This window comes from Serratia sp. MYb239, from assembly GCF_002966855.1.
GTDB lineage: Bacteria > Pseudomonadota > Gammaproteobacteria > Enterobacterales > Enterobacteriaceae > Serratia_B > Serratia_B rhizosphaerae.
Genome location: NZ_CP023268.1, coordinates 459461 through 515583 on the forward strand (window position 1 = coordinate 459461; position 56123 = coordinate 515583).

Consider the following 56123-nt stretch of genomic DNA (forward strand, 5'->3'; position numbering starts at 1 on the left):
AAATCATAATTCAGGCCGGGTTAACCGGCCTTTATTTAATCTGATTTATTCATTTTTTTTCTAATATGACGAGCCAGCATAAATGTCAGCTTGCATAAAATTATGGATATTATTGTGTTTAAAAATAAAACTATTGCTATAGCCATGAAATCCCATGGTTCCGGATACCCCCCAATAATATCTGTAATGTTTGTTGCGGTATCCAGAGACATTACATGATGTATGTTGCGCCTGATGAAGTGATAAAATGGAAACCATACGCCAACGTTCATCAGGAATATGATGAAAACAGCTAATTTTGCCAGTATTAAAAATGCCTTTTTCATCCGCTTACCTTGCATTCTCCGTTGCTAATCACATCAATGATACCATACGTGCGCAATCTCATATTTCTGATATTGATTGTTTTAGTCCTCAGTAGAGCACTACGAATTGCTGCAAAGTCTGAGTGATGTTTTAGCGTGATACAACCATATGATATCGTTCCCGGATGCAGTCTAAAATTCCCTCGCTTGACGCCATTTATCCATGTGTGATCGTCTATCTTCCCGTCGTCCCTGAATAGTCCAAACCACTCATTTTTTCCGGTAGGTATATTGCGTAAATTCCGGTTTAGCACATCACTAAACCACGTTGCTATTGGTTCACGAATGCCACCGGTAGGGCGATCAACGATCCAGTATTTGCCCGAGGGGATTGGCCCCTCGTTGGGAATCATCCCACACCCTGGCGCGTTCCGGTAATTACCGTCGCCGGAGAACGCCATAAACGTGCCGATGCCATAAATCGTCAGCGGTGAATAATCCGCATCATTAACTATAAACTTCCCGTATAGTGCCATGTTTCCCATCCGTGATTGATAAAGTCGCGCCATTCCTGCGCTCTGAAAACATAAACCACCGCGTATTTTTTTCAATCACCTTTGACAAAATCAGGGCTTTGTTTAGCGTTATCATTGCCAATGTCTGATTTCTTGGGGCAATATTGGGACTCACTGCCGTACAGGCAGCTTAGAAACTTATCGCCCTCTCGTTTTAAATCAAGCGCATGTTCACTGCCGCACAGGCAGCCTCTCAATCCGGTGGTAAGATGCTGTTAACAGCCTAAAGGAGACCCCGGTGGAACAGAGCGAACAACAGCAGCATATCATCCGCTTCCTCAGCAAACAGCACGTGCTGACGCTCTGCGCCGGCAACGGCGTGGAGATGTGGTGCGCCAACTGTTTTTACGTGTTTGACGCCGAGCGCATGGCGCTGTGGCTGATGACCGAACCGCATACCCGCCACGGGCAGCTGATGCAGCAGCATGCTGAAGTGGTCGGCACCATTGCGCCAAAGCCCAAAAGCATCGCGCTGATTAAAGGCATCCAGTATCGCGCAGAGGCGCGTATACTGAGCGGTGATGAAGAGCAACAGGCGCGCGCCCGTTACTGCAAGCGTTTCCCGGTGGCAAAAGCCATGTCGGCCACCCTGTGGCAACTGAGCCTGCAGGAGGTGAAGATGACCGACAACGTTCTCGGTTTTGGCACCAAGTTGTTTTGGGCCCGCAGCTAGCGCAGGCACCCTGCCGATCCAGGGTTTGTTACCTGTCTTATACTTACATGGAAAGCGACAACGGCACGGGAGGCATTATGGCACGGGTATTGATAACGGGCGCTACCGGGCTGGTGGGCGGCGAGCTGTTGCGCCTGCTGCTGGCGGACCGGCGGGTGACGGCGATTACCGCCCCCAGCCGCCGGCCGCTGCCGCCGCATGACAAACTGACCAACCCGGTGGGCGACGATCTGTTCGCCCTGCTGACGGAGCTGGATCAGCCGGTTGACGCGGTGTTCTGCTGTCTTGGCACCACGCGGCAGCAGGCCGGCAGCGACGGCAATTTTCACTATGTCGACTATACGCTGGTGGTGGAAAGCGCGCTGACCGGCCGTCGGCTCGGCGCACAGCACTGTCTGGCGGTGAGCGCGATGGGTGCCAGCCCGCACTCCACCTTCCTGTATAACCGCATCAAAGGGGAGATGGAGCAGGCGTTGCGCGAGCAGGGCTGGCAGCGTCTGACGCTGGTGCGGCCGTCGATGCTGCTGGGTAAACGCACTGCGCCGCGTTTACTGGAGCGCGTAGCCCAGCCGCTATTCAGGCTGCTGCCCGGCAGATGGAAATCGGTCGCCGCCCGCGATGTGGCGCAGACCCTGCTGGAGCAGGCGTTCAGCCCCGGCGACGGCGTCAGGGTGCTGGAGTCCGATCGGCTGCAGCACGGGGAGCGTCTGGCGCACTGACATCGATGCAGAGGCCATCGTACGCCAGCTCCAGCCCCGGCGGCAGCGGGTGCGTCAGCAGCCAGGCGTCGAGCCGGTGACTGATATGCGTCAGTAGGGTGCGCTGCGGCAACAGCCGTTGCTGAATCTCCAGCGCGCGGGTGAGGTCATTATGGTTGCGCGGCGCCTGTGCCTGCGGCGGCAGGCTGCAGTCCAGCACCAGCAGATCCAGGCGGACGCCCTGCAGAAAACGCAGGGTGTCAGGCGGCAGACCGACGGTATCGGTCAGGTAGGCCAGCGTGCGGTCGGCGCTCTGGATCAGGTAACCGTGGGTGATTTTAGAGTGGATCAGCGGCAGCGGGGTGATGCGCAGTCCGCCCAGCGTTATGCTGACAAACGGCGCCAGCGGCGGCTGAAAGTCCAGAATGCCGGGGTGTCTGAACAGATCGTCGCAGCCCTGTTCATCGGGCGGGCCGTACACCGGAATGGCGCTTCCACACCCCCAGCGCAAATGAAATAGCCCCTGAACGTGATCCATGTGGTAATGTGTCAGTAAAAAACGCTGAATTTGCCCCGCCGAAAACCGCCGCTCCAATGACGTCAATCCCGCATCAATTAACGTAGTTTCCCCCTGATAATCCAGCATGGCGCTGCATGCGCGACGACGCCGGGCCGGCTCACGGCGCGCCCGTTGGCAGATGGCGCACGCGCAGCCAAATGCCGGCACCTGCTGGGCGCCGCCGGTGCCGAGAAAAGTCAGTTGCATGGTGTCTCCTCGCGCCGCAGCGCCGTCAGCAGTTGCAGCAGCGCCGCCAGCGTTTCGCTCAGCTCGCCGTTGTTATCCAGCCGCAGGCAGTCGGACGGCACGCTGTAGGCCGCCGCACGCGCCAGCCGCTGTTCAATCTGCCCGCTGTCTTCGCGGCCGCGCAGCTCCAGACGCCGGCGCAGCACCGCCGGTTCAACCTGCAGGCACAGCGGCAGCAGTTGCGCGCCATAGCGCTGACGGGCGTAGGGCAGATAGGCGCGCGAGCCGTTGATCACCACGTCGATCCCCTGCAACAGCCACAGATCGACCTCGATCCCTAACGCATAACGGGTGTGATGGGCCTGCCAGTCCAGCGCGAACAGGCCGTTGGCGCGCCGGCGCAGAAACTCGCGTTCACTCAGCGCCACGTGGTTCTCACAGCCGGCCTGCGCCGGGCGGGTGATATAGCGGTGCGCCACCAGCGGCGCGCTGTCCGCCGCGTTGCGCAGGGCGGCCAGCAGGCTGTCCTTGCCGGAGCCGGAGGCCCCCATCAGATAGATAAGCTGCGCCATCAGAACACCTGCCGTCCCTGACGCCACACGTGCTGCACATAGATATGCTCGCCGTGCGCGCGCGCCAGCACCAGATCGCCGCGCAGCCCCTCGGCAATGGTGCCGCGATCGGCTAACCCCAATGCCCGCGCCGGGTTGCGGGTGACCATCGCCACCGACTGCGGCAGGTCATAACCGTTGCGCGCGTCGGCGGCCAGGAGGAACGCCGCGTCGAGCAGGCTGGCGGGGTAGTAGTCGGAAGAGAGGATATCCAGCACCCCCTGCGCCGCCAGCTGATGCGCCGCCACGTTGCCGGAGTGCGAGCCGCCGCGCACGATGTTCGGCGCTCCCATCAGCACCTGCAGCCCCTGCCGGTGCGAGGCGCGGGCCGCTTCCTCGGTGGTGGGGAACTCGGCGATCGCGCTGCCCAGCGCGCAGGACTCGGCAACGTGCGCGGCGGTGGCGTCGTCATGGCTGGCGAGCGCAATGCCCCGTTCGCGACAGCGTTCGGCAATGGCCTGGCGGTTCGGCGTCGCCCAGCGGGCTGACAGCGCGACCTGCTGCTGTTCATACTCATCCATCGCGGCGTCGCTCAGGTTATATTTGCCCTGATAATATTCGCGATACTTGGCGCGCGAGGCGAACTGGCGCTGGCCCGGCGAATGGTCCATCAGCGACACCAGCGACACGCCCGGTTTATCCATCAGTTGTTCAAACAGCGGCAGCGTGCCGGCGTTGGGCAGTTCACAGCGCAGGTGCAGGCGGTGTTCGGCGCGGTTTACCCCGGCGCGCTGGCTGTGGATCACCGCGTCGATCATTTTTTGCAGGTTCTCCAGCCGGTGGCCGCCGTCGCGTACATCGCCTATCGCCACCGCGTCCAGCACCGTGGTGATGCCGCAGGCAACCATCAGCGCGTCGTGGCTGCTCATGGCGGAGTGGGCCGGCCAGTCCACGTTGGGGCGCGGCATAAAGAATTTATCCAGGTTATCGGTATGCAGTTCGATCAGGCCCGGCAGCAGCCAGCCGCCTTCGCCGTCCAGCGCCTGCGGCAGACGGCTGTGGCCGTCGGCAAAGCTGCGGATCACGCCGTCGCCCATCTCCAGCGAGCCGTTCACCACCTGGTCGTCCAGCACCAGCTTTACGTTATTAATAATCATCACGGCGTCTCCAGCGCCTGCGGCGCTTGCATGATGTGCAGCCGGTCGGCGACCTGAGTGCGCACCTGGTCGTCATGAAAAATGCCGACGATGGCGGCGCCGCGCCGGCGCGCCTGTTCGACCAAGGCGACCACCGCCGCGCTGTTGCGTGCGTCCAGCGAGGCGGTGGGCTCATCCAGCAGCAGGATCGGGTAGTCGACGATAAAGCCGCGGGCGATGTTGACCCGCTGCTGTTCGCCGCCGGAAAAGGTGGACGGCGCCAGCCCCCACAGCCGTTGCGGCACGTTAAGCCGGCTGAGCAGCGCGCTGGCGCGCTCGCGGCACTCGTCATGCGCCACGCCCAGCTCCAGCAGCGGCTGCATCACCACCTCCAGCGCGCTGATACGCGGGATCACCCGCAGAAACTGGCTGACCCAGCCCAGCGTCCGGCGGCGCACCGCCAGGATCTGCCGCGCCTCCGCCTGCGCCATATCGATCCATTCTCCCTGATGGTCCAGCCAGATATGGCCGCTGTCCGGCAGGTAGTTGGCGTACAGCGAGCGCAGCAGGGTGGACTTACCGCTGCCGGAGTGGCCGTGCAGCACCACGCATTCGCCGGCGCTGACCGTCAGGCTGGCGTCGTGCAGCACCGGCAGCCGGGTACCGTGCTGCTGGTGCAGCACAAAGGTCTTGCTCAGATGTTCGACGCGAATTTTGATCGTCATAGATTCCCCACTCAGTTACGACAACACGGAAGACACCAGCAGTTGGGTATAGGGATGGTGCGGGTCGTCCAGCACCCGGTCGGTCAGGCCGCTTTCCACCACTTCCCCCTGTTTCATCACCAGCAGCCGGTGCGCCAGCAGGCGCGCGACGCCCAGATCGTGGGTGACGATCACCGCCGCCAGCCGCATCTCCACCACCAGCGTGCGCAGCAGATCCAGCAGCCGCGCCTGCACCGACACGTCCAGCCCGCCGGTCGGTTCGTCCATAAACACCAGCTTGGGATGGGTGACCAGGTTGCGGGCGATCTGCAGCCGCTGCTGCATGCCGCCGGAAAAGGTGGTGGGCAGATCGTCAAGGCGCGACAGCGGGATCTCGACGTCCTCCAGCCATTGCCCGGCCTGACGGCGGATATCGCCGTAGTGGCGCTGGCCGACGGCCATCAGCCGCTCGCCGATATTGCCGCCGGCGGACACCTGCGGCCGCAGCCCGTCCAGCGGGTGCTGGTGCACCACGCCCCAGTCGGTGCGCAGCAGGCGGCGGCGCGCGCTCTCCGCCATGGCGTACAGATCCTGCTCCTGCCCGGCCTGCGGACGGTAGAGGATGCGCCCCTGCTGCGGCGCCAGCCGCGCCGAGATGCTTTTCAACAGGGTGGTTTTACCGGAGCCGGATTCGCCGACGATGCCCAGCACTTCGCCGGGGTAAATATCAAAAGAGACGTCGCTGAAGCCTTTGCCCGGCGCGTACAGATGGGTCAGACGCTCGACCGACAGCAGCGGGGCGTCGTGTAACGGTGTGGTGCTCATGGGCGCGGTGTCTCCGTGGATGACGCCAGCTGCTGCCGGCAGTAGTCGGTATCTGAGCAGACGAACATGCGGTTGCCCTGATCGTCGAGCACCACCTCGTCCAGGTAGCTGCTGCGGGAACCGCACAACGCACAGGGCTGCTCCCACTGCTGGACGCTGAACGGGTGATCGTCAAAGTCCAGGCTGACCACTTTGGTGTACGGCGGCAGGGCGTAGATCCGCTTCTCCCGCCCGGCGCCGAACAATTGCAGCGCCGGCATCATATGCATCTTCGGGTTGTCGAATTTCGGGATCGGCGACGGGTCCATCACGTAGCGGTCATTGACCTTCACCGGGTAGGCGTAGGTGGTGGCGATATGGCCGTAGCGGGCGATATCCTCGTAGAGTTTCACCTGCATCACGCCGTACTCCTCCAGCGCGTGCATTTTGCGCGTTTCGGTTTCGCGCGGTTCGATAAAGCGCAGCGGCTCCGGAATCGGCACCTGATAGATCAGGATCTGGTCTTCCCGCAGCGGCGTTTCCGGGATGCGGTGACGGGTCTGGATCAGCGTAGCCTCGACGGTACGTTCGGTGGTGGCGACGCCGGCGACGCGCTGGAAGAAGCGGCGAATCGAGACCGCGTTGGTGGTGTCGTCCGCGCCCTGATCGATGACTTTCAGCACGTCGGCGTCGCCGACCACGCTGGCGGTCAGCTGGATGCCGCCGGTGCCCCAGCCGTAGGGCATCGGCATCTCGCGGCCGCCGAACGGCACCTGATAGCCGGGGATGGCCACGCCCTTCAGGATGGCGCGGCGGATCATGCGTTTGGTCTGTTCATCCAGATAGCCGGGGTTGTAGCCGCTCAGTACGTTACTCATGGGGCGTCTCCTGCGTGGGCTCGCCGCGCTGCCGCAGGCGTTGCAGCAGTTCCAGTTCCGCCTGGAAATCCACATAATGCGGCAGTTTCAGATGGGACACGAAGCCGGCGGCCTCGACGTTATCGGCGTGGGACAGCACGAACTCTTCGTCCTGTGCCGGGCTGTCGCCGTCTTCCGCGTACTCGTCCTTCTGCAGGGCGCGGTCCACCAGCGCCATCGCCATCGCTTTGCGCTCGGCGCGGCCGAACACCAGGCCGTAGCCGCGGGTAAAGTGCGGCGGCTGCTGTTCCGGGGCGACAAAGCCGTTCACCATCTCGCACTCGGTCAGCAGGATTTCGCCGATGTCGATGGCGAAGCCCAGCTCTTCCGGCACGATCTCCACCGTGACATAGCCGCTGCGGATCTCGCCGGCGAACGGGTGGTTGCGGCCATAGCCGCGCTGGGTGGAGTAGCCGAGCGCCAGCAGAAAGCCTTCATCGCCGCGCACCAGTTGCTGCAGGCGCGCCGAGCGCGGGCAGGGGTAGACCGGCGGCGTGCGGGTGATATCCGCCGGCGTGCTGCCGTCGTCCTGTTCCGCCTGCGCCAGCTGCTGGCGGCTCAGCAGGCTGAACACGTGCGGGCAGCCGGTTGCCGGCGCATCGTCGGCGAGCTGCGGCGTTGCATCGGGCGCGCCGCCGTCCGCCAGCAGCGCGAAGTCCAGCAGCCGGTGGGTGTAGTCATAGGTCGGGCCGAGCAGCTGGCCGCCGGGCAGGTCTTTGTAAATCGCCGAAATGCGGCGTTCCAGCCGCATCTGCTCGGTGAGTAATGGCTCACTGACGGCCAGACGCGGCAGCGTGGTGCGGTAGGCGCGCAGCAGGAAAATCGCCTCCACCAGATCGCCGCTGGCCTGCTTAATCGCCAGCGCCGCCAGTTCACGGTCATAGACGCCGCCTTCGGTCATGACCCGGTCCACCGCCAGCCCGAGCTGCTGCTCCACCTGCGCGGCCGTCAGCGCCGGTTGTGCCGGGTCGCCGCGTCGCAGTTGCTCCTGCAGCCGGTGCGCGGCCTCAATGGCTTTTTCGCCCCCTTTTACGGCTACGTACATCAGCATTCCTCCAGATGAGTGGTGCGCGGGATGGCCAGCAGCGCGTCGCCGCAGGTCAGAATCACGTCAAGCCCGAGCGGGAAGGGCTGCGGGCGCGCCAGCAGATAGCGGCGCAGCGCCTCCGGCAACGGCGGCGCGATGGTGCGGCTGTGGGCAATGCCGGGGCCGCGCAGCCGCAGCGGCGCGCCGTTTTCCAGATCGTCGAGCTGGACGATCAGCGTCGCGCCTTGTTCCGGCGCCAGTTCGTCGCCGTGCGGCAGCGCGTGCAGATCCGCCTCCTGCAGGCGCGGGCCGTAAACGGCGAACGCCGCCTGCGCCGCCGAGGAGGCCTGCGGCGCGCCGGTGTGGAAACGAAGGTTAGTCAGCACCTGCTCACCGTTCAGCGCCGGTTCGATCAGGAGCGGCGTTTCGCCGTCGGCCAGCGTCAGCAAGACGGCGGTGGTGGCGGCGTTGAGCGGCGGCCACTGCGGCCCGCCCGTCAGCCGCACCGTGACGCCCGGTTCGCTCAATGCTTTCAGGATCAGGCGGAACGTCTGCTGCGCCTGCGCCACCGGGCTGGCGAAACCATCCAGTAAACTCATGGCGACTCTCCCCGTACCAGCGTAAAGAAATCGACCCGGCTGGTGGCCACCTCGCGGGCGCGCTGCTGGCGTTGTTCCTGCTGCGCCGCCGCCAGTGGGGCGATCAGCTGTTGCTGCAGCCGTTCCTGGTATGCCGGCTGTTGCAGCAGGGCGTCGACCAGCGCGCACAGTTCGGCATGCGCCTTATCACGCCCGGCAACATAGCTGTAGCCGTGGCCGCCGCTTTCCAGCTGCACCACCGCGCGGGTAACGGTCATATCGCCCAGCACAAAGCGGCGGCCGGTGGCGCCCATGCGCCCCTGCAGCTGCGTCAGGCCAATCTCCGGCGCGCGCAGCAGCCGGTACTCGGGGTTCAGGTTCAGCGCCTGCCAGTGGCTGCGCAGTTGGGCCGGCCGGCTGTGCGCCAGCACCGACATCCAGCGTTGTCGTGATGAGAGAGAGGACATTCAGTGCTCCATGGTCAGTTCGAGCATATCGGCGCGCGCCAGGCTGACGGAGTATTCCGCCAGCCGGTCGCTGCCGCTGCAGACGTTGAGGGTGCGTACGCACAGCAGCGGCGCGTCGGCGGCCAGTTCCAGCAGTTGGCGCTCTTTCGCCTGCGCCTGCCGGGCGCTGATGCGCGTCTGGCGGCGGCTGAGCGGCTGATGGATATGCTGTTCAATAAATTCATGCAGCGATCCCTGGCGGAACTGCTGCAGGGCCGGCCACCAGTCGAGGTCGGGCAGGTAGTGGTCGATCACGCTCATCGGTACGCCGTTTACCCGGCGCAGGGTACGCAGGTGGATCGCCTGCTGGCCCTCCTCACAGCCCAGCGCGCTGGCGATGTGGTCGTTGCACGGGCGCAATACTGCGAGTAAGCACTCACTGGTGGGGTGGTTGCCCTGCTCGAGCAGGTTCTGGGTAAAGCGGGTTTTGGCGTGCAGCGGGTAGTCGTAAGGGCGCATCAGCACCAAAATGCCGACGCCGTGGCGGCGCTGCAGCCAGCCGCGCTCCACCAGCTGATCCACCGCCCGGCGCAGGGTATGGCGGTTGACCTGATAATGGTCCGCCAGCTGCTGTTCCGAAGGCAGGTAGTCGCCGCCGCGGTAACGGCTGCGTAGCTCTTCTTCCAGCTGCGCCGCGATTTGCTGATAGCGTGTAGGGTAACTGGTAGGATGTCTAGATATCTGCGTCATGGTTAAAACCTCCGTGCGCCAATCGCCGCTAACAGCGCCGGTGCGGCGGCTGGGAGGCGGTTGGTGATGGGGCTTATCCTGCCGGGCGCAGATGACGCTGAGGTGACGGCGATGTGGCGAACAGATGAACTATTTTCGACAGGCGGGTGCGCACGGCGCGCTATCGCGCTAAGCTAGCGCCATTGTTTGTTGCTTGCTGGTTACTCTCATGTCTCAACCTTTACCTGCCTCCGGCAGCCAGACGCGTTCATGGCCGCTGTGGAAACCCGTGCTGTTTTTACTGGTGGTCGCCGTCGGTCTGTACTACGTCAAATGGCAGCCTTACTACGGTAAGGCGTTTGTCGCGGCGGAAAGCCACTCCATCGGCGGCTCGATCCTGGCCGATGGCGCGCATAACCCGTGGATAGCGGCGTGGCAGTACGCGCTGACCTACTTTGCGGCGGTGTGGAAGGCCGCGCTGCTGGGCGTGCTGGTGGGGTCACTGGTGCAGGTGTTGATTCCGCGCGACTGGCTGGTGCGTACGCTGGGGCATCAGCGTTTCTCCGGCACGCTGCTGGGGTCGCTGATCGCGCTGCCGGGCATGATGTGCACCTGCTGCGCGGCGCCGGTGGCGGCCGGTTTACGCCGCCAGTCGGTATCCAGCGGTGCGGCGCTGGCGTTTTGGCTCAGCAACCCGGTGCTGAACCCGGCCACGCTGATTTTTATGGGCTTTGTGCTGGGCTGGCAGTTTGCCGCCATGCGTCTGGCGGCCGGTGTGATCATGGTGCTGGGCGTGGCCTGGCTGGTGCAGCGTCTGACCGCAAACGACGCGCCGCCGGCGAGCGAAGCGGTGACGACTCTGCCGGCGTGCGAGAACGCGCCTCAGCCGTTCCTGCGCCGCTGGATGGCGGCGCTGTGGACGCTGTTTTGGTCAACCATCCCGGTTTATATTCTGGCGGTGCTGCTGTTGGGGGCGGCGCGGGTCTGGCTGTTCCCGCACGCCGAGGGCGCGGTGGATAACAGCCTGCTGTGGATTATCGGCCTGGCGCTTGCCGGCTGTCTGTTTGTGATTCCCACCGCGGCGGAAATTCCGATCGTGCAGGCGATGATGCTGGCGGGCATGGGCCCCGGCCCGGCGCTGGCGCTGCTGATGACGCTGCCGGCGGTCAGCCTGCCGTCGCTGCTGATGCTGAAGAAGGCCTTCACCGCCAAAGCGCTGTGCCTGACGGCGGCGCTGGTGGCGCTGTGCGGCATCCTGACCGGCATGGTCGGGATGTTTATATTCTAAAAAGTTGCGGGGATGCAAAAATGCATCCCCGCTTCACGCTCAGCGCAGCTTATGCACCACCTGATTGCTGCTGCCGCGCCAAATCAGCGCCGGATCGCGCAACGCCTGCACGAACTTCCCGTCGATCAGCACGTTGATCAGATTTACCACCCGTAGCTGCGCCGCGTCCAGCTCCGCCAGCCGGTAGCCGGTCCACAGCCAGATATCTTTACCGGGGCATTCAGCGCGTACCCGCTGCACCAGCCGTAATATCTCCGGCACATTGGCCGGATGCAGCGGATCGCCGCCGGACAGCGACAATCCCTGGCGTGTAATGCGCAGGTCGTTGAGGTCGGCGATAATCTGGTCCGCCAGCGCCGCAGTAAACGGCTGGCCGGAATCAAGCCGCCAGGTGCTCTGGTTGTAGCAGCCGCGGCACTGGTGCACGCAGCCGGCGACAAACAGCGTGCAGCGGGTGCCGGGGCCGTTGACCACGTCGACGGGGTAATACTGGTGATAATTCATCGCCGATCCTTCCGTAAACGGCCGGTCGGGCCGTTAGCCCAACTGCCCGTTATCCAGATGCTTCACCCGGCGTTTAACCTCTTCCTGCTTGCCGGCGTTGAATGGCCGCGCGTCCGGGCTGCCGAGATAGCCGCAGACGCGGCGGGTGACCGACACTTTGGCAGAGTCGTGATTGCCGCATTTCGGGCAGGTAAACCCTTTGCTGGTGCAGGAGAACTCGCCGGTGTAGCCGCATTGGTAACACTCGTCGATCGGCGTATTGGTGCCGTAATAGGGCACGCGGCTGTAGCTGTAGTCCCATACGTCTTCCAGCGCCTTCAGGTTATGCTGCAGGTTCGGGTATTCGCCGTAACAGATAAAGCCGCCATTGGCCAACGGCGGGTAAGGCGCCTCGAAGTCCAGCTTGTCGTACGGATTCACCTTTTTCTCGACGTCGAGGTGGAAGCTGTTGGTGTAGTAGCCCTTGTCGGTCACGCCCGGCACCACGCCGAAATCGGCGGTGTCCAGCCGGCAGAAGCGGTCGCACAGGTTTTCGCTCGGGGTGCTGTACAGGCTGAAGCCGTAGCCGGTTTCCTCTTTCCAGCTTTCGGTGGCGGCGCGCAGACGTTCGACAATGGCGACGGCCTTGGCGCGCAGTGCCTGGTCATCGAACAGGTGCCCGGCGTTGCCGAACAGCGCGTTGATGGTTTCATGAATGCCGATATAGCCGAGGGAGATCGACGCCCGGCCGTTTTTGAAGATCTCGGCGATATCGTCGTCGGCGTTCAGCCGCACGCCGCAGGCCCCTTCCATATACAGAATCGGCGCCACGCGCGCCTTGATGCCCTGCAGGCGTGCGATGCGCGTCATCAGCGCCTTTTTCGCCAGCAGCAGGCGGCGATCCAGCAACTGCCAGAAGCGCTCCTCATTGCCCTGCGATTCCAGCGCAATGCGCGGCAGATTAAGGCTGATGACGCCGAGGTTGTTGCGCCCGTCGTGCACCGGCTTACCGTTCTCCTGATAGCTGCCGAGGAAGCTGCGGCAGCCCATCGGCGTTTTAAACGAACCGGTTACCTGCACCACCTGATCGTAATTGAGGATATCGGGGTACATGCGTTTGCTGGCGCACTCCAGCGCCAGCTGCTTGATGTCGTAGTTCCGATCGCCGTAACGGTGGTTGAGGCCGTCGCGGATGGCGAATACTAGCTTCGGGAACACCGCCGTTTTGCGATTTTTCCCCAGCCCGGCGATGCGGTTTTTCAGGATCGACTGCTGGATCAGCCGCGACTGCCAGCTGGTGCCGAGGCCGAAGCCAAAGGTGACGAACGGCGTCTGGCCGTTGGCGGTATGCAGCGTATTGACCTCATACTCCAGCGACTGGAAAGCGTCGTAACACTCTTTTTCAGTGCGCGCCATGGCGTAGCCCGCCACGTCTGGGATCTGCCACTCTTCGGCCACCTGCTGGTGTTTGCGGAAGCTGGCGCTGACGTACGGCGCCAGGATCTCATCAATACGGTTGATGGTAGTTCCGCCGTAGATATGGCTGGCCACCTGCGCGATGATCTGCGCGGTGACCGCGGTGGCGGTGGAGATCGATTTCGGCGTTTCGATCTCGGCGTTGCCCATTTTAAAGCCGTTGGTCAGCATGCCCTGCAGGTCGATCAGCATGCAGTTGAACATCGGGAAAAACGGCGCGTAGTCCAGATCGTGGTAGTGAATTTCACCGCGTTCGTGGGCCAGCACCACGTCGCGCGGCAGGATATGCTGCTTGGCATAGTGTTTGGCGACAATGCCGGCCAGCAGATCGCGCTGGGTGGGAATGACCTTGCTGTCTTTATTGGCGTTTTCATTCAGCAGCGCGGCGTTGCTCTGTTCGACCAGGCCGCGGATCTCCTGATTCAGCCGGCCGCGCAGTTCGCGGGCGACGTCGCGGTCGTGACGGTATTCGATATAGGCGCGCGCCAGCTGTTTGTATTCGCCGGCCATCAGCCGGTTTTCCACTGCCTGCTGAATATCATGGATATCCAGCCGCGGCTGGCGGGACATCTGTTGAGCGACTTCACGGGCGACGGCGGCGCAATACTCACTGTCGTTCACCTCGGCGGCGCGGGCGGCGCGTTCGATGGCCTGTTTGATACGTGCTTCGTCGAAGGGAACCTGACAGCCGTCCCGTTTAATCACTACTGGTTTCACGTCGTTCTCCTTGTTCCGCCGATGGGAACAGATAGCCGTTTCAGCTTATCCACAGGGCAATGCCGCAGCGGGTCTGGGCTACGGGGCAGTGTGGATGATTTTGTGGATAACTACTATATATAGGTGCTGGTGGTAATGGAGATACTATATATGGGTGTTGGCGGAATTTTCTTGATGCAGGACAAAGAAAGCCGGCGGCGGGGCGATCGCTATACAGATCGCCGTCTCGCCGACGGGAAACGGGCCGTTTGGCCCTGAGCATTGGTTGACGCAGATGAGTGTGGAAACTTCACTCCTCCAGCAGCCACCACACCGCCTCAAACGGGCGCAGGGTTAGCGGTTGCGGCAGCGGCGGCGCATCGGCGTAGTTGCCGATCGCCACGCGCCACAGATCGGATGCTGCAACGCCGGCTGCGTCCCACGCCTGCGGCCGGGCGCTCAGGTTGGCCGCCACCAGCAGCCGCTGACCGTTCCAGCTGCGCAGGTAGCACCACAGCGCCGGGTGCGCCGGCGCCAGATCCTGATAGTCGCCGTGGGTCAGCAGCGGATACTGCTTGCGCAGGGCGATCAGGTGGCGATAGGTGTAAAACACCGAATCCCGATCGGCCAGCGCCGCCTCGACGTTAATCTGCCGGTAGTTATCGGCGCAGGGGATCCAGGGCATGCCCTGGCTGAAGCCGGCGTTGGGTCCGGCATTCCACTGCATCGGCGTGCGTCCGTTATCGCGCGATTTACTGGCCAGTATCGCCAGCAGCTCGGCGTCGCTGCGCCCCGCAGCGCGCAGTTCGGCGTACATATTCAGGCTTTCGACGTCGCGGTATTGATCAATACGCGCAAAGCGCGGATTGGTCATGCCGATCTCCTCGCCCTGATAGATATAGGGTGTGCCCTGCATGCCGTGCAGCACCATCGCCAGCATCTTCGCCGCCGGCACGCGCAGCGCATGGTCGTCGCCGAAGCGCGAGACGATGCGCGGCTGATCGTGGTTACACCAGAACAGCGCGTTCCAGGCGTGGTTGTGCATGCCCTGCTGCCAGTGGCGGAAAATCTGCTTCAGCTCCACGTAGTCCGGCGCCGCCAGCGTCCATTTTTCGCCGTTGGCGTAATCGACCTTCAGGTGGTGAAAGTTAAAGGTCATCGACAGCTCTTCGCCGCCGTTCGCCGCATATTGCCGGCAATGTTCCAGGCTGGTGGACGACATCTCGCCGACCGTCATCAGGCCGCGCGGGCGGAACACTTCGCGGCTCATTTCCTGCAGGAATGGGTGAATGCGCGGGCCGTCAGTGTAAAAACGCCGGCCGTCGCCGTGCGCGTCATCCGGGAAATCCTGCTGCTTGGACACCAGATTGATCACATCCAGCCGCAGGCCGTCGACGCCTTTGTCCGCCCAGAACCGGCAGATTTTCTTCAGCTCCTCGCGCACCGGCGGGTGTTCCCAGTTCAAATCGGCCTGCTCGGCGGCGAACAGGTGCAGATAATACTGGCCGCTGTCGGCGTGCCACTGCCAGGCCGAGCCGCCGAACTTGGAGCGCCAGTTATTCGGCGGCGCCCCCTCAGCGCCGTCGCGCCAGATATAGAACTGGCGCTGCGGGCTGTGGCGATCCTGCGCCGCCCGGAACCACGGATGCTCGGTCGACGTATGGTTGAACACCATATCCATCACGATACGGATATCGCGCTGGTGCGCGGCCGCCACCAGTTGTTCGAAGGTTTCCATGCTGCCGTAGGCCGGGTCGATGGCGCAGTAATCGGCGACGTCATAGCCGTTATCCACCTGCGGGGAGAGATAGACCGGCGTCAGCCAGATGGCGTCGACGCCCAGATCCTGCAGATAATCCAGCCGCTGGATCACGCCGGCCAGATCGCCGTAGCCGTTGCCGCTGCTGTCCTGAAAGCTCTTCGGGTAGATTTGGTAGATGACGCCGTTTTGCCACCAGGGGATTGGGTTGCTCATAAAGAATACCTTTTGACTGTGACAGCGGGCCAGGCGCGCCTGGCCCCTACATTCATGATCGATAGCGCGTTATACCGGCAGTTCGCCGCGGCGCGCCTTGCGCCGGTACACCAGCATGGTCAGCACCAGCGGCACCACCACAGCCACCAGCATCGCCAGCGCGAACACCAGCCAGAACTGCGGTTTGATCGACAAAATACCCGGCAGGCCGCCGACGCCGATACCGTTGGCCATCACCCCGGCCAGGCCGCAGATCAGGCCGGCGCAGGCGGAACCAATCATCGCGCACAGCATCGGGAAGCGGTACTTCAGGTTGATGCCGTACATTGCCGGCTCGGTGACGCCGAGGTAGGCGGAAATTGCCGCCGGCACCGAAATTTCACGTTCGTTGGCCTTGCGGCTGACGATAATGATCGCCAGCACCGCCGAGGCCTGCGCGATATTGGACAGGGCGATGATCGGCCACACCGGTGTGCCGCCCATGCTCTGCACCATCTGCATATCGATCGCCAGCGTGGTCTGGTGGACGCCGGTGATCACCAGCGGCGCATACAGGAAGCCGAACAGCGCGGCGCCGATCGGCGCAAAGCTGCCGGTCATGACCGCTTTAACCGCCCAGGCGACGCCGTCGCCGATCATGCGGCCGAACGGCCCGATCAGCGTATGGGCCAGGAAGGTCGCCAGCAGCAGCGACAGCACCGGCACTACCACCAGATAGAGGTAATCCGGCACCCACTTTTTCAGCCGGGTTTCAATCCAGCCGAGCGCCATACCGGCGAGGATCGACGGGATCACCTGCGCCTGATAGCCGACCTTCTCCACGGTAAACCAGCCGAAGTTCCACAGTTCAGGCACCTGTTGGCCGAGCAGATAGGAGTTCATCAGCTGCGGCGACACCAGTGTGACGCCCAGCACGATGCCCAATACCGGGGTGCCGCCCATTTTTTTCACCGTCGACCAGCAGATGGCGACCGGCAGGAACATAAAGATCGCCTCGCCCAGCAGCCACAGGAAGTCGTAGGCGGTTTTCCAGCCGGCGCTGGACTGCGCCAGCGTCTGGCCGTCGGACAGCGGAATATCGCCGATCACATTGCGGAAGCCGAGGATCAGACCGCCGCTGATCAGCGCCGGCAGCAGCGGGAAGAAGATCTCGGCGAAGTGGGAGATGGCGCGTTCGGACCAGGTCATATTCTGGCGCGCGGCGGTTTTGGCCTGCTCTTTGTCCGCCTCGTTGACGCCGGCGCTGGCGATCAGCGCCTGATAGTAATCGCCGACCTCCGGGCCGATCACCACCTGAAACTGCCCGGCGTTGGTGAAGCAGCCTTTCACCATGGGTAAGGTTTCGATCTCTTTCGGGCTGGCTTTGGCCGGGTCGTTAAGCACGAAGCGCAGCCGGGTAATGCAGTGGCTGACGGTGGCGATATTGTCGCGGCCGCCGACCAGCGCAATCAGGCGATCGATATCCTGCTGTTTTACTTTGCTCATTATGAATACCTTTCTATGGGTATATCTGGCGTTGTTATGCGTATGCCGTGCCGGCGAGCGGGGCCTGAACGACACGCAGAGGTAAGTAGGGTGAAGCCGATCAAAGCTTAGTCATTTCGCCGTGGTTAGAAAATGGGAACGTTCCCGGAATCGGATGACGATCACAAAATGACGTGTGAGATCTCAAGGGAAACCGCCGCGCGGGTGGCCCGATGCGGCAGGAGGGTTAAGAGAGTTTGCTCGGCACCACGATGCGGCGGATCGGCGCGTCGCCGCTGAGCTGGGCCAGCAGTTGCTGCGCCGCCTGCACGCCTGCGCTGCCGTAGCCGAACTCCACCGACATCGTCTCCGGGAACAGGAAGCTGAGCAGCGGGGTATTGCCGATGGCGCACACCTGAATATCGGCGATCTGCTGCTGCTGCAGATATTTGATCGCGCCGAGGGCGATGCTGTCAGACGCGCAGATCAACGCGCGGGTCTGCGGGACGATCGCCTCCGCCGCCAGCTGGAAGCCGCTCTGGTAGCTGAGTTCGCCCAGCGCCGCGTGCGGGGTCAGACCGTGGCGCTGGCAGGCGTCCAGATAGGCCTGATAGCGGCGCGCGCCGGTGGTGGCGTCCGACTGCCGGACGCCGAGGTAGCTGATATCGCGGTGCCCCTGCTGGCGCAGCCGGTCCATCAGCAGGTTCACCGCGCCGGCATCATCGTAGCAGACTGAAGAGAAGCCCTGATACTCGCGCACCATCACCACCATTTTCTCCTGCCACGGCTGCAGCATCTCGGCCTCCAGGCCGGTAAAGCCGAACAGGATCACCCCGTCGACGTTACGCTGCGCCAGCACGTGCAGGTGTTCCTGCACCAGTTGGCTGTCGAACTGGCTTTCCATCACGATCGGGTCATAGCCGTGCTGGTAGAGCAGCGGCAGCATGGTGCGCACCGCCTGATTTTCCGACGGCGAATCCAGGCGCGACACCAGAATGCCGACCACCTTATCGCTCTGGCCGCGCATGGCGCGTGCGGATTTGGACGGGGTGAACCCCTGCTGACGGATCACCGCCTCCACGCGCTCACGGGTTTGCTGGCTCACGCTGCCTTCATTGTTCAGCACGCGTGAAACGGTGGATTTTCCTACCCCGCTGAGGCGGGCGATGTCCTTAATGGTCAGCCGGTTTTGCATGATCGGTTTATCGTTATGGTTGAAAGGCGTAAACGCCGATGAACGTGGGCTTTCCCGGCAATGTGCCGCTGCCGCGGGCGCATGGCAAGTACAAAAACAGAGTAACGCATTTTACGGACGGGATCTTGCCGACAACCCGGCGCGTGCGCCAGCCTGGCTGTGTTATCTGTGATCAACCCCGCTTTTTCGCCGTCGGCGCTGGACAGGCGCACTGCGTTTACCCTTATGCTCGGGCTTTCTGCTGTTTTTTTGTCGTACTTAATCCATAAGATTTTGCTGTCCTCTGAGGAATTTTCGATGCATAAACCGCTTTGTTATACGCTGCTTGCGGCGTCGTTACTTTGCCCTTTAAGCGCGCTGGCGCAGCCGGCGGGCAAACTGCCGCTGATGCCGTGGCCGCAGCAGGTGGATATCGCCCAGCCGCAGGGCAAACTGGTGCTGACGCCCCGGCTGAACCTGAAGATTGAAGGCGATAATCTGGGTGACGCGCCGGCGCGCTGGCGTCAGCGCCTGGAACTGCAGACCGGCTGGACGCTGGCGCCGCCGACGGCGCAGCAGGCCAGCAATATTACGGTGAAGATCCAACGTCAGGTCTCGGCGCAGCCGCTGCCGGACAGCGATGAAAGTTACCAATTATCGGTGACGCCGCAGGGGGCGACGCTGACCGCCGCCACCCGCTTCGGCGCGCTGCGCGGCATGGAAACCCTGCTGCAGCTGGTGCAGACCGACGGACACAACACCTTCTTGCCGCTGGTCAGTATCAGCGACAAGCCACGCTTTGCCTGGCGCGGCGTGCTGCTGGATTCGGCGCGCCATTTCCTGCCGGTCGGCGATATTCTGCGCCAGCTGGACGGCATGGCGGCGGCCAAGCTCAACGTGTTCCACTGGCACCTGACCGACGATCAGGGCTGGCGTTTTGCCTCCGTGCGTTATCCCAAGCTGCAGCAACTGGCCAGCGACGGCCAGTTCTATACCCGCGAACAAATGCAGCAGGTGGTGGCCTACGCCGCGGCACGCGGCATCCGCGTGGTGCCGGAGATCGATCTGCCGGGCCATGCTTCCAGCATTGCGGTGGCCTATCCGGAGCTGATCAGCGCGCCGGGGCCATACCAGATGGAGCGCGAGTGGGGCGTGCACGCGCCGACGCTGGATCCTGGCAACGAGCAGGTGTATCAGTTTATTGATGCGATCGTCGGCGAGCTGGCGACGATCTTCCCCGATCCCTATGTGCATATTGGCGGCGATGAGGTCGATCCCAGCCAGTGGCAGCAGTCGAAAACGCTGCAGGCGTTTATGCGCCAGCATCAGCTGGCGGATGCCCATGCGCTGCAGGCCTGGTTCAACCAGCGGCTGGAAAAGATCCTCGAACAGCACCGGCGGCGTATGGTGGGCTGGGATGAGATCTATCATCCTGCGCTGCCGCGCACCATTCTGATCCAGTCCTGGCAGGGGCCGGACTCGCTGGGCGCCAGCGCACAGGATGGCTATCAGGGCATTTTGTCCACCGGCTTCTACCTCGATCAGCCGCAGAGCACCGCCTATCACTACCGCAATGAGGTGCTGCCGCAGCCGCTGAGCGTGGAAACAAAGGTGGCGGCCGGCGAGCAGGCGCAAAGCTGGCGCTTTGACATTCCGCGCCTGAAGGGCAGCGCGGTGACGGGCAGCTTTACCCTGATTAAAGGCCGGCAGGGCTGGCGCGGCTTTATCGACTTTGACGGCAAAACGCGCCGCGCCCTGCATGATATTGTCTGGCGCACGCCGCAGCAGGTGAGCTTCCGGCTGGATACCTGGATGGGCGATACCCGTCCGGTGCTGACCCTGAAAAAGGACACGCTCAGCGGCTATACGCTGCTGGGCAACGTACGTTATCCCACCAGCGGCAGCCGGCTGGATGCGGCGCCGGCGGGTAAAATGCCGGTGGTGCCGGGTGCCAAACAGCAGGCCAATATTCTTGGCGGTGAGGCGGCGCTGTGGGCGGAGAACGTGCGCGCGCCGCTGCTGGACCTGAAGCTGTGGCCGCGCGCCTTCGCCGTGGCGGAGCGGCTGTGGTCGGCGCAGGACGTCACCGACGAGAGCAGTATGTACCGCCGTCTGGCGGCGGTGGACGCCTGGTCGGTGGTGTCCGTCGGCCTGCAGCAGCATGCGGAAACCGCGCGTGAATTCACCCGTCTGGCCAACAGCGTCGAGATTATGCCGCTGCAGACGCTGGCCGAAGCGCTGGAGCCGGCGCAGTATTACACGCGTCAGCATCTGAAGTTCCAGGCGGGCAACTATCACCAGTTTGAGCCGCTGAACCGCCTGGCGGACGCGCTGCCGCCGGAGAGCCGGGCGGTGCGCGAGATGCATCAGCAGGTGGAAGCGCTGCTGCGCGATCGCGATAACCGCGTGGCCGCCGAGGCGCTGCGTAGCCGCCTGCTGCGCTGGCAGCAGAACGCGGCGCCGGTGAAACGGCTGATTGGCGGCAACGTGCTGATGAAAGATCTGGCGCCGGTGGCGCAGGACGTCAACGCGCTGGCGGATCTGGGGCTGAAGCTGCTGGATCGCTGGCGGCAGGGTAAGCCGCTGGGCAAGCATGAGGCGGAGCAAACCCAGCAGCAGCTGGATGCGGCGGCGCAGGTGCGCGATGAGCTGATCATCGCCGCGGTGTATCCGTTGGAAACCCTGCTGCGCGGGCTGACGGTGCGCTGAGGAACAGGGCGGGCCATTGCCGGCCCGCCGTTTGGCTATGCCGTCAGCGAGATCGGCACTTTGCCGGTGAGCCGGTACAGGTAGTTTTCCAGCTCCTGCCGGGTGAAGCGCGGCTCCTCAATGCCGCTGCCGGTCAGAAAGCGCTTCACGTTGCTGCAGTCCCACTGATAGGTATTCTGATACAGTTGCACCGCCGCCTGGCCATGCGACATGTTGTCGCGAAACAGGCTGAGCAGCGGGTACAGAGGCGCGTTTTCATCATGCTGCCACTGCGCCAGCCAGTCGTGGTACGGCATCTGACGGAAGCGGTAACCGAAATAGTGCTCCAGCCGCTGGAAGAACTGCTGCAGCGTCAGGTTGTTGCTATCCTGATGAATCAGATTGAATTTCAGCCCTAGAGCCTGTGGGTTACGGCTGATATGCGCAATGGTGCGCGTCATATAATCCACCGTGGTCAGGCCTTCGCGCAGGTCATGCAGCTCAGGCACCGTGCCGCTGCTCAGGCAGGTTTTCACCAGGCGTCCCCACCACTGATAGTCGGCGCTGACGCCGCTCTGGCTGTGGCTGGTGGCGTAACCCAGCCGGAAGGTCATCAGCGGCAACCCTTGTTGCGCCGCCAGATCGGCGATTTTTTCCATTACCCACTTACTGCGCACATAGCCAAGATCGCTGAGTACCGCCGGCAGGTTCTGGTCGATGTCGTCACTCTCCAGCATTACCCGTTTACCGGTGTGCAGATGTCCCCAGCTATAGACAGAGATGGTGGACAGCAGCATCAGCGGTTTGGTGCGCAGATGAGCGGCGAAGCGGATAACTTCGTTCAGGCCCTGCACATTGTCGCGCTTCATGTAGGAGTAGGGCTGGATAAAGTTCACCGCGCTGGCGGAGTGATAAATCAGATCGATCTGTCGGCATAGCTGCTGATACTGCTCATCGGGCAGCGCGAAATGCGGTTCCGCCAGATCGCCGGGCATGACATATACCCGACTGCGCTGTTCGGTGCTCAGGACGATGTGGTGTTTTTGCAGTACCGCATCCAGGCGTTTGCCGGCCTGCTCGGCGCTGCCTTCGCGCACCAGGCAGTAAATATCCGCTTGACGCGTGGCAAGCAGATCCGCCAGCAGGTGTGAGCCGACAAATCCGCTGGCACCGGTCAGCAGAATGGCGCGCGGATCGGTCAGTTGCTGCGGTTCATAGTGTGGATTGATATGGACGTCCGGCGTTAATTTTGCATCTTCCTGCAACGCGCGCACCGGTTCGCTGTCCAGCTCCGACTGCGCCTGCCCGGCGCGTTGCGCCAGCGCGGTGGTGAGCGTGGTGACGGTGGGGTATTCATAAATATCGCGCACATAGGTTTTCACCCCGAGCCGTTGGCCGATGCTCTCCGCCAGCCGGGCCGCCAGCAGCGAATGGCCGCCGACGTCAAAGAAGTTGTCATCGGCACCGATTGTGCTGAGTTCCAGCAGCTCGCGCCAGACGGCGGCGACCTGTTCCTGTGCGGCGTTCGGCAGGGCGTCGTCGCCGGCAGTGCGGTTGGCGGCGTAGTGTGTCAGCAGCGCCGCCTTGTCGGTTTTACCGTTGGCGTTAAGCGGCAGACGCGGCAGCAGCAGGTAATCGGCCGGCAGGAAGTAAGATGGGAGTGTCTTTTTTAGCCGTGCTTTTACGGCCTCAATCAGCGCTGGCTGGGCGGTGTCGGCCACCAGGCAGGCGATAATTTTTTTATCGATGGCATGCTCTGGATTCGTCACCAGCGCGACCGCCGCGTTGACGCTGGGCGTCTGCATTATCACGCTCTCAATCTCGCCCAGTTCGATGCGGTTGCCGCGGATCTTGATCTGATCGTCCAGCCGGCCGAGGAACTGAATACGACCGTCCGCCAGCCAGCGGGCACGGTCACCGCTGCGGTACAGGCGTTTACCGTTAAACCCGGCGGGCTGGAGAAATTTTTCGGCCGTGAGCTGCGGGTTATGCAGATAGCCGCGTGCCAGGCAACTGCCGCCGATAAACAGTTCGCCGGGCGTATCGCCGCTGACTGGTTGCAGCTGTTCATCCAGAATAAAGATTTCCGTGTCGGTGACCGGGCGGCCGATGCTGGCGGTGGCGGCATCGGCGGCGCAGGTGAGCGAATTATAGGTGGCGAAGATGGTCGTTTCGGTCGGGCCGTAGTAGTCAATCAGCGGGCTGCCGAGCGGCGTTGGGTCGAGCGGGGCGAGTTTTTCGCCGGCGGTGAACAGGTAGCGCAGCACCAGTTGCGCCGGCTTGTCGGCGCGCACCACATCCGGCACCAGCACCGTCGGCACAAAGGCGTGGGTCAGCCGTCGGTCGGCAAAAAACTGCAGCAGCGCGGCGGGCTGCAGGCGCAGATCTTCCGCAGGCAGGCACAGCGCGGCGCCGCTGGTCAGCGCCGACCAAATCTCCCATTGCGCGACGTCAAAACCGATGCCGGCGTTCAGCGTGGTGCGGCAGTCTGCGTCCATGGCGAATTGTTGATTGTGCCAGCGGATGATATTCCACAGCGAATGGTGTTCGACCATCACGCCTTTTGGCGTGCCGGTAGTGCCGGAGGTAAAAATAACATACGCCAGCGTGTGCTGCGGAATATCAACCTGTCGACTATTTAATACTATGTCGTTTGGAATAGTATCGATGTGAATTATTTTCTCGCTGTCGTACTGATTTATTTTAGTATTATGTTTATGATCGGACAATATAATTGGTGAGCGGCTTTGTTCGATAATGTATTTGATCCGTTGTTCAGGATAGCTGCTGTCCAGAGGAATATAAGCGGCGCCGGTTTTGACAATCGCCAGTATGCCGATAATCAGCTGCGGCGTACGCTGTGCCAGCAGCGGAACTAGATCGCCGGGGCCGATGCCAGACTGTTGTAGCAAGGCGCACAGACGATCGCTGAGCGTATCGAGCTGTTGATAACTCATTATATTTTCGTCTTTATCTATAATTGCCGGGCTATTTGGAAACGTGGAAACCTGTTGGATAAATGCATCCAATACGTGATTGGCCATGGTTCTCTCCTGATAGCAAATATGGGTATAAAGAGATAATGGAGTGATGCTGCCCGGCCGGACGAAAATTAATTATAGCTAGCTTTGGTAAATTTAAATTAAATTTAGTGGTAAATTGTATTACTGCTTGTTTTAAAGGAAGTAATAATTATCTTATAAAATAAAACGGCCGGCATAAGCCGACCGCTGTCAATTTAGCTTGCCGTCAGAATTAACGACGCACGGCAATCGCTTCGATTTCAATCTTCACGTCTTTTGGCAGACGCGCTACTTCCACGCAGGAGCGGGCCGGGAACGGCGCATTGTGCTCGCTGAAGAACGCCTCGTAGGTGGCGTTCACGGTGGCGAAATCGTTGAGATCTTTGACGAACACGGTGGTTTTAACGATGTCGGCGACCTTCAGGCCGGCGGCTTCGACGATCGCCTGCACGTTTTCCAGCGACTGGCGCGCCTGCGCGGCGATGTCGTCGGCTACGGCGCCGGTTTTCGGATCGACCGGGATCTGGCCGGAAGTGATGATCATGCTGCCCAGGTCAACGCCCTGCACGTAAGGACCAATGGCTGCCGGTGCGAGTTCAGTGCTGATGTTACGTGACATGTTTTCTCCTGATTTTCCCTGCGGGTTTAGGCCGCGCTGCGGCGAAAATCCGTCAGGTATCAACGTGGGTAGAGAGCTTCGGAAACCTCATTATAGGGCGTCGCCGGCAGATGAACAGCGGACGCCCGACATGAAACGCTAAATTTTATCCGGCCTGCAGCACCACCTGATGCTCAAACTCTTTTTCGCAGTAGCGGCACTGCAGGTGCACCGCGTCGGCGCGGGATTTTACGCTGAAGCTGGAAGGCACCGGCTCGCTGCGGCTGATGCAGTTGCTGTTCGGGCAGGTCAGCACGCCGTCGATATGGTCCGGCAGGCTGGGGGTCAGCTTGTGCACCACTTCATAATTGTCGATACGGTTGACCGTGGCCTTCGGCGCGTACATCGCCAGCTGGTTGGCCTGCTGTTCGGTCAGGAAGGTGTTCTCAATCTTGATCAGATCTTTATGCCCCAGCTCTTTCGAAGGCAGGTTCAGGCCGATGGTGATGCGCTGGTCGGTGGCGGTCAGTTTGAACAGGGTCAGCAACTTAAAGCCGACCTGCGCCGGAATGTGGTCGATCACCGTGCCGCATTTGATGGCTTCAACCTGCAGTTTGTTATCGTGCGTCATGACGGTTCCCCCTTAAAAGTCCAGTTCTGCGGTTAATACCAGCGCCAGCAGCGCCTGCCGGGCGAAAATGCCGTTGCCCGCCTGCTGGAAGTAGTAGGCGTGCGGCGTGTTATCGACGTCGATGGTGATTTCATCGATGCGCGGCAGCGGGTGCAGCACCTTCATATTGTCGCGCGCGCCGGCCAGATCGGCGGCGCGCAGCACGAACTGCGCCTTCACGTTGGCGTATTCCGATGGGTCGAGGCGCTCTTTCTGCACGCGCGTCATATACAGAATATCCAGCTGCGGCACCACTTCCTCAATGCTGTTGTGCAGGCTGTAGGCGATGCCTTTCTCCTCCAGCATCTTCAGAATATAGCCCGGCATCGCCAGCGCGTCCGGGGCGATGAAATAGAAGCGGTTGCCTTCGAACTTGGCCAGCGCCTGGGTCAGGGAATGCACCGTGCGGCCGTACTTCAGGTCGCCGACCATGGCGATGTTGATATTGCTCAGCCGCCCCTGCGTTTCCTGAATGGTGAACAGGTCCAGCAGCGTTTGCGTCGGGTGCTGGTTGGCGCCGTCGCCGGCGTTAAGCACCGGGATATTGCCGGAGAAGTCGGAGGCCAGGCGCGCCGCGCCCTCCTGCGGGTGGCGCATCACAATCGCGTCGACGTAGGTGCTGATGACGGAAATGGTGTCGGACAGCGTTTCGCCTTTTTTGCCGAGGGAGGTGTTGCTGCTGTCGGAAAAGCCGACCACCGAGGCGCCCAGGCGCTGAATGGCGGTTTCAAACGACAGACGGGTGCGGGTCGAGGCCTCGAAGAAACAGCTGGCGATGACCTTGTGCTTCAGCAGTTCCGGCTGCGGGTGCGCCTTCAGACTGGCGGCGGTGCGCAGCACCAGTTCCAGATCTTCACGGCTGAGATCGTTAATAGAGATGATGTTTTTGTGATACAGCGGGTTGGCCATTTTTCACTCTCCTCGACGCATGCCCGTGGCGCGGGGCGGTTAACAAACGCGGTGTTGCTCTGTCTTGCAGGCAAAAAAAAGCCCCTCAACGAGGGGCCTTTTAATAAGATCGATCCGGCAACAGGAGAAAGAACGCCAGCTGACCGCCGATTGGCAGCCGGTTTTGCGGTGCAAAAGTGATGCTGTTGTTCATGCTTTCTCCTGGCAAATTGCCGCGCATTATACCCGCGACGGACGCCGCTGCAAACGTTAAAAAGGGATTTTAGCAATCGATTGGCCGGCAGGAAAAAACGGAAAAGGGAGAGCGGGCCGCAACCCGCTCTCCCATTGCCCGTGCGTGACGCGCCCCGGCAATATGGTGTTGAGCTTAGCCTAAATCAGGCGAAAGGGATCGTTTTCTTACCCTTCACGGCTCAGGGTGGCGACCATCACCGCCTTGATGGTGTGCAGACGGTTCTCCGCCTGATCGAACACGATGCTGTGCGGCGACTCAAACACCTCGTCGGTGACCTCCATGCCGCCGTACAGGCCGTACTGCTCGGCCATCTGTTTGCCGAGCGTGGTCTGGTCGTCGTGGAACGCCGGCAGGCAGTGCAGGAACTTGACCTGCGGGTTGCCGCTCTGGCGCAGCATCGCCATATTGACCTGATAAGGTTTGAGCAGCGCGATGCGTTCCTGCCACACTTCCTTTGGTTCGCCCATCGATACCCAGACGTCGGTATACAGGAAGTCGGCGTCTTTCACCCCGACGGCGATATCTTCGGTCAGGGTAATTTTACCGCCCTGGCGTTCGGCCAGCGCCTGGCACTCCGCCACCAGTTCCGCCTGCGGCCAGCAGGCCTTGGGCGCTACCAGACGCAGATCCATACCCGTCAGCGCCGCCGCCTCCAGCAGTGTATTGCCCATGTTGTTGCGCGCATCGCCGAGGTAGGCGAACTTCACCGCCGACAGCGGTTTGCCCGGCAGGTGTTCCTGCACCGTCAGCAGGTCGGCGAGCAGCTGGGTCGGGTGGAACTCATCGGTCAGGCCGTTCCAGACCGGCACGCCGGCGTAGTGCGCCAGCGTTTCCACCAGCGGCTGGCCGTAGCCGCGGTACTGAATACCGTCATACATGCGCCCCAGCACCCGGGCGGTGTCTTTCATCGACTCTTTATGGCCGATCTGGCTGCCGCTCGGGCCGAGATAAGTGACCTGCGCGCCCTGATCGAACGCGGCGACCTCAAACGCGCAGCGGGTGCGGGTGGAGTCTTTTTCAAAGATGAGCGCAATATTTTTCCCCTGCAGACGGCGGGTTTCACGACCCTGCTTTTTTGCCTGTTTCAGATCGGCGGCCAGCTGCAGCAGCGCCTGCAGCTCTGCCGGGGTGAAATCCATCAAGCGTAAAAAATGCCGCTGGTAAAAAGGGTTTATGCTGCTCATCGCCAGGTATCCTTTATTGTCTATTTTTGAATTAAAATTCACTTTATATGTATGAATATTCAAATTCAACCCCGGGGCGGAAATCTTTCGTGATTAACGTGGCAGCGGCGCCGACGCTGTGTGAAAATAGAAGGAGTAAAAGCCATTTATTGAGGATAGAGTCATGGCAAACCGCGAATTGCTGGAAGAACAACGGGAAGAGACGCGTCTGATCATTGAAGAACTGCTGGAAGACGGCAGCGATCCGGACGCACTCTACACCATCGAGCACCATTTCTCTGCCGAAAAGTTTGAAATTCTGGAGAAGGCCGCGGTGGAAGCCTTCAAACTGGGCTACGAAGTGACCGACGCCGAAGAGCTGGAAGTGGAAGACGGCCAGGTGCTGATGTGCTGCGACGTGATCAGCGAAGTGGGCCTGAACCCGGACGTGATCGACGCGCAGGTTGAGCAACTGGTGGCGCTGGCGGAAAAATGCGGCGTTAACTACGACGGCTGGGGCACCTATTTTGAAGACCCGGACGGCGAAGACGGCGACGAAGAAGACGGCGAATTTATCGACGAAGACGACGACGGCAAGCGCCACTGATCGTTTCCCTGTTAACCACTCTGTAGGGCCGGCTCCCGCCGGCCTTTGAAGATCTTATGAATTACCCATCGTTACTTGCCCCGATTCTCTCTTTTCTGCACTGTGAAACCCCGGACGGCTGGATCGACGCCGCGCGCCGGCCGGAAAACCTGTCGCTGCTGCTGACCGACCATCTGGTGTGCGAGCTTAAGGCCGCCCAGACCGGCATGTGGCTGATCCGCCGCTACGTGGTGGACAAGGCGAGCGGCGATGCGCTGCTGGCGCTGCTGAAGCCGTATGAGACGTTTGTGCATGAAGAGCAGGGCGTGCCGGACGCGCTGTTCAACCAGAGCCAGTTCACCCGGAAACTGCTGCCGAAGCAGGGCTCCGCCTACGGCCAGGATCTGGTGGATAAAATGGTGCTGCTGATTAAAGAAGAGCTGCACCACTTTTCTCAGGTGCTGGGAATTATGCAGTCGCGCGGCATTGCCTATAAGAAGATTACCGCCAGCCGTTACGCCAAGCGGATGATCCGCGAGGTGCGCACCCACGATCCGGCGACGTTGATCGATAAACTGATCTGCGGCGCCTATATCGAGGCCCGCTCCTGTGAGCGCTTTGCCAAGCTGGCGCCGCATCTGGACGACGAGCTGCACCGTTTCTACCTGTCGCTGCTGCGTTCGGAAGCGCGCCACTATCAGGATTACCTGACGCTGGCGCAGCAGATCGCCGGCGAGGAAGATATCAGCGAGCGCGTCGCCTACTTCGGCCGTCTCGAAGCGGATCTGATCCTGTCGCCGGACAGCGAGTTCCGCTTCCACAGCGGCCTGCCGGCTTAATCCGGCGCGCCGAGGATCAGATCGACGGCCTTCTCGGCCAGCATAATGGTCGGCGCATTGGTGTTGCCGCTGGTAACCTGCGGCATCACTGAACCGTCGACCACTCTCAGCCGCTCAAAACCATGCACCCGCAGCTGCAGATCGGTGACCGAATCCGTGGCGTGCTGCCCCATGCGGCAGCTGCCCACCGGGTGATACACCGTTTTACAGAAGTTGCGCACAAACTCCTCCAGCTGCGCGTCATCGCGCTGCCAGTCCGGCTGCGGCATCAGCACCTCTTTGACTAATGGCTTCAGCGCCGCGGTCTGCAGAAAACGCAGGCCGAATTTTACCGCGCGCACGCAGCCGGCCAGGTCTTCCGGGTGGCCAAGGTAGTTGGCGTGCAGCTTGACCGCATCGGCCGGGTTGCGGCTGCGCAGCAGTACCTCGCCGCGCGCCTTCGGCTGCAGGTAGCCGACCTTCAGCGTAATGCCGTGGGTTTCGGGCAGCGGTTCGCCCGGCACATCGTCCCAGCCGTCGAGCAGCGGCAGGAAGTGCACCTGCACGTCGGGACGATCGCCGCCGCGGCTGTCGGCAAAGGCCGCGCCTTCCAGGATATTGGAGGTCAGCACGCCGCTGCGGAACGCCAGCCACTGTGCGCCGTGGCGCAGCGCCTGCAGGCCGCGGTCGGCGCCGAACAGGCTGACCGGCTGCCGGGTGCTGGCGTTGATCGACATATGCAAATGGTCGTGGAAGTTTTTGCCCACCGGCAGGTCGGCCAGCGGCGTGATGCCCAGCGATTCCAGGTGCGCGCGCGGGCCGATGCCCGACAGCATCAGCAGTTTGGGTGAGCCGACCGCGCCGGCGCTGATAATCACCTCCCGTTCGGCGAAGGCGCTCACCTCCGCGCCGCCGTTCTGGCTGTACACCACGCCGCGGGCGACGTTGTCTTCAATAATCACCCGGTGCGCCAGCGCGTTGAGTTTCACCACCAGCCGCTGCTGGTCACGCACTGCCTGCAGGTAGGTGCGCGCGGTGCTGGCGCGTTCGCCGTTGCGGGTGGTGGTCTGGTAGAAGCCGACGCCGTGCTGGCTGTCGCCGTTGAAGTCGTTGCGATAGGGCAGGTTCAGCTCCTGCCCGGCGCGGATAAACGCCATGCTGAGCGGATGGCGATAGCGGTTTTCACTGACCGGCAGCAGCCCGTCGTCGCCGTGAAATTCGCCGCACAGGCTTTCGTTGGCCTCCGCGCGTTTGAAATAAGGCAGCACATCGCGGTAGCCCCAGCCGTGGCAGCCGTACTGTTGCTCCCACGCGTCGAAGTCCTGCTGCTGGCCGCGGATATAGATCATGCCGTTGACCGAGCTGCTGCCGCCCAGCACTTTCCCCTGGGCGATCTGCATGCGCCGGTTATTGGCGTGCGGTTCCGGTTCGGTTTCATAGGGCCAGCTTTTCTTGGCGATAATCTTCGCCACCCCGGCCGGCATTTTGATAAACAGATTATTGTCGTCGCCGCCGGCTTCCAGCAGTAATACCCGCGCCTGCGTGCGGCGGATCAGCTGCGCCGCCAGCACGCAGCCGGCCGAGCCGGCGCCGACGATGATGTAATCAAAACGGTTGTCTGACATAGGCACTCCCTGTTGGCTGAACGAATCGCTGATAGCAGCGTAGTTCAGCCGGCAGGGCGGTCAAACATGCTTTCATTAATTTATTAATGAATATCACAATAAATTATGAAGAAATGATTTTTCGTGAATTTAACTGATTGAATATGGCAGGTTTCTTTCTGAAAAAATCAATAATTCTGATATTAATGGGTTCGCCGTGGGCAGGGTGTCCACGGCGGCATTGGGCGGGGGTTACAGCATCTTGAGCATGGTGACTTCGCAGTCGCCGTGGCCGGTGTGGCCCATGGCATGGTCGATATGGACAAAGCCAAGGTGCTGATACAGGCCAACGGCCTGCGTCAGGCTGGCGGTGGTTTCCAGATAGCAGCGCAGGAAGCCCTGTTCACGGGCGAAGTCCAGCGCCTGCAGCGCCAGCCGTTTTGCCAGCCCCTGTCCGCGCAGCGATGGCAGGAAATACATCTTCTGCAGTTCGCACACGTCCGCCTCGCCGCCCGGCAGCGGAGCGACGCCGCCGCCGCCGGCCACCTGGCCGTTGAGTTCCACCACCCAGTAGGCGCTGCGCGGCCGGCTGTACAGCTGATACAGCGCATCGAGATCCGGGTCGGAAACGGTGTAGCCCTTGTCCGCAGTGAGGCCGTGCTCGGCGGACACCTCGCGGATCACCTGGGCGATGGCGGCGTTATCGGCCGCCGTGATGGGGCGCACCTGCAGGCGCACGGGTGTTGCGGTTGTCATGTTTGCTCTCGCCATCCAAAAAAGATCGTCATTGTTTTTATTCCAGCAGCAAGCGCACCGGGCGTATTTCCCGGTGGAGCGTCCGTGCGGTATTGATAGTTTGTAATAACACCGATGCCGGGGCGGATGCAACGGCGAAAAAAAACAGCGGGGGTTAACCCGCTGTTCTGCGTGTGACAATCCGTAGGGCGCATGCTGCAGCGCCCGCGGGATTACAGCGCGGCGATGGTCGCCTGCTGCTCTTGCAGTTTCACCTTGCCTTCTTTGCAGGCCGCCAGACGGTCGCGCTCTTTGGCGACGACCGCTTCCGGCGCGCGTGAGACAAAGCCTTCGTTCGCCAGCTTGCCTTCAATCGCGGCAATCTCGCCGTCCAGCTTGGCCATCTCTTTCGTCAGGCGCGCGATTTCCGCGTCCTTGTCGATAAAGCCGGCCATCGGGATCAGCAGCTCGGCGCCGTCCACCAGTTTGGTGACGGAAACCGGGCCTTTCTCGCCGGCAGGCAGCAGCGCGATGGATTCCAGACGCGCCAGACGGGCGATAAAGTTCTGGTTGTCCTGCACGCGGCGCTGGGCATCGCCGTTGGCGTTGCGCAGCAGCACTTCCAGCGCTTTGCTTGGCGCGATGTTCATCTCGGCACGGATATTACGCACCGCGATGATGGTCTGCTTGATCCACTCCAGGTCCGCCAGCGCCTGCTCATCTTCCAGCGCAGTGTCGTAGGCCGGGAACGGCTGCAGCATGATGGTATCGTCGCTGATGCCCTTCAGCAGCTTGACGCGCTGCCAGATGGTTTCGGTGATAAACGGAATGATCGGGTGCGCCAGGCGCAGCAGCGCTTCCAGCACGGTGATCAGCGTGTTGCGCGTACCGCGCTGTTCCGCCTCGCTGCCGTTGTTGATAACCGGCTTGGTCAGCTCCAGATACCAGTCGCAGAACTGGTTCCAGGTGAACTCGTACAGGATGCCGGCGGCGATGTCGAAACGGTAGCTGTCCAGCGCTTCGCGGTAGGCTTTCACCGTACGGTTGAATTCCGCCAGGATCCAGCGATCCGCCAGCGACAGCTGCATCTCGCCGCCGTTGAAGCCGCAGTCGTGCTCTTCGGTGTTCATCAGCACAAAGCGGCTGGCGTTCCACAGTTTGTTACAGAAGTTGCGGTAGCCTTCCAGACGCTTCATATCCCAGTTGATATCGCGGCCGGTGGAGGCCAGCGCCGCCAGCGTAAAGCGCAGGGCATCGGTGCCGTGCGGTTCAATGCCGTTCGGGAACTGCTTCTCGGTGCGCTTGCGGATTTTCTCCGCCAGCTGCGGCTGCATCATGTTGCCGGTGCGTTTTTCCAGCAGATCTTCCAGCGAAATGCCGTCGACCATATCCAGCGGGTCAATCACGTTGCCCTTGGACTTGGACATCTTCTGCCCTTCGTCGTCGCGGATCAGGCCGGTCATGTAGACGGTGTGGAACGGCACCTGCGGCTTGCCGTTTTCATCTTTGATAAAGTGCATGGTCAGCATGATCATGCGGGCGATCCAGAAGAAGATGATGTCGAAGCCGCTGACCATCACGCTGGTCGGATGGAAGGTTTTCAGCGCGTCGGTCTGCTCCGGCCAACCCAGGGTGGAGAAGGTCCACAGGCCGGAAGAGAACCAGGTGTCCAGCACGTCTTCGTCCTGGCTGAGCACCACGTCCGCCGCCAGGTTGTTGTCGCGGCGCACTTCTTCTTCATTACGGCCGACGTACACTTTGCCGTTGGCGTCGTACCAGGCCGGAATGCGGTGACCCCACCACAGCTGACGGGAGATGCACCAGTCCTGAATGTCGCGCATCCAGCTGAAGTACATGTTTTCGTACTGCTTCGGCACGAACTGGATATCGCCTTGTTCTACCGCTTCCACCGCCACTTTCGCCAGCGGCGCGGTGCGCACGTACCATTGGTCGGTCAGCATCGGCTCGATCACCACGCCGCCGCGGTCGCCGTAAGGCACCGTCAGGTCGTGCGGTTTGATCTCGTCCAGCAGGCCGAGCTCTTCAAAGGCGGCCACCACGGCTTTACGCGCGGCGAAACGCTCCAGGCCGCGGAACTGCGCCGGGATGTCGCTGCTGTACGCGTCGCTGGCTTCACCCAGCGTATCGAACACTTCCGCTTCCTGACGGATATCGCCGTCGAAAGTCAGAATGTTGATCATCGGCAGGCCGTGGCGCTTGCCCACTTCATAGTCGTTGAAGTCGTGCGCCGGGGTGATTTTCACGCAGCCGGTGCCTTTTTCCATATCGGCGTGCTCATCGCCGACGATACGGATGCGGCGGCCCACCAGCGGCAGCACGATCTCTTTGCCGATCAGGTCTTTGTAACGCGGGTCTTCCGGGTTGACCGCCACGCCGGTGTCGCCCAGCACGGTTTCCGGGCGGGTGGTGGCGACGATCAGGTAGTCTTTACCTTCGGCGGTTTTCGCGCCGTCGGCCAGCGGGTAGCGCAGGTGCCACATGGAACCCTTGGATTCGCGGTTTTCCACTTCCAGATCGGAGATGGCGGTGCGCAGCTTCGGATCCCAGTTCACCAGGCGCTTGCCGCGGTAGATCAGGTCTTCATTGTACAGGCGGACAAACACTTCCTTCACCGCGTTGGACAGGCCGTCGTCCATGGTGAAGCGCTCGCGCTCCCAGTCTACCGAGTTGCCGAGGCGGCGCATCTGGCGGGTGATGGTGCCGCCGGATTCCGCCTTCCACTGCCAGATTTTGTCGATAAACGCGTCGCGGCCGTAGTCGTGGCGGGTTTTGCCTTCTTCCGCGGCGATTTTGCGCTCCACCACCATCTGGGTGGCGATGCCGGCGTGGTCGGTGCCCGCCTGCCACAGGGTGTTTTTACCCTGCATGCGCTGGTAGCGGATCATGGTGTCCATGATGGTCTGCTGGAAAGCGTGACCCATGTGCAGGCTGCCGGTGACGTTCGGCGGCGGGATCATGATGCAGAAGCTTTCCTGGCTGGTATCGCCATTGGGCTTGAAGTAACCTTGGCTCTCCCAGTGATCGTACAGTTTCTGTTCGATCTGGGACGGGTTGTAGGCGGTATCGAGCTGACTGTTTGTCTTTTCCATTTTATTTCGTAATTCAGTGAGTTGGCGGCGTTGCCGTGGTCAATTGGAAGCCGACGCTGCGATAGGCTTTGTATCGGTCGCGCGCCAACTGTTTTAAGGTTTCTTCATAAGGGACAAAGTCTACCACTTCATGGAAAGCGGTGGCAAAGTCCGCAAACTGCGGCAGCAGGGCGATCAGCAGATCGCGCGGGGCGTTGCCGCGCTTGCCGGGCCAGCACAGCTCCACCGGCGCGCCGTAGTGCGGCCCTTCGCCTGCCAGGTTGTGCGGTACAAACTGGTGCGGATCGCGCTGCCACAGCGCTTCATCCAGCCGGATGGCCTGTTCCTGACTTTCACAGGCGATCAGCACCCGTTTGCCGGCGCGGAAGGCGTCGGCAGCCACGGTGCAGGCCACGGCCTCGTGTGCGCTGAGCGCGCCCGCCGGGTCTGCATTGTCGAGCAAGTAAAACGTCGCCTGTTTCATCTGGGTCCACCGCTGCCGATAAAAAAACAGGGCACAACATGTCGGTTGCGCCCTTTTAGGGAACGGAGCAGATAACTCTGCTCCTTCGCTGCTGAGAGGATTATATACCCAATAGATTTCAAGTTGCAGCCAGCAAGGCGGCGGCTTGAAAGATGAAGGGTATTTAATCGTCGCCGTTTTGCCCGGCCCGGTTGAGCAGGAACTGCGACAGCAGTGCGACCGGACGGCCGGTCGCGCCTTTGGCCTTGCCGGAGCGCCAGGCGGTGCCGGCGATATCCAGGTGCGCCCAGCTGTACTTGCGGGTAAAGCGCGACAGGAAGCAGGCGGCGGTGATCGCCCCGCCCGGACGGCCGCCGATATTCGCCATATCGGCGAAGTTGGAGTCCATCTGCTCGTAGTATTCGTCGGCCATCGGCAGACGCCATGCGCGGTCGCCGGCCTGCTCGGAGGCGCCGATCAGTTCGTGCGCCAGCGGGTTGTGGTTCGACATCAGCCCGGTGATATGGTGGCCGAGCGCGATCACGCAGGCGCCGGTCAGGGTGGCGATATCAATCACCAGCTCCGGTTCGAAGCGCTCGACGTAGGTCAGGGTGTCGCACAGCACCAGACGGCCTTCGGCGTCGGTGTTCAGCACCTCCACCGTCTGGCCGGACATGGTGGTCAGCACGTCGCCCGGACGGTAGGCGCGCCCGCCCGGCATGTTTTCACAGCCGGCCAGCACGCCGATCACGTTCAGCGGCAGCTTCAGTTCCGCCACTACGCGCATCACGCCGTAGACCGTCGCCGCGCCGCACATGTCGTATTTCATCTCGTCCATGCCTTCGCCCGGCTTGAGCGAGATGCCGCCGGAGTCAAAGGTCAGGCCCTTGCCGACCAGCACGATAGGCTTGGCGTCCGGGTTAGGATTGCCTTTATATTCCATTACCGACATCAATGATTCGTTCTGCGAACCGGCGCCGACCGCCAGATAGGCGTTCATGCCCAGCTCTTTCATCTGCTGCTCGCCGATCACGCGGGTGGTGACATTGGTGCTGAAGGCGTCCGCCAGCTGGCGCGCCTGCGAGGCCAGATAGCCGGCGTTACAGATGTTCGGCGGCATATTGCCGAGATCTTTCGCCGCCTTGATGCCGGAGGAAATTGCCAGGCCGTGCTGGATGGCGCGCTCGCCGCTGGTCAGTTCACGGCGGGTCGGCACGTTGAACACCATTTTGCGCAGCGGACGGCGCGGCTCCACCTTGTTGCTTTTCAGCTGGTCGAAGGTGTACAGCGTCTCTTTGGCGGTCTCCACCGCCTGGCGCACCTTCCAGTAGGTGTTGCGGCCTTTGACGTGCAGCTCGGTCAGGAAGCAGACCGCTTCCATGGAGCCGGTGTCGTTAAGGGTATTGATGGTTTTCTGAATCACCTGCTTGTACTGGCGTTCATCCAGTTCGCGCTCTTTACCGCAGCCGATAAGCAGGATACGTTCGGAGAGGATGTTAGGCACGTGATGCAGCAGCAATGTCTGGCCGACCTTGCCTTCCAGTTCACCACGGCGCAACAGGGCGCTGATATAACCATCACTGATTTTGTCGAGTTGTTCTGCGATAGGCGACAGGCGGCGCGGTTCGAAAACGCCGACTACAATACAGGCACTGCGCTGTTTTTCCGGGCTACCGCTTTTTACACTGAACTCCATGCACTCTCCTGAATCTTAAAGACAAAGGCGGGAGGTACGGCTAGAATAACCAGCTCCGTAACGATCTCCCGCCGTTGAGTTAACTAAAGTATGTTAACCTGAACGGCGTAAATTGTTCTGTTTTGGCGACTATAGGTTTGTTCCTATAGGGCACCCAAACGGCTTGATGTTGTAATACTATTTTAGCTGTGAAGGTTGCCATATGATGAGAATAAATGGCGGATTAGCGAAGAAACTATCGATTTTCCTGCAAAAAGACAAGTTTTCACAGGCGTAATAAGCGTGATTATCATTAGATATCTGGTACGGGAAACGCTCAAGAGCCAAATCGCGATCCTGTTCATCCTGCTGCTGATCTTCTTTTGTCAGAACCTGGTCAGGGTGTTAGGGGACGCGGTGGACGGCGATGTCCCGACAAATTTAGTATTATCCCTGCTCGCACTGAGCGTGCCGAAAATGGCGCAGCTCATTCTACCGTTAAGCCTGTTTCTTGGCTTGCTGATGACGCTTGGACGGCTGTACACCGAAAGTGAAATTACGGTGATGCACGCCTGTGGCCTGGGCAAACGCACCCTGATTGTCGCCGCGATGGTGCTGGCGCTGTTCACCGCTCTCGCCGCCGCTGCCAACGTGTTCTGGATCGGCCCGTGGGCCTCCAGCCATCAGGATGAGGTGGTTGCCGAAGCCAAGGCCAACCCGAGCGTGGCCGGGCTGGCTGAAGGGCAGTTCAAGCCGTCGCAGGACGGCAATGCGGTGCTGTTTATCGGCAACGTCAAGGGCAACACCTTTAACGACGTGTTCCTGGCGCAGCTGCGGCCGAACGGCAACCAGCGCCCGTCGGTGGTGGTGGCGGAACATGGCAAGATCAACCAGTCGAAAGACGGTTCGCAGGTGGTGACGCTGGATAAAGGCACCCGCTTTGAGGGCACCGCGCTGCTGCGCGATTTCCGCATCACCGATTTCAGCGACTACAAGGCGGTGATTGGCCACCGCGCCGTCGTTGCGGACAATACCGAAGCCGAGCAGATGCCGATGAGCGCCCTGTGGCAGTCCGACGATCAGGACGCGCGCGCTGAGTTCCACTGGCGCCTGACGCTGGTGGTCTCCGTGGTGCTGATGGCGCTGCTGGTGGTGCCGCTCAGCGTGGTGAACCCGCGTCAGGGGCGTGTGCTGAGCATGCTGCCGGCTATCCTGCTGTATCTGATCTTCTTCCTGCTGCAGACCTCGCTGCGCTCCAACGCCGGTAAGGGCAAGCTGGACCCGATGCTGTGGATCTGGCTGGTGAACGCGGTGTATCTGGCGATCGCGCTGGCGCTCAACCTGTGGGATACCGTGCCGATGCGTAAGCTGCGCGGACGTCTGAGAGGAGCTGCCTGATGTTTGGCGTATTAGACCGCTATATCGGTAAAACCATCTTCAACACCATTATCATGACGCTGTTCATGCTGGTGTCGCTGTCCGGCATCATCAAGTTTGTCGACCAGCTGCGCAAGGTGGGGCAAGGGGAGTATTCGGCGCTGGGCGCGGGGGTGTATACCCTGCTGAGCGTGCCGAAGGATATTGAAACCTTCTTCCCGATGGCGGCGCTGCTGGGCGCGCTGCTGGGGCTGGGGCAGTTGGCGACGCGCAGTGAACTGGTGGTGATGCAGGCTTCCGGCTTTACGCGGCTGCAAATTGCCGGTTCGGTGATGAAAACCGCCATCCCGCTGATGCTGCTGACCATGGCGATCGGCGAATGGGTGGCGCCGCAGGGCGAGCAGATGGCGCGCAACTACCGCGCGCAGCAGATGTACGGCGGTTCGCTGCTGTCCACCAAGAGCGGCCTGTGGGCGAAAGACGGCAACGACTTTATCTATATCGAGCGGGTCTCCGGCAAGAACGAGCTGTCCGGCGTCAATATCTACCACTTTAACGACCAGCGCCGGCTGGAAACGGTGCGCTATGCCGCAACCGCCAGCTTTGAAGACGGCGTGTGGAAACTGTCGCAGGTGGATACATCGGATCTGACCAACGAGAAGCAGGTCACCGGCACCCAGATGCTGAATGGGGAGTGGAAGACCAACCTGACGCCGGATAAGCTGGGCGTGGTGGCGCTGGACCCGGATTCGCTCTCCATCAGCGGTCTGCACAACTATGCCAATTACCTGAAGCAGAGCGGCCAGGAAGCCAGCCGTTATCAGCTGAACATGTGGAGCAAAATCTTCTCGCCGCTGTCGGTGGCGGTGATGATGCTGATGGCGCTGTCGTTTATCTTCGGCCCGTTGCGCAGCGTGCCGATGGGGGTGCGCGTGGTGACCGGCATCAGTTGCGGCTTCCTGTTCTACGTGCTGGACCAGATCTTCGGCCCGCTCAGCCTGGTGTATAGCATGCCGCCGGTGCTGGGGGCGCTGTTGCCGAGCCTGCTGTTCTTGTCGGTCAGCGTGTATATGCTGCTCAAGCGCAAGTAACGCGCGTTTGATAGCAAAAAGGGTCGAAGCTTGCTTCGACCCTTTTTTGATCCCGGCGGCCGGAAGGCCGTTTTGTGGTGAGAAAACGCTACATCTGCGAGAAGGTGTTCATGATGATGCCGCCGCCGATGATCAGCGCCATGGCGAAGATGGCCGGCAGGTCGGGTTTTTGCTTATACAGCAGCATGGATACCGCGGTCACGCCGACGATGCCAAAGCCGCACCACAGCGAATAGGCCACCCCTACCGGCATATAGCCCATCGCCCGGGTCAGTGCGAAATAACACAGGCAGTACGCACAGATCACCAGCAGAGAGGGGCCGAATTTCTTAAAGCTGTTGGTTTTTTTAATCATCGAGGTGCCGGTGATTTCGGCGCCGATAGACAATGCCAGCCACAGAAAGCCAATATTAAACATGTGCCGCTCCCTTACTCTGACTCTGCCGAGCCCATTTTAGAAAACAGGTTCATAATCACGATGCCGCTGGCGATAATCGCCATGCTGATCATCGCCGGAATATCGGGATGCTGACCGTAAAACACCATGCCCAGCGTCGACACCAGCAAAATACCGGTGCCCGACCAGGTGGCGTAGGCCAGACCGACGGGGATGTACTTCACCGCGTTCGACAGGGCGTAATAACAGGCGCAATACAGCACGACGATAAGGCCCAGCAGCAGGGTTTTGGTGGTGCCCTCGCTGTTATCGAACATCTTTAACGTTGAGGTGGCTGAGGTCTCGGACGCTATCACCAACAACATCCAGAGCCAGGACTTCGCTTTCGATGACATACTCTGTTTCTCCTGATAAATGATAATTTCCATAACGTTGGGGGAATGTTTTTTTGGTTATTGGCTTCCTCGTTGGTATTCCAGCGCCAGATCGGTCAGCCTGGCGCCCGGCGGGCAGCGGCCGTTGCGCTGTTTGAGTTCGCTGAGGGTGATATAGCCGCCGGTTTCAGCATCGGCGCCAGTAGCGGCCGCAGGCGGCGGCGCCGGTGACAGCATCTGATCCAGGCTGCAGAACTGTATGCCGCGCTGCGCCAGCCGGGGCAGATTGTCCGCCAGTGAGTGCGCGTCTGCGCTGCGGCCAAGCCCTTTGAGCCGGTTTAATTCGCTGTGCGGATTGCAGTTGTAATTCAGCGCCAGCACCGGCGTGTTATGCAGCCGCGCCAGCTGAATGCAGCGAGCGGCTTCAGACTGAAACAGGTCGTGGGCGACTTCCGCTGCGGTGGCGAAATCCAGGAAGGGTGCGATGACGCGATCGATGTTTTCCAGCGCGCCGACTTGCGCCATCTCCTCCAGGGTGACAACGTGGCCCAGCTGCCGCCAGGCGTCTGCCGGGTGAACAGCCTGCGCCCTGTCGGCAAACAGCACCTGCGGCGCGAAGTGACGACAGTGCTGCAAACGCGCCAGAATGATTTCGTGGTAGCCGTCTGCGGCGGTGAGCAGCAGCAACAGCCGCGGCCGCATACGCATCAGTACGGCATTCACGATGCGGTCGAGAGTGTCGTCTTGCATCATCGCCCCCTCAGCCCGCCAGCGTGACGCTGTCGCCGGAGGCCAGTCCGGCGGCGTTGGCTTCATCGGTGTCAATGTGCAGTTCCAGCGCAAAGCTGTCTTTCACGCGCACCACCACCTGGTCGAAGACCAGCGCGCGCAGGCCTGCCGTTTTGACCCGCACCGCCTGACCGTTGCTCACTCCCAGCCGGGCGGCGTCCAGCGGTGACATATGGATATGCCGCTGGGCGCAAATCACCTGCGAACGCAGCGCGACATAGCCCGCCGGGCCGGCCAACATTGCGTCGCCGGAGGCCTGCAGCTGGCCGGACTCGCGCACCGGCGCTTTCACCCCGAGGGTAAAGCAGTCGGCCTTGGAGATTTCCAGCTGCGAAACGTCCCGCGCCGGCCCCAGCACCCGCACCTTGCCAATCGCGCCCTTCGGCCCGATGATGGTTACGCACTCTTTGGCGGCGAACTGTCCCGGCTGGCGCAGTTCCTTCAGCGGCGTCAGTTGGTAACCCGGGCCGAACAGCGCCTCGATATCCGGCTGCGACAGGTGGACATGGCGGTTGGAGACGCCAACCGGGATTGCCATCTCCGACGGCTGCGGCTGCGCCAGGTTGTGACGCACCTTTTCCAGTAACGATGCTTTAAACATAGGGTTGTTCCTGACTGTTAAGAGACGCTGTCGTTATTTCTGATCCTTTTTGCCGCCGGCCCGGTTTTCGGTGCGCGCGGGTTGTTTAGCCTCGGCGGTCGGTGGCGGGGCATCGTCCCGTTTGTCGGCCGGAGCGGCTGCGGCTGCGGCGGCTGCGCTCGGTGCGATGGCGGCATCGTCGTCTGATGGCGTCAGGGCGTTGCCCGCCAGACCATTCAGCAGTGCCACTACCTGTTCGCCCGGACGGGCGATAACCAACCGGCCGCGGATAAACGTCGGCTGGCCGACGGCGGCGACGCCGCTGTCAACGGCGCTTTTCACCGCGCTGATCTCGCCGCCGAGGAATACGTTAACCAGACCGGCGCCGATCTTCTTGTAACCCAGCAGCGTGACCGAGGCGGATTTACAGGCCGCGTCGGCGGCCTGAATGGCGGCGGTGAGGCCGTAGGTTTCAATGACTCCCAGGCTTAACTTCATGTGATTCTCCTTAGTGCCTTACCAGTCTGATGTCGAAATCAAAGCGTTGGAAAAACGCCGCCAGTTGATCCAGCTCTTGCTCGCTGTAGCTGGGGTCGTGCTGAATGGGATAGATCATGTCGAGCCGGTCGTATTTGGTGTTGCCCAGCTGGTGGTAAGGCAGCACGTCGATGCGGCTGATATTGCCGTGCCGCGCCAGCGCGGTGACATAGTCAATCGCGCCGGTGATGGCGTCGTAGGAGTCGTTGTAACCGCGCACCAGCGGCATACGCACCACGATATGGGCGCCAAGCTCCACCAGGCGCTCCAGGTTGCGCTTCACGCCTTCGTTGCCGACGCCGAACAGTTCGCGGTGGCGGTCGCTGTCGATATGTTTGATGTCGAACAGGAACATATCGGTGCAGGTCGCCAGCTTTTCGTAGTTGGCCAGCGGCGTGGTGCCGTTGGTCTCAATGGCGGTGTTGATCATCATTTTTTTGCATTCGGTCAGCAGCGCGACAGCAAAGTCCGCCTGCAGGCTCAGCTCGCCGCCGCCCAGCGTCACGCCGCCGCCGGAGGCGTAGTAAAAGTCGACGTCCTGCAGGATGATGTCCATCAGCTCCCGCACCGTGACGTCTTTGCCCATAATGTCCAGCGCGTCGCTGATGCACACCTCTTCACACTTGCGGCAGCCGATGCAGTCGATCTGACGGTCAACCCGATGCTGTGGGTCGCCCTGCGGGTTTTTGATCATCGAGTGGATGCCCACCGGGCAGACATCGACGCACTGACCGCAGTCCACGCACTTGTCGCGGGAGTACATCACCTGAAACTGGCTGCTGAGCCCTTCAGGGTTGGCGCACCAGGCGCAGCGGATGTTGCAGCCTTTGAAAAAAATCAGGGTGCGGATACCGTCTCCGTCATAGATCGAGTATTTCTGGATGTTAAAGATGCGACCCTTTTGCTCCATGTTATCCATGGTTATCGTTACCTCATTAGTCGGGCGGTGGGATAACGCCTCCCTGCGTCATCCCCGGCGCAATATCAGAACTTCTCAATCACCGTACGGCTGATGATTTCGTCCTGAACCTCTTTGCACAGCTCCACGAAGTAGGCGCTGTATCCCGCAACCCGCACGATCAGGTCGCGGTATTTCTCCGGCTCCAACTGGGCTTTTTTCAGCACCTCGTTATCGACATAGCTGAACTGCATCTGGCCGTTGCCGAGAATCGAAGCGGTGCGCAGCAGGGTGATCAGCCCGCCCTTGCCTTCCGGCGTGTCCAGCAGCCCTTTGAGGAACTTGAAGTTGTGCACCATGCCGATGTTCATGGTCTCCACGTTCATTTTGCTGACGGACTTGATGATGGCGGTCGGCCCCTGTTTGTCCGCGCCCTGTGTCGGGCTGATGCCGTCGGACAGCGGCATCCAGGCCAGACGACCGTTCGGCGTCGCCGCCGTCAGCTCGCCGATTGGCGTGTTGTTGGAGATGGACAGGGTGCCGTGGCTCAGGCGCGAGTAGAGCATCTTGTACTGACGGCATTCGCGCTCCGTCCACTCGGTGATATCGAGGGCGAACTGATCCACGCTGTCATCGTCGTTGCCGTACTTCGGCGCGTTCAGACAGTCGCGGCGCAGCTGTTCGTAGCCTTCGAAGTTGGCCAGCAGCGCATCGCGGATCTGCTCCAGGGTGTATTTACGATCCTGATATACCAGCTTGCGGATGGCGGCCATCGAGTCGACATAGGTCGCGAGGCCAGAGAAGATCAGGCCGGGGCCGTGGTTGATCACCGCGCCGCCGGCGGCGACGTCGAGGCCTTTTTCCATACAGCCTTCCACCAGCAGCGACATCAGCGGTTTGGGCGCGACGTCGCGGTGCACGCGCTGGCTGATTACGGTGCCGATGGCGGAGAGTTTGACGATATGCGCCACCTGCTCCTTCACTGCCCGGTCAAAGTCCTCATAGGTTTTCAGCGTGTGCAGCTCGCCGGTATCCAGGCCCTGATAGCTGTCGAACAGCACCATGCGGCCGCGGTTGAGCACAAATTCGATGGCGATCGGCCACTGGGTGTAGCCGGTGGAGGTCCACTGGTAGATGCGGCCCGATTTTTGCGGCTCCACGCAGCCCATCAGGCAGTAGTCGCGCGCGTCTTCAAAGTCGAACCCTTTACGCAGCATCATCTTGATGTGGGAATCATCGAAGTGACAGGCCGGGAAGCCCATGCCGGCTTTCACCACCTCGACGATTTTTTCCATATACTGCTGCGGCGACTGGTTGTGAATACGGCAGGCCAGCGACGGCTGGTACACTTTGACAAAGCGCACCGCATCCATAATCAGGTAGGTCAGTTCGTTACAGGCGTCGCCGCCGCTGCGCTTCTGGCCGCCCACGGTCAGGTTGATAAACGGCTGGTAGCCGGCGAAGTACTTGGCGCCCTGTTCGCTGGACATCCACATCAGCTCGGCGCACTTGATGATAAACGCCTGCATCATCTCCAGCGCCTGCTCCTGCGTCAGACGGCCGGAGGCGATATCCGCCTGGTACATCGGGTAGCAGTACTGATCCAGACGCCCCAGCGACAGGCCGGTCTGGTTCTCTTCCACTTCAAACAGCGACTCCACCGTCCAGATGCTCTGCAGCGCTTCCTGCAGGGTCTGCGGCGGGTTAGCCGGCACGTTGTCGTTGGTTTCCGCAATGGTCAGCAGCTCGGCGCGCCGCGCCGGATCGTGCTCCTGCGACGCCAGCTCGCGCGCCTTGTCGGCGAGGCGTCTGGCATAGTTCATCACGCCGTCGCAGGTTTCGATCGCCGCCTTGTAGAAGTAGATCTTGTCGATATCTTCCGGATTTTCCATGCTCAGCGCGTTGAGGCGCTGCTGGGCGTCGGCCTTGATGCCGTTCATGCCCTTGGTGAACAGCAGGATGTCGTAGCCGGGGCAGGTATCGCCGCCGCCGTTGATCTGGTGGTAGGAGAGATCGCTGACGAAGGTCTCGCCGCTGAACGACCAGACGCCGGCCTCGCGGTACTGCGCTTCGCAGATCTCATCCAGCGAGCGGCCTTCCCAGAACGGTACGATCTGTTCGCGGATAATCTGTTTGTCTTCTTCGGCGATCTCGAACGGATCCTGCGGGCGGGTGCTCATGGTATCCAGTTCGTCCTTCACCCAGCGCCAGGCGATATCCGGCGAGAAGGCGCCGGCGCGCGGTTTGCCGCACGGGTGGCCGACGATAAGTTCGTCCGGTTGGATCAGGATCGGCGCGCTTTCACAGGCGGCGCGGAACGACTTGGCGCGCAGCAGAATGGTCGGCAGGCCCGGGTTGTTTTTCGCCACCTCGGTAAAGGCCAGGGCGCGGAAGATGGAGACGCTCGGGCGGGCGTCCAGGTAATTGTCGCGCAGGCGCTGCAGACGCGGCGTCAGGCCCGGCATCAGTTGACCGGCGCTTGGTGCCGGCTGCGTGCCGGCGGCGGCATGGTGCTGAATAGGGGAGGCGGACCGGCTGCCAAACAGCCGGACGCGCAGCGCCGGGTTGACGCTTTCCAGGTTGCGGCGTGCGGCCAGCAGCATGGCGGACAGTTCGTTAATGACCAGCGCCGGGTCGTCGATGCTTACGCCGCGCAGCATGGCGTCGAACATCGGGTAGCCGTCCTGCTCGCAAGGGGCGCGCACTTCTGACAGCTCGCACAGTTTTAACCACAGGCACTCGACGATCTCATAGGCCTGCGCCGGCGTCAGGATGCCCTGAGCGATATCGTGCTGGTAGAAGCCGTACAGCAGCTTGTCGAAACCGCCCGGGCTGACCGCGTAGCTGCCGTTTTCCAGGTGCAGCGCCAGCTGGAACAGGTAGAACGCCTGGCACGCCTCTTTAAAGCTGCCTGCGCCCTGCGCCGGCACTTTTCTCAGAATGGCGGCCGCCTCGCGCAGCTCGGCCTGACGGTAAGGGTGGTTTTCCACCGCGGCCAGATTTTCCGCTTTGTCAGCCAGCTTCTGCGCCAGATGAACAACGGCGTTGCAGGCGTAAATTATCGCGCGGCACTGGTTGGCTTCATCCAGTGCGCCGCGGCTGACCGCGCTGCCGATACTTCTGGCGCGGTCTTCCATTTCGGCGCCGATGGCGCTCAGGCCTTTGGTTATCACCGTCAGATAGTCAGGTGAGGACTGGCCCGGTGCGGTAAAGGCGGAAGGGGTGCGCAGCTCGCTTTCGCTGTGGAAAATGGCGGCGCGCGGGGCGGAGGACTGGCTGCCGATAATCAGCTCATCCGGGCCGATATAGCCGGGCAGTTTTTTCACCAGCTCATTGAAGCGCCGGGCATGGCGAACCTGAGCCGGCTGGCCGGCCACGTCGTCATGCAGCGTTTCCAGCAGGCTGGCGCGCTCGGTGCTGATGGTGCTGTTCTGGGATAAAAAGCGTTCCGCCAGCTGCTGTACGCGCGGCGTCAGTGCATAGTGTGCCATGTTCAATATCTCCTGATTCCTTCGCCTTGCACGTTGTCGCGCAAAGTCCGTAAGCTTGATGATGGGTCGTTGCCGGCGGCACCGTGGTAAGCGCGGCGCAGCATGCTTTCGAGATCGGCGAGGCTGACCTCACGCGGGTTGGTTGGTGTGCAGCCGTCATTCAGCGCCTGATGCGCCATTTCGTTCAGGCAGACCTGGAAGCGGTGCTCGTCCAGCCCGGCAGCGTGCAGGCTGGCCGGCATGTTCATTTCCTGTTTCAGCGTGGCGATTGCCACCAGCAGGCTGTTAACCCCTTCGCGCGCGCTGGCGGCCGGCAGCGCCAGCAGGCGCGCCAGTGCGGCATATTTATGGGCGGCGGGGGTGGCGCACTCGCCGTCCAGATCGGCGTTAAAAGCGATGGCCTCATGCATCAGCAGCGCATTGGCCCGCCCGTGCGGTACGCCGAACATGCCGCCGAGGGCGTGCGCCATGCTGTGGGTGACCCCGAGCGAGGCGTTGGTGAACGCCATACCGGCCATGCAGGAGGCGTTATGCATTTTCTCGCGCGCCAGCATATCGCTGCCCTGTTGGTAGCAGGGCAGCAGATGGTGGAACACCAGCTGCACCACCTTTTCCGCCAGCGCGTCGCTGAAATCGCTGGCGCGCCGTGAGACATAGGCTTCCAGCGCATGGCACAGCACGTCCATGCCGGTGTCGGCGGTAATCACCGGCGGCACCGACGCCACCAGTTGCGGGTCAAGAATGGCGACGTCGGGCAGCATAAACTCATCCACCAGCACCAGCTTTTCACTGCGCGCTTTGATGACGGAAAAACTGGTGACTTCAGAGCCGGTGCCGCTGGTGGTGGGAATCGCGACGAAGCAGGGGCGTGGACGCCGGCGCTCCTGGCGACAGTGCCACAGCGTGTACATCACCGCTTTGGCCGCATCGATCACCGAGCCGCCGCCCAGAGCGATAATCAGCTCGGGGTAGTCGTCGTCCATCATCTTCATCCCGCTGACGATGGCGGCGATATCCGGATCGGAGGCGACGCTGTCATACTGGCGGCAGCGCACCTGCTGCTGTTGGAGCAGACGCGTCACCTGCTCCGCCATCCCCAGTTTCACCATCGCCTGATCCGTCACCAAAAACGCCGAACGGCCGGGCAGATCCCGCAGCGCGTTCAGTGCGTCCGCACCGAAATGGATTTTTGGCTTAATCAGAAATTCATTCATGCCTGCTTCCTCTTAACGCTCCCGGTGAACCTTCTCGACAATGGCGACGATCGACATGGCCTTGTAGCGCTCTTTGTTCAGCGCGAAATACTCCTCCACCAGCACCAGGTCATCCTCCCCGGCGCCGACGCTGTCGACCGCCACATAGGTCCGGTCTTTGATGGCCTGCAGGTCATCCCCCAGCGCCGTCACCAGCAGCAGGTTGCTGCCGCGCAGTTCGTCGCTTTTCTGTGTGGCCACCACGTGTCCGGTTACCCTTGCGAGAATCATTGCTTATCACCTCTTATTGCCGTGTTACCGGGACATACGGCCAAGCACCGCTTTGATAATGTGCTCGACGTTTTCTTCGTTGATGTCGTTGGCCGCCTGCGCCGCCGACGGGCTTACCGCGCCGAAACGGTCGTCTGCCTGAGCGCACGGCGGCTGCGCGGCGGCCTGCGGCCCCTGCTGGAAGCGTGAGTCAGCGAAAATACTGGTGTTGTGATCCGGTTGGCTGCTGCTCTGCCGGGCGGGCTGACGCAGATCGTCGATGCTGCGCACGCCGTAGCCGACCTTGCGGATATTGATCAGATTCAGCGGCCCGACGTTATCGGAGGTGGAACCGCCGCCGACGGCGCCGCAGCCGAGGGTCAGCGCCGGTATCAGGTTGGTGGTGGCGCCGATGCCGCCCAGCGCGGCGGGGGTGTTGATCAGAATGCGGTGCACCGGTTTTTGCAGTGCAAACTCGCGGATCACCTGCTGGTTCTGCGTGTGGATCACCAGCGTATGTCCCAGGCCTTCGTTGGTGAGCAGCTCAACCACGCGGTCGCAGGCGTGCATCCAGTCTTCTTCGATATACAGCCCCAGTACCGGACAGAGCTTTTCACGGGCGTACGGGTTGCTGCGCGACACGCTGTCCTGCAGGGCGATCAGCACCCGGGTGTTCGGCGGTACGTTGAAGCCGGCGCGCTCGCTGAGGTAGATCGCGGTTTTGCCGACGATTTCCGGGTTGATCATGCCGTTCGGCCGCAGCAGAATATTGGCCAGGCGGCGGGCTTCGTCGTCATTCAGGAAGTACGCGCCCTGCGCCAGCAATTCGCGGTGCACATCCTGATAGATGCATTTCTCCACGATGATCGACTGCTCAGAGGCGCAGATCACGCCGTTATCGAAGGTCTTGCTGGTGATGATGTCGCCGACCGCCTGTTTGACATCGGCGCTGCGCTCGATAAACGCCGGGCCGTTGCCCGGGCCGCCGCTGATGGTCGGCGTGCCGGAACTGTAGGCGGCGCGCACCATGCCTTCGCCGCCGGTCGCCAGGATCAGCGCCACGTCTTTGCTGTGCATCAGGGTTTTGGTCGCATCCAGCGTCAGCTGGGTCAGGCCGTCGACGATGCCGGCCGGCGCACCGGCCTGCAGGGCGGCATGTTTGACGACTTCAATCGCCCGCTGGCTGCACTGGCGGGCGTTCGGGTGCGGGGAGAAGATAATCGCGTTGCCGGCCTTCAGGGCAATCAGCGTTTTGTAGAAAATGGTCGAGGTCGGGTTGGTGGAAGGCACCAGCGCCGTGATGACCCCCAGCGGTACGCCGACGTCCATCACCTTGGTTTCCCGATCGTCGCGCAGAATACCGACGGTTTTGATTGTTTTAATATGCGAATAGACGTGCTCGGAGGCGAAGATATTTTTTAATACTTTATCCTGCCAATTACCGAAGCCGGTTTCTTCATGCGCCAGCTTAGCTAACTCTTCCGCATGCTGAGCGGCATATTGCGCAATCTGTTTAATAATATCGTCGATCTTTTCCTGTGAATAACCGGCGAATATTTTTTGCGCCTGTTTGGCGTTATTAATTAAATTTCTCGCCTGCTGAATAGATTGTAAATCCGGATCTAATGTCGTCATTAGTCTATTCCCCTGAATAGGAAATTAATGGGTACTCTCGGCGGTAGGGTAATAATGTCTATCGTGCTTTAACTATTTTCCCGGCTGTTATCAGGTTTTATGTTTAGCGGCGATTTTCTCAATATCGTTATGCGGGCGGGCAATCACCCGCGAAGAGACCACATGGCCGATACGGCCGGCGGCCTCAAGGCCTGATTCCACTGCGGCGTTCACCGCGCCGACGTCGCCTCTTACCATCACGGTCACCAGGCCGGAACCCACGTTCTCATAGCCGATCAGCGCGATATTGGCGGCCTTGCACATGGCATCGGCGGCTTCAATCGCCGGCACCAGCCCTTTGGTCTCGATCAATCCGAGTGCGTCTTTCATGTACGGCTCCTGGTTATTCGGCAACTTTGTACTGTGCGACGATTTTCTGAATGTCGTTGTGCGGACGGGCGATAACCAGCGAGGTCACCACTTCACCGACGCGCTGCGCCGATTCCACGCCGGAGTCGACCGCCGCCTTCACCGCGCCGACGTCGCCTTTCACCATCGCGGTGACCAGGCCGGAACCGACGTTCTCGTAGCCGATCAGCTCCACGTTGGCCGCTTTACACATGGCGTCTGCCGCTTCTATGCAGGCCACCAGCCCTTTGGTTTCAATCAATCCTAATGCGTCACCCATGATCGTTCTCCCGATTCAGGTCGTTATGCCTTGTGTTTAATAACGATTTTGTTGATGTCGTTGTGCGGACGGGCAATCACCAGCGAAGTCACCACTTCACCGACGCGCTGCGCCGATTCCACGCCGGAGTCGACCGCCGCCTTCACCGCGCCGACGTCGCCTTTCACCATCGCGGTTACCAGGCCGGAACCGACGTTCTCATAACCAATCAATTCCACGTTGGCTGCCTTACACATGGCGTCCGCCGCTTCCACACAGGCCACCAGCCCTTTGGTTTCGATCAGACCTAATGCATCACCCATGATTGTTTCCTCCACAAAGTCAGTTGATGGGGTCATCACCCGACTGCGCCGTGGGCCATTTGCCCCTGATACGGCCAGTCACTGGCACTATACCCCTTAAGTGATAATGCAAAATATAAATTCAATATATTAGACATATTTAGTTTTAAGCTCTGTTTTTCACGCTTGTAAGGCCGTTAATTTATTTGTTAATGCTGATTTTAATACGGGTAATAGCCGTGCTTACTGGTGAAAAAAGGCGGCTGCGGCGTTTCATCTCTCCCCGTCTCAAGCTTGTTAATAAAGTTGTTATCAGCCGGATTTTTTCGGTAACCGGGCTGGGCGCAGAGTGTGGCCCAGCGCAAGTTTTTATCCGGCCGCTGCACCGGCCTGAGGCGTGGCGGCGGGCGGTTTCAGCAGAGAAGGGGACGGGTTAACCTGGAAGGGATGCAGCGAAGAGGCGCAAAGCGCGGTGCCGTACATGTAAAACACCGCGCAAATAACAGAGTAAAGGAAGGGAATCAGCGGGCTGCGCCGGGCTTCAGCGTGCAGATATACAGCGGCGAGTTGATTGAACTGAGCAAGACCGTACGCGGGTTGATTTGCTCCACCGCCAGCAGCAGGCCGTCGTGGCTGTCTGACATTTCCCGCATAAAGTAGTCAAAAATCACGTCCGGCGACTGGTCGATGGAGGACTTGCTGGCGACCCAGCGGTTGATGCGGTAATAGCGGGTGCCGGGCGAGATACGCTTGCTGGTGTAATCAAACTGCACGTAGCGCTGTAAATAGAGCCAGCCGGCGGCGGAGTTGGAATAGCCTTCTACTACGATCGAACCTTTATTGTCGGCGTTAAAGCTGAAATGGATATTAACGTTGACGGATTCGGTCTCGGTATCTTCAAAATGCATAATCGCTTTGGTGGAGCAGTTTAACAGATCGTTACGCCAGATGGCTTCGTGCCGGGCGGCGATAAATATTGCCAGCAGCAGCAACAGCACAGAGCCGAAGAAAAAGCATTTCCCCCAGACTAATTTTTTCATACTGGCTTCCATGAATAATAAAAATAGTTATCGCAGTAGCTGAACGAATTATCCTGATGTTTGACGCAGTGCGCGAGGAAGGTGCGGCCTAATCCGTTGGACTGCAGCTTATCGCCGTAAAAGAACAGAAACTGCTCCCCGTTATGGTATTTGATGCCTTTCTTTTTCTTCACTGCGTTAAAGTTCTGCAGGTAATTATTGCGCATGCGCTGGTCCAGCATCATGTCGGTGGAAAACACCTCGACCGGCGTCTGCGCCAGCTGTGAAAAGCGCAGCGGCGTCAGGCTGCGGCCGTTGCTCCACGACCAGCCGAACAGCGCCAGCGCCAGCAACACCAGAACCGCGCCGCTGTAGCCCCAGTAGTGGTCATGTTCGCCGGCGGCAGCGGACGGCGGCGCGCTTGCCGGCTCTGCGGCAGGCGGCGCGGGTTCGCTGGCCAGTACGGCGGGGTGCAGCGGTGCGTCGTCAATCACCTCTATCTGCAGCTCGGGGTTCAGCTCCAGCCGGCCACGCGATACGGTGACGATCACGTTGTCGATGCCGTAGCGGCGGAACGCCTTGCGCAGCATGCTCAGATACTGGTTGAGGTTGCTGTTGGAAGAGACCAGGCCGTTATCGTCCCAGACGCGTTTCATAACGTCGTCGCGGCTGATAACGCCGGGATGCTGGATAATAAAGAACAGCAGGGCGTTGGCGGTGATGGTGAGCTGGGTATCGGACTTACCGCCGTCATTCAGCCGGAGTGAACCTTCGGTGGCGTCATAATCAAGAAAGGCATTTATTCTGTACTTCATTATCGCCCTCCGGGGTGTTGATAGCTCGCCATCGACCCGCTGCTGCCGGCATAGCCGGCAATGATGCCCAGCGCGGCATGGGAGATTTATCTAAACATGTGAACAATGATGCTGCGAATCATAGCCAGCGGCAGGTGGGGGGGACTTGATCGAGGTCAAGCCCCTTCCCGGCGGGGGAGCGACAAGCTGCAATTATGCCTGCCAGTTCACATTTCCGGCATAATGATATGATAGTAAAGATTTTTCCTAAAGCCGGGGCGGGCGCTGAGACCGGCGTCCGCCCCGGTGCGTTACAGCAGCCAGTCCAGCAGCACGACCCCCACCAGGCTGATCGCCCAGGCGATGGTGGTGGGCACCGACCACACCATAATCTGCTGCTTCACGTCCTTGATGCCCATCATGCGGTTCACCACCCAGAACATGCTGTCGTTAAAGTAGCTGAAGAACAGCGCGCCCATGGTCGCCGCCTGCGCCGCCGCCAGCATGTTGATGCCCGGCAGCTGGCTGACGATGGGTGCGGAGATGGAGGCGGCGGTGATCATCGCCACGGTGCCGGAGCCCTGGATCAGCCGCACCAGCGTGGCAATAAAGAACGGGATCAGCACCGGCGACAGCGGCAGGCTGGCGACGTGCTGCGCCAGCAGGTTGCCGGTGCCGCTTTCGCGCAGCACCGCGCCCAGCGCGCCGCCGGCGCCGGTCACCAGCAGGATGATCCCTGCCGACTGCAGCCCTTCCTCCAGCCGCTCCAGCGTTTGCTGTTTATCGACCTTCGGCATCAGGGTGCTGACCGCCAGCAGTACGCTGATCGCCAGCGCAATCACCGGCGAACCGAGGAAGGCGAAGGTCTGCCCCCACAGGCTTTCCGTCAGTCCGCTGAAGCCGTCGAGCTTCGCCAGCATGCCGTTGACCGCGTTGATAAAGATCAGCGCGATCGGCGTAACGATCGGCAGCAGCGACAGCATCAGCCCCGGCAGCGCCTTGGCGCCTTTTTCTGCCAGGTAGTTATCGTGGGCGACGCGCAGATCCTGCGGCTCCTCGTCATCCATACTCGGCTGAAAATCCGGGTACTTCTTGCCCAACCAGCGGGCATAGAGCACGATGCCGACCACGCAGGGCACCGCCAGCGCCAGCCCGGCTAGCATCATCGCGCCGATATCGACGCCGAAGATGCCGGCCACCCCCAGCGGCCCCGGCGTCGGCGGCACCGCGTGGTGGGTGATGATCAGTCCGCCGGCCAGCGCGACGCCTAGCGTCAGCAGGTTACGCTGGCCCTTTTTGGCCAGCGCCTTCACCAGCGGATAGAGGATAACGAACGCCGAATCGACAAAGATGGGAATGCTGACGATATAGCCGGTGAATGCCAGCGCCCACTCTTCGCGCTTTTTACCCAGCCATTTGATAAAGCTGTAGGCGATCTGTTCCGCCGCGCCGGAGACTTCCAACACCCGGCCCATCATCACCCCCAGCCCGATCACGATGCCGATGCTGCCGAGGGTAGAGCCGAAGCCCTTGGTGATGGTATCCACCGTCTGCACCGCGCTCAGCCCGCCGGAGATGCCGGCGATGGAGGCGGCGATCAGCATGGCGATCAGCGCGTGCACCCGGGTGCGCAGCACCAGAAATACCAGCACGAACACCGCCACCGCCAGGCCGATAATCGGAATATATAATTCCATGCTCAGCCCTCGCCCTGCGCCTGCTCATCGCTCAGGAAAGCGCGGATCGCCTGTTGAAAATCTTCATCGGCGCCAAAGCCCATCGCCAGCGCGCGGCGCACGTCGAAGTTGCCCGGCCAGCTGGCGACGATGCGGTTGATCGCCTCGTCCGGCTCAAAGCGCACCAGATTGCTGACCTGTTCGCCGGCGACCTCGCGCAGTGCCGCCAGCATCTGGCGCACGCTGACGCTGATGCCGGGCAGGTTGACGGTGCGCGAGACGCCGAAGGCGCTGGCGGGCAGGGTGGCGGCGTGAATAAAGTTCTGCACCACGCGGCCGGGGCTGGAGAGCCACAGCGTCAGCTCCGGTGATACCGGGCACACCGCCGCTTCGCCGTGCAGCGGTTCGCGGATAATGCCGCTGGCGAACGACGAGGCCGCCTTGTTTGGCTTGCCCGGCCGCACGCTGATGGTCGGCAGGCGCAGCACGCGGCCATCGACAAAGCCTTTGCGCGCGTAGTCGTTGATCAGCAGTTCGCACATCGCCTTTTGTGTACCGTAGGAGGACTGCGGCGTCACCGCGCAGCCGTCGTCGATCAGCGCCGGCAGCTCGCCGCCGAACACCGCCAGCGAGCTGGTGAAGATAAACTTCATCGCCGGCGCTTTGTGGCGCGCCACTTCCAGCAACTGGCGCGTGGCATCGAAGTTGACCTGCATGCCGAGGTCAAAGTCGCTTTCGGCGTGGCTGCTGACGATGGCGGCCAGATGGAACAACACGCCGCAGTCGGCATCGATCAGCGTTTCCGTCGCCTGCGGCTGGCTGAGATCGAGCGCCACGCAGCGCACGCGCGCGTCTTCTACCGGCGGGCGCGGCGTATTAATGTCCGCCAGGATCAGCCGTTCGAACGGCAGGACGTTGTTTTGCAGCAGCGCGGCGGCCAGACGCTGGCCGAGGAAGCCGGCGGCGCCGGTAATAATAATGTTCATGGTGATACTCCTGTTCCCTAGTGTTGTTATGGTTGTTGTGTCTTGTGTGGCGCGTCAGAGGTTGACGCAGTGCAGGCGCAGCCCGCGATCGTTAAGTTGCTGCTGCGCTTCCGCCGCCAGTGCGGCGTCGCACAGGATGTCGTCCAGCGCCTCCAGCGGGCAGACGCGGAACATGCCGTACTTGCCGAACTTGCTGCTGTCGGAGACCAGCACCCGCCGGCGCGCCACTTCCAGCAGCGCCTGTTTCACCAGCACTTTTTCTTCATGCGGCGTCGACAGCCCGTGCTCCAGATCCCAGGAGCTGGTGCTGATAAACGCCACGTCGATATTCAGCGTGCGCAGCAGCATGGCGGCGCTGTTGCCGACGCAGGAGTAGTTGCGCTGGTCCACTTGCCCGCCGGTGTGAAACAGGCTGAGCTGCGGGCGGTTCATCAGGTGCTGGATAATGGAGAAGTCGTTGGTGACCACCGTCAGGTTGAAGCGCTCCGCCAGGTTGCGGGCGATTTCAAAGGTGGTGGTGCCGGCGTCCAGATAGACCACCTGGCCATCCTCCACCAGGCCGGCGGCGTATTTGCCGATGGCGCGCTTATGGCGGTGGTGCAGCTGCATTTTTTCGTTGTAGGCCAGCTCTTGGCGCAGCGCGTCGCTCAGGCGCACGCCGCCGCTGACGCTGACCACCTTGCCCTCTTCCTCTAGCACGCGGATATCGCGCCGTACCGTCATATGGGACACGCTCATCAGCTCCGTCAGCGCGGCGATGGGCACCAACTGATATTCATGCACGTAGCGATAGATAAAATCGCGGCGTTCGGATGGGATCATGCACTCTCCTGTTGGCCGCTGACGCCTGCAGAACGCGCGGCTGTTATTTTTTGTTATCTGTGAAGATAATTGACGATCTGGTTTAACAAGTAAGCGATATTTGTCACAAATAGCGCGCAGGGGATGGATGGCTGCTAGGTAGTTAATTGGTTGAAAATATTTATATTAATTAAGGGTCGTTGATAAAGAGGCGTGCACAAAACGCTGTGATAAATAATGTGACGGCTAACATCTTTTGTTAGCGTTGAGGAGGGGAAACGGACGGCGGAGAGGGGCGCGATCGGCGCGACGCCGGGCTACGCTGATTTTTTCGGCACTTAACGCGTTGAATCGGTGATAACTGTTGCACCCCGATAGCTGGCAGGTATAATGCACCCGTTTTCCGCATTCTACTTCAGTGCCGAAGTGGCGAAATCGGTAGACGCAGTTGATTCAAAATCAACCGTAGAGATACGTGCCGGTTCGAGTCCGGCCTTCGGCACCATTTAGCAAGTAGCAGTGCAACAAGAAGCCACCGAGAGGTGGTTTTTTTGTGCCTGGAGTTTG

The 56123-nt window shown here is 61.1% G+C and carries 52 protein-coding genes, 1 tRNA gene and 2 pseudogenes; 9 read left to right on the forward strand and 46 right to left on the reverse strand.

What is annotated here, in order from left to right:
- Positions 1-35: 35 nt before the first annotated feature.
- Together CLM71_RS02195 and CLM71_RS02200 are read right to left on the reverse strand one after the other, a co-directional pair.
- Positions 36-326, reverse strand: coding sequence for a hypothetical protein (locus CLM71_RS02195; protein ID WP_105229551.1), 291 nt, complete (start codon positions 324-326; stop codon positions 36-38).
- The gene (locus tag CLM71_RS02200) at positions 323-841 is read right to left on the reverse strand and encodes a DUF2778 domain-containing protein (RefSeq protein ID WP_105233193.1); all 519 of its coding nucleotides are present in this window, start codon (positions 839-841) and stop codon (positions 323-325) included. The genes CLM71_RS02195 and CLM71_RS02200 overlap by 4 nt, the downstream gene beginning before the upstream one ends.
- Positions 842-1118: 277 nt before the next feature.
- On the opposite strand from CLM71_RS02200, the gene CLM71_RS02205 reads away from it, so the two are divergent.
- Both CLM71_RS02205 and CLM71_RS02210 read left to right on the forward strand, forming a co-directional pair.
- Positions 1119-1553 carry a YhbP family protein gene (locus tag CLM71_RS02205; RefSeq protein ID WP_105229552.1) on the forward strand — a complete coding sequence of 145 codons (435 nt, stop codon included), beginning with the start codon at positions 1119-1121 and terminating at the stop codon, positions 1551-1553.
- Positions 1554-1630: 77 nt separating this feature from the next.
- The gene (locus CLM71_RS02210; RefSeq protein ID WP_105233194.1) at positions 1631-2272 is read left to right on the forward strand and encodes an NAD(P)H-binding protein; all 642 of its coding nucleotides are present in this window, start codon (positions 1631-1633) and stop codon (positions 2270-2272) included.
- On the opposite strand, the gene phnP is transcribed toward CLM71_RS02210, so the two are convergent.
- Genes phnP through phnF form a run of 10 tightly spaced genes read right to left on the reverse strand, consistent with a single transcriptional unit; the run spans position 2220 to position 9909 of the window.
- Positions 2220-3017 carry a phosphonate metabolism protein PhnP gene (gene phnP, locus CLM71_RS02215; RefSeq protein WP_105229553.1) on the reverse strand — a complete coding sequence of 266 codons (798 nt, stop codon included), beginning with the start codon at positions 3015-3017 and terminating at the stop codon, positions 2220-2222. The genes CLM71_RS02210 and phnP overlap by 53 nt on opposite strands.
- The gene (phnN, locus tag CLM71_RS02220) at positions 3008-3568 is read right to left on the reverse strand and encodes a ribose 1,5-bisphosphokinase (protein WP_105229554.1); all 561 of its coding nucleotides are present in this window, start codon (positions 3566-3568) and stop codon (positions 3008-3010) included. The genes phnP and phnN overlap by 10 nt, the downstream gene beginning before the upstream one ends.
- Positions 3568-4704, reverse strand: coding sequence for an alpha-D-ribose 1-methylphosphonate 5-triphosphate diphosphatase (gene phnM / locus CLM71_RS02225; protein WP_105229555.1), 1137 nt, complete (start codon positions 4702-4704; stop codon positions 3568-3570). Before phnM ends, phnN begins: the two co-directional genes overlap by 1 nt.
- Complete coding sequence (gene phnL, locus CLM71_RS02230; RefSeq protein ID WP_105229556.1) at positions 4704-5408, reverse strand: phosphonate C-P lyase system protein PhnL; 705 nt, start codon at positions 5406-5408, stop codon at positions 4704-4706. The genes phnM and phnL overlap by 1 nt, the downstream gene beginning before the upstream one ends.
- 15 nt (positions 5409-5423) lie before the next feature.
- Positions 5424-6212, reverse strand: coding sequence for a phosphonate C-P lyase system protein PhnK (gene phnK, locus CLM71_RS02235; protein WP_105229557.1), 789 nt, complete (start codon positions 6210-6212; stop codon positions 5424-5426).
- A complete protein-coding gene (locus CLM71_RS02240; RefSeq protein ID WP_105229558.1) occupies positions 6209-7069 on the reverse strand; it encodes an alpha-D-ribose 1-methylphosphonate 5-phosphate C-P-lyase PhnJ in 861 nt (286 codons plus the stop codon). The genes phnK and CLM71_RS02240 overlap by 4 nt, the downstream gene beginning before the upstream one ends.
- Positions 7062-8153, reverse strand: a complete 1092-nt coding sequence (locus CLM71_RS02245; RefSeq protein WP_105233195.1) for a carbon-phosphorus lyase complex subunit PhnI — start codon at positions 8151-8153, stop codon at positions 7062-7064. Before CLM71_RS02245 ends, CLM71_RS02240 begins: the two co-directional genes overlap by 8 nt.
- Complete coding sequence (gene phnH, locus CLM71_RS02250; RefSeq protein WP_105229559.1) at positions 8153-8734, reverse strand: phosphonate C-P lyase system protein PhnH; 582 nt, start codon at positions 8732-8734, stop codon at positions 8153-8155. The genes CLM71_RS02245 and phnH overlap by 1 nt, the downstream gene beginning before the upstream one ends.
- Positions 8731-9180: a phosphonate C-P lyase system protein PhnG gene (gene phnG / locus CLM71_RS02255; protein ID WP_105229560.1), complete on the reverse strand. Its 450-nt coding sequence runs from the start codon at positions 9178-9180 to the stop codon at positions 8731-8733. The genes phnH and phnG overlap by 4 nt, the downstream gene beginning before the upstream one ends.
- A complete protein-coding gene (gene phnF, locus CLM71_RS02260; protein WP_105229561.1) occupies positions 9181-9909 on the reverse strand; it encodes a phosphonate metabolism transcriptional regulator PhnF in 729 nt (242 codons plus the stop codon). It abuts the gene before it with no gap.
- A 208-nt stretch (positions 9910-10117) separates the two neighbouring features.
- Between phnF and CLM71_RS02265 the strand changes: the two genes are divergently transcribed.
- A complete protein-coding gene (locus CLM71_RS02265) occupies positions 10118-11176 on the forward strand; it encodes a permease (protein WP_105229562.1) in 1059 nt (352 codons plus the stop codon).
- Positions 11177-11215: 39 nt separating this feature from the next.
- On the opposite strand, the gene nrdG is transcribed toward CLM71_RS02265, so the two are convergent.
- The 5 genes from nrdG to treR all read right to left on the reverse strand — a co-directional run bounded on the left by nrdG (position 11216) and on the right by treR (position 18465).
- Positions 11216-11680 (reverse strand): anaerobic ribonucleoside-triphosphate reductase-activating protein, encoded by a 465-nt coding sequence (gene nrdG, locus CLM71_RS02270; RefSeq protein WP_105229563.1) that lies wholly within the window; start codon positions 11678-11680, stop codon positions 11216-11218.
- 33 nt (positions 11681-11713) lie between these two features.
- Positions 11714-13852 carry an anaerobic ribonucleoside-triphosphate reductase gene (gene nrdD, locus CLM71_RS02275; RefSeq protein WP_105229564.1) on the reverse strand — a complete coding sequence of 713 codons (2139 nt, stop codon included), beginning with the start codon at positions 13850-13852 and terminating at the stop codon, positions 11714-11716.
- 289 nt (positions 13853-14141) lie between these two features.
- Entirely contained in the window at positions 14142-15806 is a 1665-nt protein-coding gene (treC, locus tag CLM71_RS02280) for an alpha,alpha-phosphotrehalase (RefSeq protein WP_105229565.1), read from the reverse strand.
- Positions 15807-15875: 69 nt separating this feature from the next.
- Positions 15876-17291 (reverse strand): PTS trehalose transporter subunit IIBC, encoded by a 1416-nt coding sequence (treB, locus tag CLM71_RS02285; RefSeq protein ID WP_105229566.1) that lies wholly within the window; start codon positions 17289-17291, stop codon positions 15876-15878.
- A 226-nt stretch (positions 17292-17517) separates the two neighbouring features.
- Positions 17518-18465 (reverse strand): trehalose operon repressor TreR, encoded by a 948-nt coding sequence (gene treR / locus CLM71_RS02290; RefSeq protein WP_105229567.1) that lies wholly within the window; start codon positions 18463-18465, stop codon positions 17518-17520.
- 297 nt (positions 18466-18762) lie between these two features.
- Here treR and CLM71_RS02295 point away from each other — a divergent pair, with 297 nt between their 5' ends.
- The gene (locus tag CLM71_RS02295; protein ID WP_105229568.1) at positions 18763-21153 is read left to right on the forward strand and encodes a beta-N-acetylhexosaminidase; all 2391 of its coding nucleotides are present in this window, start codon (positions 18763-18765) and stop codon (positions 21151-21153) included.
- Between the two features lie 35 nt (positions 21154-21188).
- Here the strand turns inward: CLM71_RS02295 and CLM71_RS02300 are convergent, their stop codons facing one another.
- The 5 genes from CLM71_RS02300 to argF all read right to left on the reverse strand — a co-directional run bounded on the left by CLM71_RS02300 (position 21189) and on the right by argF (position 27751).
- Positions 21189-24089: an amino acid adenylation domain-containing protein gene (locus tag CLM71_RS02300; RefSeq protein ID WP_234008608.1), complete on the reverse strand. Its 2901-nt coding sequence runs from the start codon at positions 24087-24089 to the stop codon at positions 21189-21191.
- Positions 24090-24387: 298 nt separating this feature from the next.
- On the reverse strand, positions 24388-24774 hold the full coding sequence (gene ridA / locus CLM71_RS02305; protein WP_105229570.1) for a 2-iminobutanoate/2-iminopropanoate deaminase: 387 nt from the start codon (positions 24772-24774) through the stop codon (positions 24388-24390).
- Positions 24775-24919: 145 nt separating this feature from the next.
- On the reverse strand, positions 24920-25384 hold the full coding sequence (gene pyrI / locus CLM71_RS02310; protein ID WP_105229571.1) for an aspartate carbamoyltransferase regulatory subunit: 465 nt from the start codon (positions 25382-25384) through the stop codon (positions 24920-24922).
- Positions 25385-25396: 12 nt separating this feature from the next.
- Positions 25397-26332 carry an aspartate carbamoyltransferase gene (gene pyrB, locus CLM71_RS02315; protein WP_105229572.1) on the reverse strand — a complete coding sequence of 312 codons (936 nt, stop codon included), beginning with the start codon at positions 26330-26332 and terminating at the stop codon, positions 25397-25399.
- A gap of 399 nt (positions 26333-26731) precedes the next feature.
- Entirely contained in the window at positions 26732-27751 is a 1020-nt protein-coding gene (argF, locus tag CLM71_RS02320; RefSeq protein WP_105229573.1) for an ornithine carbamoyltransferase, read from the reverse strand.
- A 163-nt stretch (positions 27752-27914) separates the two neighbouring features.
- On the opposite strand from argF, the gene rraB reads away from it, so the two are divergent.
- The gene (gene rraB / locus CLM71_RS02325) at positions 27915-28337 is read left to right on the forward strand and encodes a ribonuclease E inhibitor RraB (protein WP_105229574.1); all 423 of its coding nucleotides are present in this window, start codon (positions 27915-27917) and stop codon (positions 28335-28337) included.
- Between the two features lie 56 nt (positions 28338-28393).
- Positions 28394-29155: a tRNA isopentenyl-2-thiomethyl-A-37 hydroxylase MiaE gene (locus CLM71_RS02330; RefSeq protein ID WP_105229575.1), complete on the forward strand. Its 762-nt coding sequence runs from the start codon at positions 28394-28396 to the stop codon at positions 29153-29155.
- Here the strand turns inward: CLM71_RS02330 and CLM71_RS02335 are convergent.
- The 5 genes from CLM71_RS02335 to pepA all read right to left on the reverse strand — a co-directional run bounded on the left by CLM71_RS02335 (position 29152) and on the right by pepA (position 36721).
- Complete coding sequence (locus CLM71_RS02335) at positions 29152-30759, reverse strand: GMC family oxidoreductase (protein ID WP_105229576.1); 1608 nt, start codon at positions 30757-30759, stop codon at positions 29152-29154. The genes CLM71_RS02330 and CLM71_RS02335 overlap by 4 nt on opposite strands.
- 231 nt (positions 30760-30990) lie before the next feature.
- Positions 30991-31494: a GNAT family N-acetyltransferase gene (locus CLM71_RS02340; RefSeq protein ID WP_105229577.1), complete on the reverse strand. Its 504-nt coding sequence runs from the start codon at positions 31492-31494 to the stop codon at positions 30991-30993.
- A gap of 212 nt (positions 31495-31706) precedes the next feature.
- Positions 31707-34583: a valine--tRNA ligase gene (locus CLM71_RS02345; RefSeq protein WP_105229578.1), complete on the reverse strand. Its 2877-nt coding sequence runs from the start codon at positions 34581-34583 to the stop codon at positions 31707-31709.
- Between the two features lie 13 nt (positions 34584-34596).
- Positions 34597-35046: a DNA polymerase III subunit chi gene (locus CLM71_RS02350; protein WP_105229579.1), complete on the reverse strand. Its 450-nt coding sequence runs from the start codon at positions 35044-35046 to the stop codon at positions 34597-34599.
- A 163-nt stretch (positions 35047-35209) separates the two neighbouring features.
- Complete coding sequence (pepA, locus tag CLM71_RS02355; RefSeq protein ID WP_105229580.1) at positions 35210-36721, reverse strand: leucyl aminopeptidase; 1512 nt, start codon at positions 36719-36721, stop codon at positions 35210-35212.
- A 282-nt stretch (positions 36722-37003) separates the two neighbouring features.
- On the opposite strand from pepA, the gene lptF reads away from it, so the two are divergent.
- Positions 37004-38098, forward strand: coding sequence for an LPS export ABC transporter permease LptF (gene lptF, locus CLM71_RS02360; RefSeq protein ID WP_105229581.1), 1095 nt, complete (start codon positions 37004-37006; stop codon positions 38096-38098).
- The gene (gene lptG, locus CLM71_RS02365; protein ID WP_105229582.1) at positions 38098-39168 is read left to right on the forward strand and encodes an LPS export ABC transporter permease LptG; all 1071 of its coding nucleotides are present in this window, start codon (positions 38098-38100) and stop codon (positions 39166-39168) included. Before lptF ends, lptG begins: the two co-directional genes overlap by 1 nt.
- Before the next feature lie 88 nt (positions 39169-39256).
- On the opposite strand, the gene CLM71_RS02370 is transcribed toward lptG, so the two are convergent.
- The 19 genes and pseudogenes from CLM71_RS02370 to CLM71_RS02455 form a co-directional block, all read right to left on the reverse strand.
- A complete protein-coding gene (locus CLM71_RS02370) occupies positions 39257-39586 on the reverse strand; it encodes a multidrug efflux SMR transporter (RefSeq protein ID WP_015670686.1) in 330 nt (109 codons plus the stop codon).
- An 11-nt stretch (positions 39587-39597) separates the two neighbouring features.
- Entirely contained in the window at positions 39598-39960 is a 363-nt protein-coding gene (locus CLM71_RS02375; protein WP_105233196.1) for a multidrug efflux SMR transporter, read from the reverse strand.
- A 57-nt stretch (positions 39961-40017) separates the two neighbouring features.
- Positions 40018-40692 (reverse strand): hypothetical protein, encoded by a 675-nt coding sequence (locus CLM71_RS02380; protein ID WP_105229583.1) that lies wholly within the window; start codon positions 40690-40692, stop codon positions 40018-40020.
- A gap of 7 nt (positions 40693-40699) precedes the next feature.
- Positions 40700-41266 (reverse strand): phosphate propanoyltransferase, encoded by a 567-nt coding sequence (locus CLM71_RS02385; protein WP_105233197.1) that lies wholly within the window; start codon positions 41264-41266, stop codon positions 40700-40702.
- 96 nt (positions 41267-41362) lie between these two features.
- A complete protein-coding gene (locus tag CLM71_RS02390) occupies positions 41363-41806 on the reverse strand; it encodes a BMC domain-containing protein (RefSeq protein WP_105229584.1) in 444 nt (147 codons plus the stop codon).
- A gap of 10 nt (positions 41807-41816) precedes the next feature.
- Entirely contained in the window at positions 41817-42764 is a 948-nt protein-coding gene (gene cutD / locus CLM71_RS02395) for a choline TMA-lyase-activating enzyme (protein WP_105229585.1), read from the reverse strand.
- Positions 42765-42829: 65 nt separating this feature from the next.
- Positions 42830-45208, reverse strand: a pseudogene (gene cutC, locus CLM71_RS02400) (choline trimethylamine-lyase); the annotation flags it as partial.
- A 71-nt stretch (positions 45209-45279) separates the two neighbouring features.
- Positions 45280-46234 (reverse strand): annotated as a pseudogene (locus CLM71_RS24420) (pyruvate formate lyase family protein); the annotation flags it as partial.
- A 2-nt stretch (positions 46235-46236) separates the two neighbouring features.
- Complete coding sequence (locus CLM71_RS02405; RefSeq protein ID WP_105229587.1) at positions 46237-47448, reverse strand: 1-propanol dehydrogenase PduQ; 1212 nt, start codon at positions 47446-47448, stop codon at positions 46237-46239.
- Between the two features lie 12 nt (positions 47449-47460).
- Positions 47461-47718: a EutN/CcmL family microcompartment protein gene (locus CLM71_RS02410; RefSeq protein WP_105229588.1), complete on the reverse strand. Its 258-nt coding sequence runs from the start codon at positions 47716-47718 to the stop codon at positions 47461-47463.
- Between the two features lie 24 nt (positions 47719-47742).
- Positions 47743-49332 carry an acetaldehyde dehydrogenase (acetylating) gene (locus CLM71_RS02415; protein WP_105229589.1) on the reverse strand — a complete coding sequence of 530 codons (1590 nt, stop codon included), beginning with the start codon at positions 49330-49332 and terminating at the stop codon, positions 47743-47745.
- Positions 49333-49422: 90 nt separating this feature from the next.
- Positions 49423-49701 carry a BMC domain-containing protein gene (locus CLM71_RS02420; RefSeq protein WP_105229590.1) on the reverse strand — a complete coding sequence of 93 codons (279 nt, stop codon included), beginning with the start codon at positions 49699-49701 and terminating at the stop codon, positions 49423-49425.
- A gap of 13 nt (positions 49702-49714) precedes the next feature.
- Positions 49715-49999: a BMC domain-containing protein gene (locus CLM71_RS02425; protein WP_015670697.1), complete on the reverse strand. Its 285-nt coding sequence runs from the start codon at positions 49997-49999 to the stop codon at positions 49715-49717.
- 23 nt (positions 50000-50022) lie between these two features.
- A complete protein-coding gene (locus CLM71_RS02430; protein WP_015670698.1) occupies positions 50023-50301 on the reverse strand; it encodes a BMC domain-containing protein in 279 nt (92 codons plus the stop codon).
- A gap of 500 nt (positions 50302-50801) precedes the next feature.
- The gene (locus CLM71_RS02435) at positions 50802-51320 is read right to left on the reverse strand and encodes a FidL-like protein (protein WP_105229591.1); all 519 of its coding nucleotides are present in this window, start codon (positions 51318-51320) and stop codon (positions 50802-50804) included.
- Entirely contained in the window at positions 51317-52114 is a 798-nt protein-coding gene (locus tag CLM71_RS02440) for a winged helix-turn-helix domain-containing protein (RefSeq protein WP_105229592.1), read from the reverse strand. The genes CLM71_RS02435 and CLM71_RS02440 overlap by 4 nt, the downstream gene beginning before the upstream one ends.
- 290 nt (positions 52115-52404) lie before the next feature.
- Positions 52405-53790, reverse strand: coding sequence for a GntP family permease (locus CLM71_RS02445; protein ID WP_105229593.1), 1386 nt, complete (start codon positions 53788-53790; stop codon positions 52405-52407).
- A gap of 2 nt (positions 53791-53792) precedes the next feature.
- Positions 53793-54755 carry a D-erythronate dehydrogenase gene (denD, locus tag CLM71_RS02450; protein WP_105229594.1) on the reverse strand — a complete coding sequence of 321 codons (963 nt, stop codon included), beginning with the start codon at positions 54753-54755 and terminating at the stop codon, positions 53793-53795.
- Between the two features lie 54 nt (positions 54756-54809).
- Positions 54810-55577 (reverse strand): DeoR/GlpR family DNA-binding transcription regulator, encoded by a 768-nt coding sequence (locus CLM71_RS02455; RefSeq protein WP_105229595.1) that lies wholly within the window; start codon positions 55575-55577, stop codon positions 54810-54812.
- Positions 55578-55976: 399 nt separating this feature from the next.
- Between CLM71_RS02455 and CLM71_RS02460 the strand changes: the two genes are divergently transcribed.
- Positions 55977-56061 (forward strand) — tRNA-Leu (locus CLM71_RS02460).
- Positions 56062-56123: the final 62 nt, after the last annotated feature.

What these genes read in the sequence shown, in the direction of transcription:
- CLM71_RS02385 (WP_105233197.1), bottom strand. Translation starts at nt 41,266, where the DNA reads ATGGCAATCCCGGTTGGCGTCTCCAACCGCCATGTCCACCTGTCGCAG.
- CLM71_RS02370 (WP_015670686.1), bottom strand. Translation starts at nt 39,586, where the DNA reads ATGTTTAATATTGGCTTTCTGTGGCTGGCATTGTCTATCGGCGCCGAA.
- nrdG (WP_105229563.1), bottom strand. Translation starts at nt 11,680, where the DNA reads ATGAATTATCACCAGTATTACCCCGTCGACGTGGTCAACGGCCCCGGC.
- phnF (WP_105229561.1), bottom strand. Translation starts at nt 9,909, where the DNA reads ATGACGCAGATATCTAGACATCCTACCAGTTACCCTACACGCTATCAG.
- rraB (WP_105229574.1), top strand. Translation starts at nt 27,915, where the DNA reads ATGGCAAACCGCGAATTGCTGGAAGAACAACGGGAAGAGACGCGTCTG.
- phnN (WP_105229554.1), bottom strand. Translation starts at nt 3,568, where the DNA reads ATGGCGCAGCTTATCTATCTGATGGGGGCCTCCGGCTCCGGCAAGGAC.
- CLM71_RS02330 (WP_105229575.1), top strand. Translation starts at nt 28,394, where the DNA reads ATGAATTACCCATCGTTACTTGCCCCGATTCTCTCTTTTCTGCACTGT.
- CLM71_RS02390 (WP_105229584.1), bottom strand. Translation starts at nt 41,806, where the DNA reads ATGAAGTTAAGCCTGGGAGTCATTGAAACCTACGGCCTCACCGCCGCC.
- CLM71_RS02420 (WP_105229590.1), bottom strand. Translation starts at nt 49,701, where the DNA reads ATGAAAGACGCACTCGGATTGATCGAGACCAAAGGGCTGGTGCCGGCG.
- pyrB (WP_105229572.1), bottom strand. Translation starts at nt 26,332, where the DNA reads ATGGCCAACCCGCTGTATCACAAAAACATCATCTCTATTAACGATCTC.
- pepA (WP_105229580.1), bottom strand. Translation starts at nt 36,721, where the DNA reads ATGGAGTTCAGTGTAAAAAGCGGTAGCCCGGAAAAACAGCGCAGTGCC.
- CLM71_RS02240 (WP_105229558.1), bottom strand. Translation starts at nt 7,069, where the DNA reads ATGAGTAACGTACTGAGCGGCTACAACCCCGGCTATCTGGATGAACAG.
- CLM71_RS02295 (WP_105229568.1), top strand. Translation starts at nt 18,763, where the DNA reads ATGCATAAACCGCTTTGTTATACGCTGCTTGCGGCGTCGTTACTTTGC.
- phnH (WP_105229559.1), bottom strand. Translation starts at nt 8,734, where the DNA reads ATGAGTTTACTGGATGGTTTCGCCAGCCCGGTGGCGCAGGCGCAGCAG.
- phnM (WP_105229555.1), bottom strand. Translation starts at nt 4,704, where the DNA reads ATGATTATTAATAACGTAAAGCTGGTGCTGGACGACCAGGTGGTGAAC.
- CLM71_RS02245 (WP_105233195.1), bottom strand. Translation starts at nt 8,153, where the DNA reads ATGTACGTAGCCGTAAAAGGGGGCGAAAAAGCCATTGAGGCCGCGCAC.
- CLM71_RS02340 (WP_105229577.1), bottom strand. Translation starts at nt 31,494, where the DNA reads ATGACAACCGCAACACCCGTGCGCCTGCAGGTGCGCCCCATCACGGCG.
- denD (WP_105229594.1), bottom strand. Translation starts at nt 54,755, where the DNA reads ATGAACATTATTATTACCGGCGCCGCCGGCTTCCTCGGCCAGCGTCTG.
- cutD (WP_105229585.1), bottom strand. Translation starts at nt 42,764, where the DNA reads ATGGATAACATGGAGCAAAAGGGTCGCATCTTTAACATCCAGAAATAC.
- CLM71_RS02445 (WP_105229593.1), bottom strand. Translation starts at nt 53,790, where the DNA reads ATGGAATTATATATTCCGATTATCGGCCTGGCGGTGGCGGTGTTCGTG.
- phnG (WP_105229560.1), bottom strand. Translation starts at nt 9,180, where the DNA reads ATGTCCTCTCTCTCATCACGACAACGCTGGATGTCGGTGCTGGCGCAC.
- CLM71_RS02405 (WP_105229587.1), bottom strand. Translation starts at nt 47,448, where the DNA reads ATGAATGAATTTCTGATTAAGCCAAAAATCCATTTCGGTGCGGACGCA.
- CLM71_RS02455 (WP_105229595.1), bottom strand. Translation starts at nt 55,577, where the DNA reads ATGATCCCATCCGAACGCCGCGATTTTATCTATCGCTACGTGCATGAA.
- CLM71_RS02335 (WP_105229576.1), bottom strand. Translation starts at nt 30,759, where the DNA reads ATGTCAGACAACCGTTTTGATTACATCATCGTCGGCGCCGGCTCGGCC.
- CLM71_RS02210 (WP_105233194.1), top strand. Translation starts at nt 1,631, where the DNA reads ATGGCACGGGTATTGATAACGGGCGCTACCGGGCTGGTGGGCGGCGAG.
- argF (WP_105229573.1), bottom strand. Translation starts at nt 27,751, where the DNA reads ATGAGCAGCATAAACCCTTTTTACCAGCGGCATTTTTTACGCTTGATG.
- phnL (WP_105229556.1), bottom strand. Translation starts at nt 5,408, where the DNA reads ATGACGATCAAAATTCGCGTCGAACATCTGAGCAAGACCTTTGTGCTG.
- ridA (WP_105229570.1), bottom strand. Translation starts at nt 24,774, where the DNA reads ATGTCACGTAACATCAGCACTGAACTCGCACCGGCAGCCATTGGTCCT.
- CLM71_RS02350 (WP_105229579.1), bottom strand. Translation starts at nt 35,046, where the DNA reads ATGAAACAGGCGACGTTTTACTTGCTCGACAATGCAGACCCGGCGGGC.
- CLM71_RS02440 (WP_105229592.1), bottom strand. Translation starts at nt 52,114, where the DNA reads ATGAAGTACAGAATAAATGCCTTTCTTGATTATGACGCCACCGAAGGT.
- CLM71_RS02300 (WP_234008608.1), bottom strand. Translation starts at nt 24,089, where the DNA reads ATGAGTTATCAACAGCTCGATACGCTCAGCGATCGTCTGTGCGCCTTG.
- CLM71_RS02430 (WP_015670698.1), bottom strand. Translation starts at nt 50,301, where the DNA reads ATGGGTGATGCATTAGGTCTGATCGAAACCAAAGGGCTGGTGGCCTGT.
- CLM71_RS02375 (WP_105233196.1), bottom strand. Translation starts at nt 39,960, where the DNA reads ATGTCATCGAAAGCGAAGTCCTGGCTCTGGATGTTGTTGGTGATAGCG.
- treR (WP_105229567.1), bottom strand. Translation starts at nt 18,465, where the DNA reads ATGCAAAACCGGCTGACCATTAAGGACATCGCCCGCCTCAGCGGGGTA.
- CLM71_RS02380 (WP_105229583.1), bottom strand. Translation starts at nt 40,692, where the DNA reads ATGATGCAAGACGACACTCTCGACCGCATCGTGAATGCCGTACTGATG.
- pyrI (WP_105229571.1), bottom strand. Translation starts at nt 25,384, where the DNA reads ATGACGCACGATAACAAACTGCAGGTTGAAGCCATCAAATGCGGCACG.
- CLM71_RS02435 (WP_105229591.1), bottom strand. Translation starts at nt 51,320, where the DNA reads ATGAAAAAATTAGTCTGGGGGAAATGCTTTTTCTTCGGCTCTGTGCTG.
- CLM71_RS02410 (WP_105229588.1), bottom strand. Translation starts at nt 47,718, where the DNA reads ATGATTCTCGCAAGGGTAACCGGACACGTGGTGGCCACACAGAAAAGC.
- treC (WP_105229565.1), bottom strand. Translation starts at nt 15,806, where the DNA reads ATGAGCAACCCAATCCCCTGGTGGCAAAACGGCGTCATCTACCAAATC.
- CLM71_RS02265 (WP_105229562.1), top strand. Translation starts at nt 10,118, where the DNA reads ATGTCTCAACCTTTACCTGCCTCCGGCAGCCAGACGCGTTCATGGCCG.
- CLM71_RS02195 (WP_105229551.1), bottom strand. Translation starts at nt 326, where the DNA reads ATGAAAAAGGCATTTTTAATACTGGCAAAATTAGCTGTTTTCATCATA.
- CLM71_RS02425 (WP_015670697.1), bottom strand. Translation starts at nt 49,999, where the DNA reads ATGGGTGACGCATTAGGATTGATTGAAACCAAAGGGCTGGTGGCCTGC.
- CLM71_RS02200 (WP_105233193.1), bottom strand. Translation starts at nt 841, where the DNA reads ATGGCACTATACGGGAAGTTTATAGTTAATGATGCGGATTATTCACCG.
- CLM71_RS02415 (WP_105229589.1), bottom strand. Translation starts at nt 49,332, where the DNA reads ATGACGACATTAGATCCGGATTTACAATCTATTCAGCAGGCGAGAAAT.
- CLM71_RS02345 (WP_105229578.1), bottom strand. Translation starts at nt 34,583, where the DNA reads ATGGAAAAGACAAACAGTCAGCTCGATACCGCCTACAACCCGTCCCAG.
- lptG (WP_105229582.1), top strand. Translation starts at nt 38,098, where the DNA reads ATGTTTGGCGTATTAGACCGCTATATCGGTAAAACCATCTTCAACACC.
- treB (WP_105229566.1), bottom strand. Translation starts at nt 17,291, where the DNA reads ATGAGCAAAGTAAAACAGCAGGATATCGATCGCCTGATTGCGCTGGTC.
- phnP (WP_105229553.1), bottom strand. Translation starts at nt 3,017, where the DNA reads ATGCAACTGACTTTTCTCGGCACCGGCGGCGCCCAGCAGGTGCCGGCA.
- phnK (WP_105229557.1), bottom strand. Translation starts at nt 6,212, where the DNA reads ATGAGCACCACACCGTTACACGACGCCCCGCTGCTGTCGGTCGAGCGT.